We start from the raw sequence: 56551 nt of genomic DNA on the forward strand, positions 1-56551 counted from the left end.
ACAAAGCGAGGCCGCGCCTGCTGGCCGGGGCCAAGGCGTTGGATGGTCATCATAAAAATACTCGTGCGCAGGCGTTTCGTCGCGAAGGGGGTCAGGGCTTGAGCGGTTGCTTGATCGGCATCAACGCGCCGTAGTCGTTGATAGCGTTGTATGCCACCTGAGCGGATGTTGGCGGCAAGGACTTCAGACCAGGCAGAACAAATACCTTCGTCTGGCCTGGGCCGACCATGCCATTTTCACTCTCGTAACGCTGTTCACCGACCAGCAGCGTGAGATCTACTTGAGACACGTGATAGGCCGTTGGATTGAACGCCTGTAGGGCGTACTCCTGGCCTTGCCTGATCACCTTCCACTGCACCATAGCCGGGGCGTCGACAGCCGTGCCGGGTAAGCCGTCTGGGCGGTAGAAGATCTTGATGCGTGAACGAAACGCCATTTGCAGCACATTCTGATCCACCGCACCCTCGGCCTTGGGTGGAATCTCCAGCACGTTGAGCCAGAACACCGACTCCTTGTCACTCGGCAGCGCGGCGCCGGTGAACATCAGCCTCAGGCTCTGGCCTTTGCTTGGGTCGATCCGCGATACCGGCGGCGACAACACAAACGGCGCCTTAGAACTGGTAGGGCTTGACTGCATATCTCCAGTATCCACCCAGGCTTGTACCAAGGCAGGCATCAAGCCGTTGTTGTTGAGCTTGACGGTGATTTCTTTCTGGTTCGCAGGGTACACAAGACGCGTGCCAGTGATCACCACCCCGGCCATTGCCTGCGAACACGCCAGTGCGGCCGCTAACAGGCAAAAACCACGGCGTAGATTGTACAGATAGGACATAACACACCTCATCCGCAAGACATCGGCGCGCCGGATCGTGGCGCGCTGACGTATGACGGCTTATTGATAATCGACGTTGTAGGTCACGCTGCTGGTAACCGTACCCGCCTCAGTGGCGCCGGTAGCCAGATATTGCACGGCGTACGACATGTTGGCGGCGCCAGAGGCATCGATGGTGTTACGTGTGGTCTTGGTGCGCTGGTTCGTGTTGCCGGCCTGGATAACAGCGCCGCCCTTAGCATCGATCAGTTGCAACTGCACGTTCTTAGCCGAACCGGCCATGTTGAGGAGGTTGCCGGTCAACGGGTCCACCGAGGCGCCGGAGTTGAAGAACGCCGCGGCGGTAGTGGCGGGGCCGACGCAGTTGGTCAATTGGATGGTAAAACCGGTACGACCCTCCGCTTGGCCGGCAGAGGTCAACAAACCGGTGGAGATCGTCGGCAGGGTCACCGTAGCGACGGCTGGAGTAACAACCCCATCCACAGCGATGGTGCAGGTTTGTTCATTCAGTTCGCCGTTGAAGTTGATGGTACCGTCGGCCGCGTTTGCGAACTGGGCACCGGTGGCGAGAAACACGGCAGCGAGGGTGAATGCGTGAACGTTCATGGTAAAGCTCCAAAGGGAAGGTTTTCATATACAGCCGCCAAACCGGATCGACCTGCCACCAGCCAAAGCGGTGGCGCAACGAACACGACATCTGGCTTGTGCGACAGGGCCATCATCCCGCTATGGGCGCCCCACACCTGTAGTACCCTTCCCCTCAACGTGTAGGAAATTTCCCACACGCTTTTCAACATTCCCGCACAATCCGGTTTCGGCTCTCTCTGTCAGACCAGATAGGTCTCCAGCCGCTGCCCCAATTGTTCCATCGCTTGCTGCAACGCGTCGACGGCTTCGGTCAGCACCGCCGAATTCAAACCTTGGCAGGCAACTTCCAACGCTTCGCAACAGTCGATCAACCACTGCGCCTGGATAATCCGCGCACCACCTTTGACCCGATGCGCCAGGTCGCCCAGCCCAGTCAGGTCATGCTGAGTGAACAACTTGATCAGGCGCGCCATGTCCTGTGCGTTGCTGGTGGCCAAATCATGCAGCAAGGCTCGGACAGCCGCCGCATCGCCACGGCTCAGTTGTTCGAGACCGGTCAGATCAAGCCCCTCAATGGCACCCGACATTCCCTGCTCGGCTGAAACGCTGAGTGCGGGTATCAAGCTCACTAATCGTTCGTTGAGATCATTGAGACTGAGGGGTTTGAACAGACAGTCATCCATGCCGGCCTTCAGGCAGCGGTCCTTCTCTTCAGGCTGGGCATTAGCGGTCAACCCGAGGATTATCCCGTGGGTAAGCCCTCTGCTGCGCTCCTCATCGCGAATGGCGCGGGCCAGGTCATAGCCGCTCATGATCGGCATGCTGCAGTCGGTGATCACCACGTCAAAATGTTGCTGGCGCCAGGCACGCAAGCCATGGGCTCCGTCTTCGGCATCGCTGACGCGGTGCCCCAGAAATCCCAACTGCTGGGATAGCAACAGGCGGTTGGCGGGGTAATCGTCTATCACCAAGACATTCAGCGTCCGCACTGGCTGGGGCAACTCCGCCGCAACCGCTGCGGGCTCATCCATCAGCACCAGGGTGGGCAAACTGATACACACCTCAACCTGGGTGCCTTGCGTCAGCACACTGCTCAGGGTCAAGGTGCCGCCCATCATTTCGCACAGCGTGCGACTGATCATTAGCCCCAGTCCCGAACCACTGCGCGCTGACTGGTTTTGGTTGACGGCCTGGCTGAAAGGGCTGAACAGACGCTGCTGGTCCTCACTGGAAATACCGATGCCGGTGTCCTCAACCCGCAGGCGCAGTGCCAAGCGTTCGTCATTAAGGCTTGGCTCGACGCTGACCTGCAAACGCGCATGCCCCTGCACAGTGAATTTGATCGCGTTACTCAGTAGGTTGGAAACGATTTGCTTGAAACGCAGCGGATCGACCAGTACCTGACGGTTGAGGGTGCAATCCAAGTCGAGGATCAAGCGCAGTTGTTTCTGCCGCGCCAGGCCCTCGAAGATACGAGCCACCGACTCCACCAGTTCCAGCAGATTGGCCCGCTCGGGTGCCAGGGACAGGCGACCGGATTCGATGCGGGCAATGTCGAGGATATCGCCGATCAGGTCCAGTAACCCATGCGCAGCGGTGGACGCCACCTCAATGGAAGCACGGTCCATATAGCCTTGATCGGCTTTTTTCTGCGCCAGTTCCAGCATGCCAATGATGGCATTCATCGGCGTGCGGATTTCATGGCTCATGGTCGCCAGGAAGCTCGTCTTAGCACGACTCGCGTCGTCGGCGCGCTCCTTGGCTTCGCGCAGGGCTTCGAGCAAGTGCTGGCGCTCGCTGACGTCGATCCAGCCACCGATCATGCCGCTGACCTGACCGTCGCTACCTCGGTAAGGCAACATCCAGTGGTAAATCGTCAGCACTTGGCCATCTGTCATGGTCAGGTCGCGGTCCTGAACGCAAGGCACGCCCGCCTCCATGGCCTGTAGATAATCTTCATGATAAGCCGCCGCTTCACCGGCGTTACTAAGTACACCGTCCACCACGGTCTTGCCGATGACGGCTTCCCGCTCGACATTGAATACGCTCAGGTAGCCGCTGTTGCATACCATCAGGCGCCCTTGGCGATCACGCACGTAGATAGGATGGGGCGTGCCATCGATCAAAACACGCATGAACTCCAACTGGTCGTTCAAGGCAATTTCGGCCTGCCGGCGTTTACGCATCTGCCCTCGTAGGTAGGCGATCCAACCAACAGCCATCACCAACAACACTGCGGCCAAGGCAAAGCCCTGAATGATCACAGTGCGGTTACGCAACCAGTAACTGTCATCAACGGCTATCTCGCTTCGCCATCGGTTGGTGACTTCGTCCATTTCCTCCGGAGGAATGCTGAGAAGGGCTTTTTCGAGGATCGAATACAGCTCCAGCGAGCCACGCGGGGTGGCGAATGCCGTGCGTGCCAGTTGTGTACCGACGGTGCTGGTAATGCGCAACTGATCGCGGTATTGGCGCGAGATCATATAGCGGGCAATGATCAGCGAATTGACCGCCGCATCTGCATTGCCGTTGGCCACCAGGTCCATCGCTTCCTGGGCGTTGCTCGCCTCCACCAGTTCAATCTTGGGGTATTGCTCAACGATCAGTTCTCGAACCGGATTACCGTGGATAAGCGCCAGGCGCTTGCCCGCCATGTCGTCCAGGGTATTGGGCGTGGAAGGGTCGATGCCACTGACTAACACATAGGGTGTGTTCAAGTAGGGTCGGGTAAAACGTAACAAGCCCTCACGTGCAGTGCTCGGTGTCAGGGTGATCAGCAAGTCGGCTTCGTCGTCGCGGATGCTGTCCAGCAAACTGGCGACCGAGTACAAGCGCCGCACTTCGAACTTCAAGCCGGTGCGCAGGGCGACTTTGGCCAGCACATCTGCGCTGAGGCCGCGAAACTCGCCCTGCTCGTTGAAGAACGACAGCGGCAGGTAGCTGTCGATTACCGCCACCCGCAGCGAAGGGTGCGCATCCATCCAGCGCTGTTCGCTGGTGCTGAAATGCAGAGCAGTCAGCCCCGGCATGCTGGCGCCACCAGCGCTCCAGCGCCGCAGAATATTCATGCGCTCGCTGACAGGAATCGCCGCCAGAGCCGTGTTTAGGATACGCAGCAACCGCGTCGATTTCTGGGGCACGGCGAAGGCAAAGTTGCTGGCTTCGATCTGGGAAAAATCCGCCAGTTGCACGTTATTCAGATAGTTTTTGTTGATTAGAAAATTCGCACTGATCGCATCGCCCAAGTAAACATCGGCACTCCCGAAAGCAACTGCGCCGATCGCGCTTAAGGTGGAGGGATACAACTGAAGTGTCGCCTTGGGGTAGAAAGCCTTCACCTCCTCGGGCGAAAGGTAGTGATAAAGCATAGCGATCTTAAGCCCCGCCAGGTCCGGGCTCAGTCCAATGCTGTCACCCAACCGGGTGACGAGCGCGGGCATATCTTCGGCATAGGCGCTGGATAGCATGATGCCAGTATCCTGAGCTTCATAGCCGTTGGCTACGCCCAGAAAATCTACCTCTCCACGCTTGAGCGCGGCGATCACATCAGCGCGCGAGGCATAACGCCGTACCTCCACGCGTACGCGCAGAAGCTGGCTGACCAATTGTGCATAATCAGCCGTCATGCCCTCATAGTCACGATTGTTACTGGCCATGCCCAACGGCGAATAGTCAGGGGCGGAATCCCCCAATACCAAGACATCCTTGCTACGCAGCCAACTCCAGTCTGCCTCGGCCAGCGGAGCGCTGTACCCATCCACATGGGAACGCCCCAGCACTTGGAATAGCTCGGCCTGCGGAGCTGCCAGCGCGCAACTGCTCAAGGCCATCCCTGCAGCCAAAGCAACGATTCTTGTACGCCAGTAAACGCCCATCAAATCAAATTATTGCGTTTGGCGAAGTCGGCGAGGTACACGACCGACTTCACGTTGAGTTTTTCGATCAGCCGTGTCTTGTAGGTGCTGACGGTCTTGTTGCTGAGCAGCATCGAGTCGCCGATTTCCTTATTGCTCAACCCTTGGGATAAGCGCTGTAGAATCGTCAACTCACGATCAGAGAGACTCTGGATCAGCTCCAGATCGGTGGTCTCGGTATCGCTGCGACGCACCGAACTGACCGCCAGATTAGGGAAGAAGGTATAGCCGCCCATGACAGCCTTGATCGCCTTAACCAATTCATCTAAATCGTTGGTCTTGGAGATGTAACCGGCGGCCCCGGCCTTCATGCAGCGCATTGAGTAGAACAGCGGTGACTGCGACGTCAGTACCAGGATCTTGCATTTGAGGCCCAGTGAGCAGAGACGAGTAATGACTTCCAACCCATCCAGCTTGGGCATGGCGATGTCCAGCACAATAAGATCCGGCTCATGCTCACGAGCCAGCTGCACCGCGTCGACCCCGTTATCCGCCTCGGCAACCACTTCGAAACACTCCTGTTTGAGAAGCATCTTGACCGAAGAACGAATGAACGGATGATCGTCCACAACTAACGCTTTAAACATGACTACCTCTGAAAGACGCGCCGGCATTTGCCGATGACCTATAAGTCAATAGCGTAAAACGGTGGAAAACTGTGTCCGAAACACGCTGCTCAAAATACACGAGCGCGCTTGGATTGTAGGAAATATCTGAGCTGTAGCCTCAGCAATTTTTCGCGTTTCGCTGGCCAGCGAAATAGGCGTCCAACCAAGGTAGCAGGCGATACCCCGCCATTGGCCGCGCCAAATAGTAGCCCTGACCGATCTCGCAACCCAGAGCCAACACGCCCTCATGGATGCGTTGGTTACCGATGCCCTCTATCACTAGGCTCATATCCAGCGAACGGGCGAGCGCCAGCGTGCTGGCGACCATGGCCTGACTGTGGGGTTCGTCCATTCGACGAACACATTCGCCGTCGAGTTTGAGTTGATTGAACGGCAGTTGGCAAAGCAGCTTGAGGGAAGAAAAGCCCATGCCGAAATCATCGATGGACAGGCCACAGCCAAGCATGCGTAAACGCAGTAGGTTTTCCTGGATACGCGGAGAGAGATCCAGCAAACCGTTTTCTGCCAGCTCGAACGATAAAGTGGAACCGGCAAAGTCGTAACGCAGCAAGGCTTGCTGGATATACAAGGTCACCTCGTCGCTGAGTAATTGCGAGGCATGCAGATTAAACGCCAGTTCCAGGTGCACCTGTTGCCGACGTAGCACGCTCAACAGGCTTAAACCCTGTTCCAGCAGTTGTTTAAACATCTGATCAATCAAATCGTAGGCCAAGACGGCGGCCAGAAACTCCGCCGGCAATAGCAGACCTCGGGTTGGGTGCTCCCAACGCACCAACGCTTCCACTCCAGCCAGTCGCCCAGTGCCCAAGATGAATTTGGGTTGGAACCATGCACGAAATTCCCCAAGCGCCAAGCCCTGGTGAATTTCATGTTCATCGGGCAATGCCCTGGGCACAGGCAGTTGTTTGAAGGGGGAATGCGCCTGGGAATAGCGGCGCAGCAGGCGGCGCAATGAGTGCAGTTCCAGCGAAGGGGGCAATACACCGAGCATCTGCAGGCCCGAGAGCGAAGGCATCTGCATCACTGCCCGGAGCAACTCAGGCAGCAACTCACCGCATAACGCCACCGCCTGCACCAGATCCGCCTGCCTGGCTCGGTGCAGGAAATCCAGGCAGTCCAGACTTCTATCAGCCAAATCGCAGAGGATAATATCGACGCCACCACAAGCCATTAATTGCGCCATGGCCTGGTCGCCGTCACTGGCCTGAAGCACATCCCGGAGGCCCAGCCGATCAAGCATCTTGATCAGAACACTGCGTTGAAACCGTTGATTCTCAAGAACCAGGACGCGAGGGTGGGCCATCTTTATCAACCACTTGGCAGAAGTGAAGGCACCCATAGTGGCCTGGAGCATTCTGAATCAATAAGGGAATAATCCCACCATCATGTAGGAAATTTCCCACAGCCTAGTATCTGTTCGTTCACTAAGGATCCACCTGCGCCATCAACTCCGCAACACTCTCCGCACGCTTGGCATAACGCTGTGCCAGCGCCGCACACACCATCAGTTGGATCTGGTGAAACAGCATCAACGGTAGAATCAATACGCCCATACTCGCCCCGGCAAACAGCACCTGGGCCATCGGCACGCCGGTCGCCAGGCTTTTCTTCGAGCCGCAGAACAGGATGGTGATGCGGTCCTCCTGATTGAACCCAAACGCCTTGCCAAGCACGGTTGAGGCCACCAACACCAGCGCCAGCAGCACGCAGCAGGCCACCACCAGCCCGCCCAGCTCCCACAATGGGATCTGGTGCCAAATGCCTTCGTTGACCGCCTCGCTGAACGCGCCGTACACCACCAGCAGAATCGAGCCCTGGTCAACGAACTTCAGCCACGCCTTGTTGCGCCCTACCCACTCGCCGATCCAGCGCCGCGCGATCTGCCCGGCGATAAACGGCAGCAGCAACTGCACGCTGATTTTCACGATAGCGTCGACGGTGGAGCCGCCGTCGCCATGGACATTGAGTAATAAGGTCACCAGTAACGGTGTGAGGAAGATCCCAAACAGGCTCGACGCCGCCGCGCTGCAGATCGCCGCCGGGATATTGCCGCGCGCCAGGGAGGTGAAAGCAATCGCCGACTGCACCGTGGCCGGCAACGCGCAGAGGTAGAGCATGCCCATGTACAGGTCTTTGCCGATCAACGGCGACAGCACCGGTTTAAGTGCCAGGCCCAGCAATGGGAACAGCACAAAGGTCAGACTGAACACCAGCAGGTGCAGGCGCCAATGGCCGGCGCCGGCCACGATGGCCTGGCGCGAGAGCTTGGCGCCGTGCAGGAAAAACAGCAGCGCGATAGCCAGGTTGGTGACCCAGCCGAATGCCACGGCAGTCTGGCCGCTGGCGGGCAGCAAGGAAGCGAGAATCACCGTCGCGATCAACGTGAGGGTGAAGTTGTCGGGTAGAAAGCGAGGCCGAGTCATAGTGAAGTCATCCAGGGGTTGCCAAGAGCGTCATGGCGACTCTAACGTAACGCTTTATTACCGACTAACGCCAACGAGCCAGTAAATGCCGCCTAAAGGACATGCCAATACTGTGCGCCGCAGCATTCCCGGGCTGTCCAGCCTGCCACGGCCGGTATACGGGCGCACTGAATCGCTGCCCAATCGCGCACTGACCCGCCGCCACAGTCACCCGTGGGTACAATTGTCCTACGCAATTTCCGGGGTGTTGGAGATCCAGACCAGCGCCGGCCGCTTTGTCGCTCCGCCGCAACGAGCCGTGTGGATTCCGGCGGGCATGCCGCACCGGGTGTACAGCACGCCCCACACCGAGATGCGCAGCCTGTACCTCGATTGCAGCGTCACCCAATGGGCGGCCGGGCACTGTCACGTTCTGGAGGTGAGCAACCTGCTGCGCGAGCTGATCCGCAGCTTCAGCGAACTGCCGGTGGAATACGCCGAGGACGGGCCCGACGGGCGGCTGGCCCAGGTGATCCTCGACCAACTCGCCGCCGCGCCGCAGGTCGACCTGATGCTGCCGCTACCGGTGGACCCGCGCCTGCGCCAAATCTACCGCAGCCTCAACCTCCACCCGGAGCAGCAAACCACCTTGGGGCAATGGAGCGACAAACTGGGGGTCAGCGAAAAAACCCTCAGCCGCCTGTTCCTGCACGACACCGGCCTGACCTTCCGCGCCTGGCGCCAACGCCTGCGCCTGCTCAGCGCCCTGCCCGCCCTAGAACATGGCGAACGGGTCACGGACGTGGCGCTGGCCAGCGGGTATGAGTCGACATCGGCGTTCATCAATGCGTTTCGCCAGCAGTTCGATGCCACGCCGGGGGAGTTTTTTCGCTGAGCCCCGCGTCAGGATGAAATATCAAATACAGCAGCCAGGCGCTTGCGGCCTCTCGGGGTGACCGTTAACGCACGGGTATCGAGCGTGCGCATCAGCCAGCGCTCACGCAGCATATGCGTCAGCAACTGCGCGCCCAACGCACCGCCCAGGTGCGAGCAACGCTGGCCGGGCGATGGTGGCCGCGATAGCGGTCGTTCAGTTGCTGGCAATTCTGTCGTTCTATCGCAACTCATCCACCCGCAAGCGCAAGTAGTGCCCAAACCCGCCCTCGACTGTTATTGTGCGGCGCTTTGAAAAGCTGCCATGCCACTGCGAGGAAACGGACGTTGAACACTGACGAAAAAATGACCGGGGACCTGTTCGAGGTCGATAAGCGCCTGTCACTCAAACCGGTGGTGGACTTCAACACTTACCTGCGCAGCGCGTTCGGCGACGGCCCTTGCACCTGCATCCGCTGCACCGCCAGCGGCGGCGACGAAAGCGGTTACGCGTTCCAGCACACCTTCAGCTTCGACGGCAAACCCACCCATCGCCGCTTTGCATCCACGGCAGGCAGCGATGTGTTGCAGGCGTTGAAAAAGGCCTGGTTGTCGTATACCAAGGCAGAGCTGCCGACTACCGGTTTGCTGGCCCTGGATACCGTAAAGGAATTTGTCGAGCCGCAACTGCACAAGCGCCTGGCGCCACTGTTTTTGGCCAGCGGCCTGGTCAACGAGGTCGACGGTCACTTGAACCTGTTGCCCCAACTGGCTTAAAGCCCCCGCAATACGCGCCGAACCGGGATGAACCGGCGTTTTACGCAAAGGATTGAGATTGATGACCCGAGAAAGCATCACCCGCTACTGGCACGCCGTGGAGCTGCTGCAACCGCAATCGGCCCCCAAAATCGAAAAGCGCGACAGTCTGTTTGCGTCGTTCCTGCATGACTGCAATGCGGCGCGGCCGGTGATGCCATGGGCTGCCAGCAGCCCGGCGCACGGCCAGCCAAAGCCTAAAGACCGGGTCTGGAGCCACACCCTCTTCGCCCACCTGTACGACAGCCGCCGCGTGGCCGAAAGCCTTAAGCAACTCTACGGTGCCGACCAAGGCTATAAAGAGCCGCCGAAAACCCGTGAATCCGCGCTTTTCGCGCTGAAGTTCACCGAGCAGGGGCTGATGGTGCAAGACAGCCTGGTGCTCTCCAGCGAAGCCTGGTTCCTCGGCCGCGCCCTGGCAAACAGGGATTGGACCCGCGGCTTCGACGAGGAACAAAACTATCTGCGCGAGGACATCAAGCCGCTGATGGGCGGCCCAGTCGATGCGGCGATGTTGGTCGAGCTGACGGAGAAGATTCGAAATTTCCTCGGCCTGGACGACTACTTCAGCGCCACCGAGCGCTACACCCACCGCTGGCGCTCCACGCCCATCAAGATCAAGAACCCCGCCCAGGAAGACGACCCGCTCAACAGTTTTCTGCTCGCGGACCTGGCCGACGTGGCGGACAACCTGCGCAATGGCATCACCAGCGCACCGCTGGCGCAGTACCTGGCGCGACATGCCCCGGCACAGCGCTTGCACATCGACGATGACGATGCCTCCCTGGCGTTAATCGAGCGTCTGGCGCCCAAACAGTACCCGTTGGGCTGCTGGCCGGCCGAGCATCACCTGGGGCTGGTGCATTCCCAGCAATTGGCGGTGAATACCCTGCTGCATACGTTGAGCGATGGCGAAGGTGTGCTGGGCATCAACGGCCCGCCCGGCACCGGCAAAACCACCCTGTTGCGTGATCTGCTGGCCGCCGTGGTCACCCAGCGCGCCGATGCCCTGGCCGCTCTGCCCCGCGCGTCTGCCGCCTTTGTCGACGGCACGCCCGAACGGGTGAGTGATGGCACGGACTTCCAAACGGTGCATGCGCTCAACCCGGTATTGTTCGGCTTTGAGATGGTGATCGCGTCGTCCAATAACGGCGCCGTCGAAAACGTCACCTTGGAGCTGCCGCAGCGCGACAAGATCGACCCCAGTTGGCTGTCGGACGCTGACTATTTCGGCGAACTGGGTGAACTGGTCAGCGGCAAACCCGCCTGGGGCCTGATCTCCGCCGCGCTGGGCAGCAAAGCGCGGCGCCGCACCTTTATCAGCCGCTACTTCTACGGCCAGCCACCCCGCAAACCCAAGGCCAGCGACCTCGAAGAACAGGCGCACGACTGGCTGTCGGCCTTGGAGGCCGAGGAGCTGGACGACGACCAGGAAGAAGAAGACGAGCCCGGCGAAGACAGCCCAGAACAGGCGCGCCGTGGCTTCCTCGGCTGGCTCGGAACCCAGGCCGACATCAGCCGCACCTCCGCGCAACGCCTGAGCACCTGGCAGCAGGCAGTGGCGGATTATCAGGCGGCCAAGGCTCACGCCGAACACTTGAGCGCCGACGCCCAGCGCATCAACGACCATTTGCAGGCTGTCAGCGCGTTGCGCGCGCAAATCGCTGAGCAAGAGGACGCACTCAAGCGCTTGACCCACACGATCAAAGAGACCGATGCGCGTATCGCACAACTCGACGAGCGCGAGTTCAAGCCCGCCCGCGACGCTCTGCAACACAGCCTGAACGAGGTGCAGCGGCACCTGGCGGCCAAGCCCGGGTTCTTTGCCAACCTCCTGAGCCTGTGGGGCACGCAGCGGCGTTGGAATGAAGTACAAGGTGTTATCCGCAGCCGGCACGCCCTGGCCGAAGAAAGCTTCGAACAAGTCAAACGCAGCGCCGCGCGTCTGACCGGCGAAAGCAAGGCGCTCAATCACCTGAGCACGGAACACCAGCAAGCTCTGGGCGGTTTGCGCGAGCGTCAGCGCCAGCAGATCGAGCAAATCACCGCCCTGGCCAAGGCGTGCAAGGCAGAGCACCTGCTGGCCTGGCTGCGCCACGGCATTATCGGACGCGGCGAGGCCATTGAGCTGATTGAACCGTGGTCGATCAGAGGCTGGCGCCAGGCCCGCGCCCGAGTGTTTATCCAGGCCCTGAAGCTGCACCAGTGCTTCTTCGAACTGGAAGCCAAGCGCGTTCGCGCCAATCTGTATTTCATTAACCGTGTGTTGCAGGGCGCGCGCTTCCAGGGCGTCTCGCGCGCGGCGATCCGTTCGAGCTGGGCGTCGTTATTTATGCTCGTGCCGGTGTTGAGCAGCACCTTTGCTTCGTTTGCGCGCTCGTTCGGCTCCCTGGGGGTCGGTGAAATCGGCTGGCTGCTGGTGGACGAAGCCGGCCAGGCCACCCCGCAAGCGGCGGTCGGTGCCCTATGGCGCGCGCGCCGTGCCGTGCTGGTGGGCGATCCGCTACAACTCAAGCCCATCGTCACCGTGTCGGAAGCGGTGCTGGAACATATGCGCACCCGCTACGGCGTCGACGAATACTGGATGCCGACGCGCCAGTCCGCGCAAACCCTGGCCGACGAAGCCACTCGCTGGGGCCGGATGATGGGCCCGCCGCAGGCCAAGCGCTGGGTCGGCTTGCCGCTGGTGGTGCATCGTCGCTGCGACCGTCCGATGTACGCGCTGGCGAACCGCATCGCCTACGACGGCGCCATGGTCTTCGGCACCGTGCCGCCCTCCCCGGCCAAAGAAACACCGGCCAGCCTGGCCACCGGCTGGGTCCAAGCCCATGGCCCTTCGTCCGGCAACTGGGTCGCGGCCGAAGGCGATGCCCTGATGCGCTTGTTGGCGATGCTGCGCCAGGACGGTGTGAAAATCGCCGATATTGCCGTGGTCACTCCCTTCCAGGCGGTGCGCGATCGCCTTAAAGAGCTGCTGCCGCGCAAAATGCTCTACGGCACCATTCACACCATGCAGGGCAAGGAGGCGCCCGTGGTGATCATGGTGTTGGGCGGCAGCAGCGAAAACGCCGGTGCGCGGGACTGGGTGGTCAGCGAGCCGAACCTGCTGAACGTGGCCGCCACCCGGGCCAAGCGCCGCTTGTACGTGATCGGCGACCGCAACGACTGGCAAAAGCGTGCATTGTTCTGCGATGTGATGACGTTGCTGCCGCACCAGGCGCTGGCCCCTGGTCGCCCGAGCGAGACAAACGCCTGAATCCGCGCTATTGCTGACGGTCATACCGGCCCACAGGCTCAACGGAGTACTCGATGACCACGCCAAGCAAAAAGATGAGCCTGCTGGGCCTCACCACGTTGGTGACGATCAATATGATGGGCTCGGGCATCATCATGTTGCCGGCGAGCATGGCGCAGTTGGGCGCGATTTCGTTGCTGTCGTGGCTGATCACGGCGGTGGGCTCGATGGCGATCGCATATGGCTTTGCCCAATGCGGCGTGTTCTGCACACGCGCCGGGGGGATGTCGGCGTATAGCGAAGAAGCCCACGGCAAGTCGGGGTTCTTCCTGTGTTCGTTTCTGTATTTTCTGTCGCTGATCATCGCCAATGTGGCGATTGCGATTTCGGCGGTGGGCTATCTCTCGGCGTTTATTCCATGGCTGGCCAGTGGCCCGGTGCCGCTGTTTATCGGCAGCCTGGCGCTGATCTGGCTGACCACCGCCGCCAATTTCGGCGGCCCACGCCTGACCGGGCGCATAGGCGTGGTGACGGTGTGGGGCGTGATTATCCCGGTGGTGGGGCTGTGTGTGATCGGCTGGTTTTATTTCAAGGTCGAGGTGTTCGTGGCGGCCTGGAACCCGCACCAGCTTCAAGGTTGGGACGCGATCAGCGCGAGTATTCCGCTGACACTGTGGGCATTCCTTGGCATGGAGTCGGCGGCCCAGGGGCATGACGCCGTGGAAGACCCGCAGCGCACCGTGCCTCTGGCCTGCCTGCTCGGCACCCTCGGCGCGGCGCTGGTGTACGTGCTGTCCACCACTGTGATCCAGGGCATCGTGCCGAACGCCAAACTGGCGAGCGCGTCCGCGCCCTTCGCGGTGGTATATGCACAGATGTTCGCGCCGTGGGTTGGCGACGTGATCATGGCGCTGGCGGTGGTGGCCTGTATCGGCTCATTGCTGGGCTGGCAGTTCACCCTGGCCCAGACGGCCAAGATGTCGGCGGATCAGCGCATGTTTCCGCGTTTTTTCAGTCGGATCACCCAAGCCAACGCGCCACTCCTGGGCCTGTTGGCCTGCGCCGCGCTGCAAAGCCTGATCGCCTTGTCGACCATCTCGCCCACCGCCTCAGCGCAGTTCAGCAAATTGGTCAGCCTGGCGGTGGTGACCAACCTGGTGCCCTACGTCACCGCCCTCACCGGGCTAATGGTGATGATGCACAAGGCCCGCGCCCCTCAAGCGCTACAAGTACGCAATACGCTGGTGGTGCTGGTGGCTGCGGCGTATTCGCTGTATGCGATCTACGCCTGCGGCGAAGAGGCGGTGTTTGGCGCGATGTTGGTGCTGGCGTTCGGTTACGTGCTGTACGGTTTTCTGGCTAAACGCTTCGTCGGCGCTGGGCGGGCTGAGAGTTGCTAAGCCGGCCCTCAGCGCAAACGGGTCACTGCCAATGCGACCACGGCGATCCGCTCTACGCGCTCATAACCGGGTTTTTCCAACTCTTCGCCGAATACATCCGGGTCTAGTTCGCGGTAGGTCCAGCCGTAGGCATCGCCGCCGAGCAACGGCTTAACCGCCGCGAGGAACGGATCCTCCCCGGCGACAATCGCCGCACCGGTATACAGCACCAATGTGCCGCCCACTGCCAGGCGCCCGAGGGACTCGCTGACAATCCGCACCGACAGTTGCTCGCCCAAGGCGCCGCCGCCATGCCGGTAGGCCCGCTGGCGGTCATCGTTCATATAAGGCGGGTTGGCGACGATCAAGTCGAACTCGCCTTCCACGCTGTCCAACACGTTGCTGTGATACGCGCTGATATTGCTCAGGCCGGCCAACTCAGCGTTCACTGCGGTGAGACGCAAGGCGCGCGGGTTGATGTCCACCGCAAGCACTTGGGCGTCATGTCGCGAGCGGGCGATTACCAGCGCACCGACGCCGGCGCCGCAGCCGATGTCCACGGCACGCTTGATCGGCTCGAAGCGCTGTTGCAAGTGGGCGTCGATCAGTTGCGCGAAGCGGTAGCTGTCAGGCCCGAAAAACACCGCATCCGCTTGGGTGGTGGGATACGCCGAGTGGGCAATCAACAGGTCATCCAGGCTCGACCAGCGCACGGCGCTGCGCCAAAGCGAATCGTGCTCTTCGACGACATCGGCGTGTTGCAACTCTTCGCGCAAGGCGTCGGGCAACAGGTCGCGGTCAAACGGCATCGACCAGCCGAAGACATCGCGCAGGTTCATGGCCAGCGGCGTCGCCAGGCGTGCGTAGACGCGGTTATGGGTCAAGGGCGTGGGCGTGATAAAGCGGTAGCCGCTCTGTTGCAAACCGCGTCCCAGGTTCAGCAGCGCACGGTCGGCCAGTTGTTGTGCGGACATAAACAGGTTCCTTAGCGCAGGCGCGCGCGCAGTTGGATAAAGCGGCGCGTGGCATATAGCCCCGCGGGGGTGCAATGGCGACGGGCCGACAACCACGGCAGCAGCGCAGTGAGTTGCTGTTGATCGGTGAGGTTGCACAGCGTTTCGACCAGCGCCTGGGTGTCCGGGTCCGTCGGCCGATGCGTATCGCGGGGCAGCGGTTTGCCACGACCGGGGCGCACCGCAGGCACGCGTTCGGCGCTGATCCAATCACCGGCGATCCAGTCATGCAGCACCTGTTTTTCATAGCCACTGAACACCCCGAACATCGCCGCACCGGCGCCTTCGATCAGTTGCCAGAAGCGGCTCTCGGCCGGGTCCTGGTTGCGTTTGATCCAGCCCTTGTCTTCCAGTGCCTGGAGAAACGCGCCGATCTGCCCGGGCTTGGCGAGCCATTGGTTGACGGTCTTGCCTTCGAAGCGGCAATAGTCCGAATGCATGTGCTGGCCGAAGGTGCGCTTGCGTTCGAGCATGGCCACCAGTTCGTCGTGCAGGTTGAAGCTATTGATCACGGCTGTAGTGCCCGGGCCCAAGTCATTGAGGCGGTAGCCCTCGGCCACACGTCGATAGAAGTCCGCCCTGCCCTCGCCCAACGGCAACAGGTCGATGACCGATTGCGCCGCTTTGCAGGCGTGTCCGGTGCTGGCGTTGTCGATGGTTACGTGGAGCGTGAAGTAATAGGGGTCGACGCCCAGTTCGCTCAGTTCGTACGAAGTGATCAACAGGTGCAGGGGCAACTGCTCATAGCCCAGGTTGTAGCCGATGATTTCCGGCAAGAAGTCCTCGCCGCACAGACCCAGCGCCAGTTGCAGAGCGCCTTGCAGGTAGTGATCGTCGTCCAGGCCGGCTTCGCTGGCGGCATCGTGGTCGCTGAGCAGCTTGCGGTAAATCACCACATGATTCTGCGCGGCGTGGCCGTCGCCCAACTCTTCCAGGTAGGTGGTGAGCAGGCCGTCAAAGCGCGGGTCGTGCCAATGGGGCAGCAGGCCGTACAGCCAGGCGCCGTCGACCTGTTTGGTCGGCGCCACGCGCTGCAGGCAATACAAGGCATGGGCCTTGTTGTGAAAAAATCGACGGGGCCGGCCTTGTTGGCGTTGCTCCAGGTACTCAGCGTAGGCCTGGGCCACTTCGGCGCAGCGCTGCTCCACCCAGGCGGTCAGATGTTCAGGCACTTCGGGCAGGTCGCCGGGTAACTTACGCACCTGGGCCAATTGCGCTTGCACAAAATCCCGTGCGGCTTCTCCGGCGCCCTCGGCTTCGCTGTACAGCTGTTGGTACAGGGCGTGATAACGACCGTGAGCCGAATGGTGCATCGAGGCCGGCTGGCCTGAGAGCGCTGTGAGGAACGTCATGATGGCAGTGTCCGCAAAGTCCTAAACAACCAGGCCTCCCGACAAGGCGGCCCCGTAAGCACGCTGAACGGCGCGTGTCTAGAATGCAGAGCCTCGGGAGGTGCGGAAAATTCAAATCGGATTAAGACGGGGTGGACCAGCGGTCGATTGCTGTGGCGCAGAATCGGCCTGAAAACCTTGGCAGGGCAAGGCCTGGCAGAGGTTATGGGGTGGAGAGACTTGTGTAGTGAACGGGCACGTTTGTGTGGTGAGCGGGCTTGCCCCGCGCCGGGCTGCGAAGCAGCCCCAAACCCAGGCACCTCGATGTGTCAGCTAAACCACATCGCCTGGAATGGGGCCGCTTCGCAGCCCAGCGCGGGGCAAGCCCGCTCACCACAGAGTTATTTCAGCCTTTGAAACGTGTGTATAGATCTATGGCTATTGGGGCCAGATGCACCGAGTTGCCGGGGGGTGGCCCAGAGGAACTTAACTGAGGGAGGGGCTCACCACAGAGCTATTTCAGCCTTAAAACTTGTGTAGAGATCTATGGCTATTGGGCCAGATGCACCGAGTTGCCGGGGGGTGGCCCAGAGGAACTTAACTGTGGGAGGGGCTCACCACAGAGCTATTTCAGCCTTAAAACTTGTGTAGAGATCTATGGCTATTGGGCCAGATGCACCGAGTTGCCGGGTGGTGGCCCAGAGGAGTTTAACTGTGGGAGGGGGCTTGCTGTGGTGAGCGGGCTTGCCCCGCGCCGGGCTGCGAAGCAGCCCCTATCTCAGGCGATGTGTCCCATCTGACACACCGCGGCACCTTAAGAAGGGGCTGCTACGCAGCCCAGCCCGGGCGGTGCGACGATTCGACAAGCCCGCTCACTACAAATAGGCGCTTACTTGCGCGCCGCCTCCCATTGTTTAAGCAGGTCGTTGTAGCCGACGGTCTCGCCTTTGGGCTTCTCGTTGGCCAGTTTCGGCTTGGGTGCGCCCGGTTGGTCGAACCAGTATTGCGCGTCACGCTCGGGGTTCATTTTCGGGCCGCACACCGGCTGCACCTTGGAGCGTTCCAGGCGCGTCATGATCGCGTCCTGCTCCTTGGCCAGATTGTCCAGCGCTTGTTGCGGGGTTTTCTCGCCACTGGCGGCGGCGGCGATATTGCTCCACCACAGTTGCGCCAGGCGTGGGTAGTCCGGCACGTTGGTGCCGGTAGGCGTCCACTCCACGCGGGCCGGGCTGCGGTAGAACTCCACCAGCCCGCCGAGTTTCGGCGCCATGTCGGTCATGGCCTGGGAGTTGATGTCGGACTCACGAATCGGCGTCAGACCAACGATGGTTTTCTTCAGCGACACGGTTTTCGAGGTCACGAACTGCGCATAGAGCCATGCCGCCAGTTTCTGCTTCTCGGGGGTGGACTTGAGGAACGTCCAGGAACCTACGTCCTGATAGCCCTTTTTCATGCCCTTTTCCCAGTAAGGACCTACCGGCGACGGCGCCATGCGCCATTTCGGTGTGCCGTCGGCATTCACCACCGGCAGGCCCGGTTTGGTCATGTCGGCGGTAAACGCGGTGTACCAGAAAATCTGCTGGGCGATATTGCCCTGGGACGGCACCGGGCCGGATTCGGAGAAGGTCATGCCCGCTGCTTCAGGTGGCGCATAGGCTTTCATCCAGTCCACGTATTTCTGGGTGGCGAACACCGCCGCCGGGCCATTGGTGTCGCCGCCACGGGTGACACTGGAACCCACCGGGTGGCAGTCCTCCACGCGAATGCCCCACTCGTCCACCGGCAAACCGTTGGGCAGGCCTTTGTCGCCGCCGCCGGCCATGGAGAACCAGGCATCGGTGAAACGCCAGCCCAGCGACGGGTCTTTCTTGCCGTAGTCCATGTGCCCATAGATGCGCTTGCCGTCGATTTCCTTGACGTCTTCGCTGAAGAATTTGGCGATGTCCTCGTAGGCAGACCAGTTCACCGGCACACCGAGTTCATAGCCGTACTTTTCTTTGAACTTGGCTTTCAGCTCGGGGCGTTCGAACCAGTCGGCGCGGAACCAGTAGAGGTTGGCGAACTGCTGGTCGGGCAGTTGGTAGAGCTTGCCGTCCGGACCGGTGGTGAAGGACAGGCCGATAAAGTCCTTGAGGTCCAGGGTCGGCGAGGTGAAGTCCTTGCCTTCGTTGGCCATCAGGTCGGTGATCGATTCGGTCTTGCCATAGCGAACATGGGTACCGATCAAGTCGGAATCGTTAACCCAGCCGTCATAGATGTTTTTATCGGACTGCATCTGGGTTTGCAGTTTCTCCACCACGTCGCCTTCCTGCAGCAGGTCGTGGGTCAGCTTGATCCCGGTGATCTCGCTAAAGGCCTTGGCCAGCACCTTGGATTCGTACTCGTGGGTGGTGAGGGTTTCCGACACCACGTTGATCTTCATCCCACGGAACGGCTCCGCAGCTTTGATAAACCACTTCAACTCTTCGAGCTGCTGGGCTTCGGTGAGGGTGGACGGTTTGAACTCGCTGCCGATCCATTTTTTCGCGGCGTCTTCGTAGGCATCGGCCCAGGCCGAAGCGCTCAAACCGCTCAGGGCCAGTACGGCGGCCAATGAAATGCTATGTCGCAGCTTATTGTTCTTATTCAACATAGAGACCTCCTGGTTGTTTATTTCATAAGGGCATCAGCCCCAACGCATCACACTCAACAGCCATACCAGGGACAGCGCGGACGCTACCCAGATGCTCCAGTCGGTAACGCCGATTACCAGCAAATGCAGGTAGGCGCTGCCGAGAAGACCGATAAACAAACGATCGCCACGGGTGGTGCTGATCGGCAGAAACCCGCGCCGCGGGATGCTCGGCGAACGCAGCTCCCAGGTAGTCATGCCCGCCAGAATCAGGGCGATGCCGCCAAAGAACAGTGCGGTGGGGGTGGTCCAGGCCATCCATTCCATCATCGAATCCTCTAGACCCGGCCCAGGGCAAAGCCCTTGGCCACGTGGTTACGAACAAACCAGATCACCAGCATGCCCGGCAGGATGGTCAACACCCCCGCCGCGGCCAGCACGCCCCAGTCGATACCGGAGGCCGACACCGTGCGGGTCATCACCGCCGCGATGGGCTTGGCGTTGACCGACGTGAGCGTGCGCGCCAGCAGCAGCTCGACCCAGGAAAACATAAAGCAGAAAAATGCCGTCACCCCGATGCCGGAGCCGATCAACGGAACAAAAATCTTCACGAAGAACTTTGGAAACGAGTAACCGTCAATGTAGGCGGTTTCGTCGATTTCCTTGGGCACGCCGGACATAAAGCCTTCCAGAATCCACACCGCCAACGGCACGTTGAACAGGCAATGGGCCAGCGCCACAGCGATGTGAGTGTCGAACAGGCCGATGGAAGAGTAGAGCTGGAAAAACGGCAGCAAAAACACCGCCGGCGGCGCCATGCGGTTGGTCAGCAGCCAGAAGAACAGGTGCTTGTCCCCCAGAAAGCGGTAGCGCGAAAACGCATAGGCCGCCGGCAGCGCCACGCTCAGGGAGATCACCGTGTTCAGGCTCACGTAGTACAACGAATTGAGGTAACCGGTGTACCAGCTCGGATCGGTGAAGATCACCTTGTAGTTGGCCAGGGTGAAATCCTGCGGAAACAGCGTCAGGCCGCCGAGGATTTCAGTGTTGCTCTTGAAGGACATGTTCAGCAGCCAGTAGATCGGCACCAGCAGGAACAGGATGTACAGCAACAATGGAATCAGCTTGCGTTTGCTCATGTTGGCGGCCTCAGCGGTTGGCGTCGGAGTGGGTCATGGCGGTGTAGAACAGCCAGGACACCAACAGGATGATCAGGAAATACACCAGGGAAAACGCCGCCGCCGGGCCCAGGTCGAATTGACCTACGGCCATCTGGGTCAATGTCTGACTCAGGAACGTGGTGGCGTTACCCGGTCCGCCGCCGGTCAGGACGAAGGGTTCGGTATAAATCATGAAGCTGTCCATAAAGCGCAGCATCACCGCGATCAACAGCACGCTCTTCATTTTGGGCAACTGGATATGTCGGAAAACTGCCCAGGCCGACGCGCGATCGATACGCGCAGCCTGGTAGTACACGTCCGGAATCGCCCGCAGGCCGGAATAACACAGCAGGGCCACCAGTGAGGTCCAGTGCCATACGTCCATCACCAGCACCGTGACCCAGGCGTCCATAGTGTTGGCCGCGTAGTTGTAGTTGATCCCCAGGGCGTTGAGGGTCGAGCCCAGCAGGCCTATATCGGCGCGGCCGAAGATCTGCCAGATGGTGCCCACCACGTTCCACGGAATCAGCAGCGGGATAGCCAGGATGATCAGCACCAGCGACGACCAGCGACCTTTGGTCGGCATGGTCAGGGCAATGGCGATACCCAGCGGAATTTCGATCAACAGCACGCAGGCCGAATAGATGAACTGGCGCAGCAACGAGTCGTGCAGGCGCGGGTCGAGCAGCACCTGCTTGTACCAGTCGGCCCCGACAAAGTAGCGGCTGGACTGGTCGAAAATGTCCTGCACTGAGTAGTTGACCACGGTCATCATCGGGATCACCGCACTGAACGCCACCAGCAGGAACACCGGCAGTACCAGCCACCAGGCTTTGTTGTTCTGCACCTTGTTCATGGCAACACCTCCAGCAGGTAGTCGTCGGCGTAGAGCATCAGCCATTGCGCGGGGAAACTGATGGAAGCCTTGTGTTCGGGCACCGGTTTGTCTTCGGCCAGGCGCACTTTGAGCGTCGCACCGTCGAGAGTGAGGGTCATGATCTTGTAGGTGCCGAGGTCTTCCAGGTGCGTGACATCGGCTTGCAGGGCGTCAGGGTTGTGCTCGTCCCAAACGTGGATAAATTCCGGGCGGATGCCAACCTGCAACCTCTGGTAGCTGGTCTCGGCAAGGCGCTGTTGCATTGCAGTAGATAGCGGCAGGTGGGTGCCGGCAAAGCGTACCCCGCCCGCCTCGGCCTGCACCTCGATCAGATTCATCCCAGGGCTTCCGATGAAATAGCCGACAAAGGTATGGCTGGGCCGTTCGAACAGCTCTCGCGGCGTGCCGAACTGCACGATCTGCCCGCCGTACATCACCGCGATTTTGTCGGCGAAGGTCGAGGCTTCCAACTGGTCGTGGGTGACGTAGACCATGGTGATATTGAACTGCTCATGGATCTGCTTGAGCTTGCGCCGCAGCTTCCACTTCAGGTGCGGATCGATCACCGTCAGCGGTTCGTCGAACAGGATCGCCGACACGTCGTCACGCACCAGGCCGCGGCCCATGGAGACTTTTTGCTTTTCGTCGGCGGTGAGGTTGCGGGCTTTTTTGTTCAGCAGGTTTTGCAGGTCGAGGACTTCAGCGATTTCCTGCACTTTGCTGTGAATTTTCGCCTCGGCCATGCCCTGGTTGCGCAATGGAAAAGCCAGGTTGTCGAACACCGTCATGGTGTCGTAGACCACCGGGAACTGGAACACCTGGGCGATGTTGCGTTTTTCCGGCGTAAGGTCGTTGACCACTTGGGTATCGAACAGCACCTGGCCTTCGGACGGGCTGAGCAACCCGGAGATGATATTAAGCAAGGTCGACTTGCCGCAGCCCGACGGGCCGAGCAAGGCGTAGGCACCGCCCTGCTCCCACACATGGTTCATTGCCCGGATCGCGTAGTCTTCAGGCCCGCTCGGCGTAGGACTGTAACTGTGCGCCAGGTTCTGCAAATGGATCTCGGCCATCAGGCAACCCTCGCGACACGGCGCCCGGGGGCCTGGACCAAGCGGCCCTGACCATCGAACACAAACAGTTTATGGGTGGGGATATACACGCGGATCGGCGCATCGACGTCGTACTCATGCACCCCCGGCAGGTGCAGCACCAGTAGGAAATGTTCGCTGCGCACATGCAAAAAAGTTTCGGAGCCGCTGATCTCAGCCACTTCCACGGTCACCGCCAGCTCCAGGTCATCGTCGTTGCTCGGCACCAGGCTGATATGGCTGGGGCGTACGCCGAAACGGAACTCGCCCTCTCCGATCGGACGCAGGTCCACATTGAGGGGGAAATGCACGAAATTGGCGAAGCTCACTTCGTTGCCGCTGATCCGCCCGGGCATCAGGTTGATCGGGGGTTCGGAAAACAGCTCAGCAGCCAGTACCGTCTGGGGCTGGTGATAGACCTCGGCGGCCTTGCCACTCTGGATCACCCGGCCTTCGTGGAGGATGGTGGTGGTGCCACCCAGGGCCAGGGCTTCGTTGGGCTCGGTGGTGGCATAGAGGGCGATGGTGTGCCGCGCGGCGAACAGCTCGCGCATTTCCTGACGCAGCTCTTCGCGCAGTTTGTAGTCCAGGTTCACCAGCGGCTCGTCGAACAGGATCAGTTCGGCATCCTTCACCAAGGCCCGGGCCATGGCGGTACGTTGCTGCTGGCCACCGGACAGTTCGAGCGGGTGGCGTTGCAGGAATTTTTCGATGCGCAGCATCCTGGCGGTTTCCAGCACCTTGCTCTGGATCAGCTCATGGGCCATGCCGGCCTGGCGCAACGGCGAGGCGATGTTCTCGAACACGGTCATGGTCGGGTAGTTAATGAACTGCTGATAGACCATCGACACATTACGCAGGCGCACCGGCTTGTGGGTGACGTCCACGCCGTTCATCAGGATGCGGCCGCTGTCGGGCTTGTCCAGCCCAGCCATCAGACGCATCAGGCTGGTCTTGCCGGAGAGCGTCCGACCAAGCAGAACGTTGAAGGAACCGGGTTCGAAACGCAGGTTGGCGTCGTCGATCCAAGTCTGGCCTTCGACAACGCGGGAGACATGTTCCAGGGTCAATGACATGACACGACCTTTTTATTATTGGAATGAATCTGGCCAGTCGTCAGAGCGAGTTTCGTGCCAAAAATGCAGGTACTTGATTGACAAGGAAATGGGGCTTAAGTGATGTTCAGGAGTGAACAATTTGGTTGAGCAAGTGAACAGTTTGGGGCTTGACAGTGAACAGTTCTGAACAACACTCTTTGAAGCCGATTGAATGCTCAACGCATTTTGTAGCGGTGGCGTCAGTAGATTGCCCAAGACCCCAAAACAATAAAAAGAAGGTCGCCCCATGGCCGAACCCTTGGCTCACGACACCATCATTCAGGACTCCTGGCGCCGCTGCCGCGCCTTTGGCCTGGACCACCAAAGCCCCCCCAGCTTTGACCAGTTGCCCGCCGAGGGCATCAGCCAATTGCTGGAGAGCCAGCATTCCCTGGTGCAGACCACTCACCAGGAAGTCCTGCCCTACTACGAAAATATCCTCAGCAACTCCAACTGCCTGATCATGCTGGCCGACAACCAGGGCCAAGTGCTGACGTCGTGGGGCACCCAGCGTTTTATCGAACCCAAGCTGGCCCGTGGTTTCAGCGCTGGCGCCAGCTGGCTGGAGCGCGCCAGCGGCACCAATGCCATCGGCACCGCCTTGGCCTGTGCCCAGGCGGTGCACATCGCGCACGACGAACACTTTCTCAAGGCCAACCGCTTTATGACCGGTTCCGCGGCGCCGATCTTCGATGCCCAGCGCGAAATCATCGCGGTGCTGGATGTATCCAGCGACAGCTACCTGCCGCCCTCCCATACCCTCGGCATGGTCAAGATGATGAGCCAGACCGTGGAGAACCGTTTGATCCTCAACCTGTTTCGCGGCGAGCACTTCCAGCTGACCTTCAATACCGGTTTGAGCAATCTCGATAGCCAGTGGGCGGGGTTGCTGATTTTCGATGAAAGCGGCCAGGTCCTCTCGGCCAACCGTCGCGCCGACAACCTGCTGGGCATCAGTTTGTCGCGCGTGATGATCGACAGCCTGTTCAAAGTGTCGTTGCTGGAATTGCTCAACCAGCCCGAAGGCTTGCCGTTCTCATTGCAGGCGGCCGGGCGCAACCGTTTCCAGTGCCTGCTCAAGCGCCCCCTCCAGCAGCCGGTGCAAGCCCGCGTGTTTACCGAAACTAAGACTCGCGAACCGCGCCCTTCGCCTGCCCCCACGGCCATCGGTCTTAAGACCCTGCACTTTGGCGACCCGCGTGTGGAAAAAGCCGTGCGCCAGGCCGAGCGCCTGCTGGAAAAAGACATTCCGCTGCTGATCCACGGCGAAACCGGCGTGGGCAAGGAAGTGTTCGTCAAAGCCTTGCACCAGGCCAGTTCCCGCAGCCGCCAGGCCTTTATCGCGGTGAACTGTGCGGCGATTCCCGCCGAATTGGTGGAATCGGAGTTGTTTGGCTACGAAAAAGGCGCGTTCACCGGTGCCAATCAGAAAGGCAGCATCGGCCTGATCCGCAAAGCGGACAAAGGCACACTGTTTCTCGATGAAATCGGTGACATGCCGCTCCCGACCCAGGCGCGGCTATTGCGGGTTTTGCAAGAACGCTGCGTGCAACCAGTGGGCAGCAGCGACCTGTTCCCGGTGGATCTGCGCATTATCTCCGCCACCAATCGAGCCTTGCGCGAGTGGGTGCAGGCCGGGCGTTTCCGCGAGGATTTGTTCTACCGCATCGGCGGCCTGACCCTGGAACTGCCCCCATTGCGCGAACGCCGTGACAAACAGGCGCTGTTCCAACAACTGTGGCAACAGCATCGCGAACCCACGCAAAGGGCCGGCTTGAGCGCCGAGGTGCTGGCACTGTTCGAGCAGCATCCTTGGCCGGGCAATCTGCGCCAGGTCAGCAGCGTGCTGCAGGTGGCGCTGGCGATGGCCGAAGAGCAGCCGATCCGCGTCGAGCATCTGCCGGACGACTTCTTCGTCGACTTGGACCGAGCGGCGCCGGCCCCGGCCAACGATGGGCTGGACGACAGCGACGACCTGACCCGGCGCCTGAAAGCCGCCGGCGGTAATATTTCCCACCTTGCCAGGGAATTGGGAGTGAGCCGAAACACCTTGTATAAACGCCTGCGCCAGCACTAAAGCGGCTTGACCACCACCAGCAGATCGGTGAAGTACTCGACCTGAATCGGCAGGTTATCGGCCAATGCCGACAGCGCCGCCGAGGTGTCATCCAGCTTGAACACCCCGGACACGCGGATATCGCCCAAAGCAGCGGCATCGAACCGCAACAGGCCGTGGCGGTAGCTGGCCAGGGTTTGCAGCACCTCGGCCAAGGGTTGGTCGTTGACCTTGAGCAGGCCACGGGTCCAGGCGTCCGCGTCGGCATTACCGATAGACTGGGGCGGCTGGGCGCGGCCGTGATCCACCACCGAGCGTTGCCCGGCCGTGACCTTGACGCTGTCGCTTTCCTGCCCTTTGACCGCCACGGTGGACTCGATCACCGTCACCACCGTCGAGCCGTCCGCCGCGCGCTTGACCAGGTAGCGCGTACCCAACGCCGTCGCCGTGCCTTGGTCGGTACGCACCACGAAGGGCCGTTGCGCGTCCTTGGCCACATCGACCCACAGCTCCCCCTGCAACAACTCGATCACTCGCTGATGGCCGTCGAATTTCACGTCCACCGCCGAGTTGCTGTTGAGCTGCAACTGGCTGCCGTCTGCCAGGGCGATTTGGCGCCGCTCGCCGACGCCGGTGCGCTGGTCGGCCATCCACACCGGCATATGTTCCAGGCTCAGCCAACCGCACAGCAATACGCCGAGCAGGCCTACCACCTGGGCTCCGCGCGCGCGTGGCGTGGGAAAAGCGCGCTTAAGGGCAATGCGCGCCGGTTGCGCGGGAACGGTGTCGAAACTCCCCCACAGGCCGCGCATACGCTCGATGGCCACCCCGTGGCGCGGGTCGGCCTGGCACCAGGCCTCGAATGCCCGTCGCTCGGCGTCGCTGACATCTTCGTCGTGCAGACGCGTCAGCCAATTCGCCGCTTGCTGAATGATCTGTTCGGAACTCACGACAGCGGGTCTGCCGCGTGCAGGCTGTGGTAGCAGTGCACCAGAGCACTGGAAATGTAGTTTTTGACCGAGCTGGGGGACACGTTCAAGCGCAGGGCGATTTCGCTGTAGGTCAGCCCGTCGAGGCGGCTCAGCAGAAACGCTTCGCGGGCCTTGGCCGGCAAACCGGTGAGCATCTCGGCGATACGCTCCAAGGCTTGCAGTGCCACGTGAATGGCTGCGGGATCGGGCATGCCGGCGTCTTCGCTCTGGATTGCTAGCGCTTGCAGGTAGGCTTTTTCAATGCGCCGCCGACGCGCGCCATCGATCAGCAGGCGCCCCGCCGTGGTCGCCAAAAAGGCTCGCGGCTCTTGGATGTGCTGCGGCTCGGACAGCATCAAGACGCGAATAAACGCATCGTGGGCCAGGTCGGCGGCCTGTTGCGAGCACCCGAGTTTTTTGCGCAGCCAACCGTGCAACCAGCCATGGTGTTCGCGGTACATCGCCGCAAGGGTCTGCTGACGCACTGGATCGCCCAGCGCGGCCGGAATGTCATGCATGCGCAAAAACTTCTCAAATGGGAAATATTACCAATTGCGCGAACAATGCCAGTAAAACGCTATGGGAGCAAGGGCTGACACGCGGCTTAACGCCAGCTCCACGACACACCGGTGTAAATGCCACGACCGTCCGCCGGGGTTGAACGCGCGGCATCCAAGCCGTTGTCGTCGTAACCGGGCGTCACGGTGTTGGCGTAACGCCGGTTGGTCAGATTGCGCAGGTCGACCCAGGCTTGCCAGTCTTGTTTGGGGGCGTCGTAGCCGAAGGTGGCGCCCAGTGTGGTGTAGGACGCGGCGTAGTAGGAATTGGCGTAATCCACCGCCACTAGCGACGAATGCTCAGTGTTGAGGCTGGTGTAGAACCCCGTCGGGTGGCTGTAGCGCAGTTGCGCCTGGTAATAATGCTTGGGGATGCCCGGCAAGGTATTGTCGCCAAAGCGCTCGTCGTCGCGGTAATGGAAGTCACTGAAAGTGTAGGCCTGGCGCAGGGCGAGCTGACCGTTGCGGCCGCCCTCCCACAGCGGACTGAGCAGGCTCAGTTCCACACCCTGATGCACGGTGGGGCTGGCGTTGGACTCGGCGATCACGGCATTGGAGGTGGCTGTTTGCGCCTGGGTCTCGACGCTGAGCAATTCGTGGCGCACCTCGGAGCGGTACAGCGCCAAGTCCCACTGACCAAACCACTGCTCGCCCCGCCCGCCGATTTCCAGGGTAGTGGCGGTCTGGTTTTTCAGCTTCACGCCTTCACGCTGCAAGCCAGTGGCCGGGCCGCTGTCTTTAGGGAAATAGCGGTTGGAACCCCAGATCATCGACCAGGCGTGCGGCGGCTCCACCGAACGGCTCAGGTTGCCGTATACCTGCAATTGCGCGGTGAGGTCATAGCGCAGGCCGATGCGTGGTGCGTAGTCCCAATCGTGTTGGCTGACCGGCGTGCCCGTGGCCGGGTAGGTCACTTCGGTTTCGCGGCGGGTGTAGATCGCCGCAAGGCCGGTGGTCAGCCACAGGTCAGGAACCAGTTCCAGGTCGTTGCCCACATGCAGCACGGTGTCGGAACCCAGGTAGCTGTAGTCGCGGGTTTTAGTGCCGGGAGCGTAGGACGCAGTATTATTCGCGGGAGTGCGTACATATTCCGACGTGCCATTGTTGGGCATTGCCTGAGTGGTGCGCAGCCCCACGGTGGTCTTGCTGTCGTGGCCGAACAGTGTGTCCTGGCGGATGTAATTGAGGGTGCCGCTGATATCGGCGTAGGCGACTTTCAGGCGATTGGTGCCTTCGCGCAGGTCCATGGGGTAATCGTGGTAGGCCAGGCCTACCTCGACCCGACTGTTGTCATCCAACTGCAAAGTGGTCTTGTTGGCCAGCCAGGTGGAACCGGGTTGCAGGCGCTTGGAATCGCGGGCGGCATTGAGGCGATTGGCCGCGCGTGGATCATGGCTGATCTGGTCACGGGTGAGTTTGCCGGGGGTGTCGTTGGTGGTTTCGCGGTAGCGCAGGTAAAAACGCGTCTCCAGATTCGGGTTGAAGCGATAGCCGAAGTTGGCGGCAACCCCTTTGCCGGTGGCGGCGCTTTGGTGCTGATAGCCGTCGGACTCGGAATCGGTAAGGCTGATGTAGTAATCGGCATCCCCCAGCACCTGGCCCGAACTGATCTCACGCTGCCCGTAGCCACGGCTACCCATCTCATAGCGCAGTTGCAGCTTGGGCGCGTCGTAGCCGGTGCGGGTCACGTAATTGACTGCCCCGCCCAGCGCCAGCGCGCCTTGGTCAAAACCGTTGGCTCCACGCAACACCTCGACCCGGCTTTGCCATAGCGGGTCTTTGAGTTCGTAGGGGGTGCCGCCGGGGCCAGTCAAAGGCAGGCCGTCGAACATTTCGTACAAGCCGGAGGCGTGGGCGCCTGGCCCGCGGTTGAGGCCCGAGCCGCGAATGGACAGTTTCACCCCTTCGTTATTAGCCGCCTTGGCGTACACCCCAGCCTGGTACTTGAACACGTCCTCGTTGGAACTGACCCGCCCCTGCTGCACGCTGTTCATGTCGATGTAGTTAGTGGCGCCAGGCACGCTGCGCAATTGCGCCTGGGCCACTTCGCCAACGCTGGCCTCGCTGCTGGTGACTTCCACCGGCGCCAATTGCAGTTCTTCGGCATGCGCCAGGGAGGTCAGGGCCAAGGCAGCAAACAGAAACGGAGGTTGACGCAACAGCATGAGGGCAAATCCTTGAAATTCGGAGGCGTGCGAGGCTTGGCCCAGCACGCGGGCAGTGTTGGGAAGGCAACGATGGGCGACAAGTCACGCCCGATTAGCACATCGAACTTTCCCACGGCAGCATCAGAACCGGATAAAGGCAGAACAGCGCGTCGCAACCCGACGAAACCTCCAGGACCTGCGTGAGGTCCACTGCTCAACTCACCGCGCGCATTCAAAAGGAAACCACTATGTCGCTGACCCACGAAGGTACCGCCCATGTACTCCTGGCCTCACGCCACCTCGGCGCCGAGCCGGAGGAATGCCCGAACCCATCGGTCAATATTCGTCTGTCGGAAAATGGCACGCCGACCATCGTGCGCCTGGAGGCGGATGGTCCGCTGCAATGGCCGGGGCACGCCAACCATGTCACGGTGACATTGCCCCAGGGGCGGGAAATAAAGGGGGTGATCGTGGAGATCAATCGGCAAACAGATAACGCCCACTGGCTGACGTTCAGCCTGGATGACTGAACGCACTTCGCCCGTTAGTGGCCTGACCGAGCGCGTCAGGCGCTATTGCAACTCGTTGGCAAAGCGCCCTACTGCACTGACCACTTGCTTGGCGCCGCCTTGGATTTCGTTGATGACCGCACCGGCCTGATTGGCCAATGTCAGGCCTTGCTCGGCCTGTTCGCGGCTGCTGAACATTTCGGCGATGGCTTCATCGGCCAGCCTCTGGTTCTGTTGAACCACGCTGACAATCTCCTCCGTCGCGGCACTGGTACGACTAGCCAGCTGCCGGACCTCATCGGCGACCACCGCGAACCCTCTGCCCTGTTCACCCGCACGCGCGGCCTCAATGGCCGCATTGAGCGCCAACAGGTTGGTTTGCGCGGCGATACCACCGATGGTCTGCACAATTGCACTGATCAACAATGATTGCTTGCCCAGCGCCTCGATGCTGCCGGTGGCCGACTGCATTTGCGTGGCGATGTTCTGCATGGTCTGCACGGTATTTTGCACCACCGCCGCGCCGCGCTCGGCGGTCACATCGGTTTGCTGTGACACTTCATAGGCTACGCCGGCAGCTTCCTTGACCTCCGACTCTCTCAAGACCTGGTCGGTTACCACACTGGCAAACTTGACCACTTTGCACAGGTTACCTTCGGCATCGTGCACAGGGTTGTAGGTCGCTTCGAGCCACACTTCATGGCCACGACTATCCACGCGTTTGAAACGGCTGGCCACGAATTCCCCACGGTTGAGCGTCTGCCAGAAATGGCTGTACGCCGGCGACGCCGCTTCCTGTGCGGTGCAGAACATGCTGTGTTTTTTGCCCACGATCTGGTCGAGCGTATAACCCATGGCATCGAGAAATTGTTTATTGGCGGTAACTACGGTGCCATCCAGCTTGAACTGGATGACCGCCGTCGAGCGCAACAACGCGTTGATAAACGCTTCGTTTTCCTTGCCGGTTTCGATGGCGCGAGTGACTTCTGCGCCGTAACCCTGGACCTGTAACAGCCGACCATCACGGCCATTGATCGGGAGCCAGGTCAAATTGAACCAGGCCAGGTTGCTATCGTTGCGCAGAAATCGGTAATCATCCCTGACCGGCTCAACGCGCGCGACCGACGCGCTGAAATTTCGAAAGCACGGCAGGTCCTTGACGTAAGGAGGAACGATTTCCTCTAGCAAGCGCCCCTCTATTTGCTCACGGGAATAGCCCAAGGCCCGCGCGAAACCCTCATTGACGGCCGTGATGCGAAAGTCGGCATCCAAGCGTATGGAGATCATGCCTCGATCACATTGAGCGACGAGTTGACGGAGCAGGAAGAGTTCATCGTCCTGGTCCAGAAGGTCCTTCTTCAAGCGTCGATTAAACATGTTGGCGTCCACTGAGGGTTGTCATCACTGCATCGGCTAAGTCGTCCAATGCTTAAACACCGGTCGACGAACTGTCATGATAGCTCTCGACTGAAGACGCGCCAGGCCGTCTCGGGGCCTGTGGTATGAGCGTTTCAGGGGATGGGTATTTGCAGCGTCTGCATCAATTCATCGGCCTCTGAACCTGGAGTAAACCTGAAGCCCTGCATTTCCTCGGTCGCAAGTATTTCCCCAAGGGCTTCCAGGAATTGCGTTTCGTTAGGCGATTCACTCAGTAATTTCTGCGCCGGCAGCAGCACTTCAGCACTGACACCCTGGACCGTTGCGGCATCAATCACAGCGAAGAGCATAAAGCGCAGGCGTATTTCGCGATCAGTAGGCCAGACCGTTTTTCGCTTACCCAAGGTAGGGCCTCGTTTTTTCAGAAAAGTCCGAGGCTATTGCCGAGGCAGGAGTGTTTCAAGCACCGCCATGCAAGATAGGCTGTTTCCTACAGAGAAAAGAGAAGCAATGCACCCGGCGCGACGCAAACAGCGATCACTGCACCGGCAGAAAATTCATCAGCAGCAGACTTTGTGCATAGTTCAGGCCGATGCGCCGGTAGCGCTCGTCGAGCATTTGCGTGAGCAGGTCCAAGCGCGCCACTATTTTGCCGAACTCGACCGCAAAACTGAGGTTGCTGCCCTCCTCCGATATTTCGTTGGAAAACAGCAGTAGCACACCGTTCGCATCCTGACGCTGGCTGAGCAGCCAGGTGGCTTTCTCAATATTGCGCGCCGCGTTGCTGACGAACTGCGGGTTGATCGAATCGGTCAAGTAGAACTCGGTACGCCCGCCATGGGCGGTCACGATCATACTGCCGATTGCGTAGATAAACGCACCGACGCGGTCGCCCTTGAACTCTGGGCTCAACGAATAACTCAACGCCGCCAGGTCCCGACGTTCACCCAGAGCCGCCAGCGGCCGGCGCTGCTCAATGGCTTGGCGAATCTCCCGCTGCGCGCTTACCGCATCCGGATGTCCCGACTGCCGCCACTGGTTGGGGTTGCGCAGATACAGCTTGCTCATCAGCAAATACAAGCTTCGCAGGTTGTCACGCATGCCCAGGGTGGCCATACGGTCGACGCTGGTCTGAAAGAATTCATCGGGCTTGCCATTGCTGAACTGCTTGGCGATATCGCGGCCTTGCTGCTGCGTGCAGCCGGCGGTCAGGAACACAAAAACAGCCGTCAACAGCAATGGCCATCGAGTCCGACGAATAATTGAAATAAGTAAGCTGCGATCCATCGGCATCCGGTCTGATCGTTCCCTTCACACTGGAATTCGGCGAGGTTAAGACACTGATAGAGCGGAGAAATCAAAAAAAGTGCGACACACTTGCGCAGATAGTCGTGACGGGAACACGCATTACCCGTGAACAATTTGTTGCACGATCTATACTAATGACAAAGGCGACTCGTTTAACCGGCACGTTTAGTGAGGGTCAGCACAATGAGACACCCAATTCGCGCTCAAATGGTTGTGCAAATAATTTGCCTGATGTCGGTGGCTCAACTTTTCTGTTGATCGGAAAAGGGCTGCAAACCACTGCCAGGATGTATTCGGCGGCGCGCTGTTGAGCGCAAAAAACCTCGCCAGAAAGTCAATATGGCAACGCGTTTATTGGTTGAGTTAATCGACAGGCGTCAGGGAATGCCACTCTTGTCGAACTTTTGCAAACGCTGCCTTCAATCACCGCTGTAGAAAATTTGAATTAGCAGGTTGTCCATCAGGTCAAGAACTATGAGCGCAGTTCATCTGATGAGGTAACAGCAATGACTATCCAGGCAGAGACACTCGTACAATTGACCAAAGCACTACAGAAACATGGCCTTAATCTGGTTTCAGACGTGCATTTCATCCGCGCGCCTTATCGGCGCAACCATCGGTGGATTTGTAGTGTGGAGTGATGGCCTCGCCCCCGTTTTCACTCTCTCGTAGCGTTGCGCAGCCCAAGGCCAGCTCCAGAGATTTCGCCACAAATTGGATACATAGGCAAATCCAAGGCAAAAAAAATCCCGCAGAGCTTGTAGCTCGCGGGATTTGTGAAGCTATTTGGCGGGAAACCAGGGATTCGAACCCTGGAGACGCTATTAACGTCCGCCGGTTTTCAAGACCGGTGCATTCAACCACTCTGCCAATTTCCCTTGTGTGATACAGGAGGATAATAGCCCATCCCGTCTCAGCGGGCGCCATAATACCCGAATGAAACACACTGTCAAACTCTCGCCATCGCTTGTTACAGAGCGTCTGTTATGATCTTTGCGACTGAACGTTTCAAAACCCAAGGAGTGTCGCCATGCGCGAACAGAATTACGCAGTGAATGGCAACGCGCAGGCTGAGCAGCTCGAAGTCAGCCGCGTGTTGCGCAACACCTATGGCCTGCTCGCCCTGACTCTCGCCTTCAGTGGCGTGATGGCGTTCGTGGCGCAGCAGATGCGTGTCGGCTACCCGAATATCTTCGTGGTGCTGATCGGTTTCTACGGCCTGTTCTTCCTCACCAACAAGCTTCGCGACTCGGCCTGGGGCCTGGTGTCGGCGTTTGCCTTGACCGGTTTCATGGGTTTTATCCTCGGCCCGATCCTTAACCGTTACCTTGGAATGGCTGGCGGCGCGGAAGTAGTGAGTTCGGCGTTTGCCATGACCGCGCTGGTGTTCGGTGGTTTGTCGGGTTATGTGCTGGTCACCCGTAAAGACATGAGCTTCCTGGGCGGCTTCATCACCGCAGGTTTCTTCGTGTTGCTGGCGGCCGTGGTTGCGGGCATGTTCTTCCAGATCAGTGGCCTGCAACTGGCGATCAGCGCCGGTTTCGTGCTGTTTTCCTCGGTGTGCATCCTGTTCCAGACCAGCGCCATCATCCACGGCGGTGAGCGCAACTACATCATGGCGACCGTGAGCCTGTATGTATCGATCTACAACCTGTTCATCAGCCTGTTGCAGATCTTCGGCATCATGAGCCGTGACGACTGATTCACTGCGGTATAAAAAATGCCCCGCATCGAAAGATGCGGGGCATTTTTATTTTCGCGGGATCAATACTGGTTGGGTTCCATTTCCAGCTCAACCTTGAAGCGCTCGGCAATATCACGCTGGATGCGCTGGGCCAGATGGGCGATGTCGTGTCCTGAGGCGCCGCCATAATTGACCAGAACCAACGCTTGCAGCGCGTGCACGCCTGCGTCGCCCTCCCGGAAGCCCTTCCAGCCGGCCTTGTCGATCAGCCAGCCGGCGGCGAGTTTCATCTGCCCGTCGGCCTGGGGATAGGCCACCAGATCCGGATACAGCGCCTTGAGCTCTTCGGCCAACGCCTTGGACACCAGCGGATTTTTGAAGAAGCTGCCGGCGTTGCCCAGCACGGCCGGGTCCGGCAGTTTTTCCTGGCGGATACTGCAAATTGCCCGGCTCACATCACTCGGCGTGGCCTCGGTGATGCCCTGCCCGGCCAATCGTTGCTGTACCGGGCCGTAATCAAGCTTGAGGTGATTGGCACGACTGAGGGCAAAGCGCACACGCAGGATCAGCCAACGACCGGTCTCATGCTTAAACACACTGTCGCGATAGGCGAAGCCGCAGTCTTCCAGGCTGAAGTCGCGCAATTCCCCAGTGTGGCGATCCAGAGCGGTCAAGCCTGCAAACACGTCCTTGATCTCTACGCCATAGGCGCCGATGTTCTGCATGGGGGCCGCGCCGACGGTGCCTGGGATCAGGCTGAGGTTTTCCAACCCACATAAGCCCTGCGCGAGGGTCCACAGCACAAAGGGATGCCAAGCCTCCCCTGCCTCGGCTTCGACCACTACCTGCATGCCGTCATCCTGCAATATCCGGATGCCTTGGGTAGCCATGCGCAGCACCAGCGCTGGAATATCCTGGGTCAGCAGCAAGTTGCTACCGCCGCCAATCACCAACAGTGGCAACGACCGCGTCGCAGCATAGGCCAGCGCTTCGCGCACATCGTCATCGCTGTGAGCCTCGGCAAACAGTTGAGCACGCACATCGATGCCAAAGCTGTTGAATGGCTTGAGCGATGTTTGCGGGCGCACATGCAGAGTCATAACCGCCCCTTCAATTCAATCACCAATAAATCACAGGCCCGCTCGATCAGGTCCAAGACCCGTTCGAAGCCTTGTTCGCCCTCATAATACGGGTCTGGCACTTCGTCCGCTTCCCCTTCGTAACGGCGCAAAAACAGGTCGAGTTCCGCCTTGCCCTGAGTGGGTTGGAGCGCCTTGAGATTGCGCAAGTTGCTATGGTCCATGGCCAGGATCAGGTCGTAGCGAGCAAAATCGGCGCGCGAGACCTGCTGGGCGCGCTGGGCCGACAAGTCATAACCGCGCACCAGCGCCGCCCGCTGGCTGCGCTGGTCGGGCGCGTTGCCGACATGCCATTCGCCGGTACCGGCCGATGCGACCTCGATTTGACCCGCCAGGCCCGCCTCACGCAATTTATGGCGCAGAACCCCCTCGGCAGTCGGCGAACGGCAGATATTGCCCAGGCACACGAACAAAACTTCCATCAAGCCCCCAGCAAACGCCGGACGCGCTCAAGGTCTTCCTGGGTATCGACGCCGGCCGGCGGTGCTTCCAAGGCGTCGCCCACATGAATGCGCACGCCATGCCACAAAGCCCGCAGTTGCTCTAGGGATTCGGTATTTTCCAACCAGCACGGTCCCCAACTGACAAAGTCATGCAGGAAGCCGGCGCGGTAGGCATAGATACCGATATGGCGGCGATAGGGCACACCTTCGGGCAACGCGTCTGGGCGCTTGGCAAACGCATCGCGCGCCCACGGCAAGGTGGAACGGCTGAAAGTCAGGGCAAGGCCATTGATATCGCTGACCACCTTGACCACGTTAGGGTTGAACAGAGTTTCGATATCTTCAATCGGCTCGGCCAGGGTCGCCATGCGCGCTTCACCATGGGCAGCCAGGTTGGCGGCGACCTGATCGATCACACTGGGCGGGATCAGCGGCTCGTCGCCTTGCACATTGACCACGATAGCGTCTGGCGCCAGACCCAGTTGCGTGGCCACTTCGGCCAGACGATCCGTACCGGAATTGTGATCTTCACGCGTCAGCACTGCTTCGGCGCCAAAGCCTTTGCAAACGTCGATGATGCGCGGGTCGTCGGTGGCGACCACCACCCGCTCGGCGCTGCTTTTACAAGCCTGTTCCCATACCAGCTGGATCATCGGCTTGCTGCCGATCAACTGCAGCGGTTTGCCGGGCAGTCGGGTCGATGCATAACGCGAGGGGATGACAACGGTAAAGGCGGTGGTCATTTATCCAGACGCTCTTCGGTGGTCAGGGTGCGGGCTTCGCTCTCCAGCATCACCGGGATGCCATCACGAATCGGATACGCCAGACCGGCGCCTTTGCTGATCAGCTCGGTTTTGTCGGCACTGAGCTTGAGCGGGCCTTTGCAGATCGGGCAAGCGAGGATATCGAGCAGTTTGGTGTCCATGAATATGTCCTGGTAGGCAGCGTTTAAGGCAAGTGACGGGTGGGCAACAGGCGTAAGAGTTGCGCATCGAACCAGGCGACGAACGCCGGCGACGGCAGCGCATCCACCGCAAGGTACCACCAGTCGGGCTGGGCAAAGGCGCGGCACTTCACCGCGTCTTTCTCGGTCATGACCAGCGGCAATGACGGGGTAAAATTCAAGACCTCGGCGCTGTAAGGTGCATGGTCGGCAAAAGCATGGGGTATCGGCCGCCAGTGTAGCGTTTCAAGGGTATTGAAGAAACGTTGCGGGTTACCGATGCCGGCGACCGCATGCACCGCTTGGCCCTTGGCAAAATGATCCACCGGCCGGCGCTCACCGGTCTGTAGATTAACCAGAGCGGTGGGTTGCAGACTGAAGGCAAACCCGTCGTCGCGGTCACGGGGGGCGCCGTTGTACAGCAACGCATCGACACTCTGCAGTCGCTCCACCGGTTCGCGCAAAGGCCCGGCAGGCAGGCAACGGCGGTTGCCCAAGCCACGGGCGGCATCGATCAGCACCAGCTCCAGGTCACGGGCCAGACGGTAGTGCTGCAAGCCGTCGTCGGAGAGGATCAGGTCCAGCGGTTCGCTGGCCAGTAATGCCTCGACCGCACGACTTCGGTCCGGATCGATCATCAAGGGCACACCGCAGCGCTGCACGATCAGCAAGGGTTCGTCCCCCGCCGTCTCGGCGCTATGGCCGGGCTCGACCCGCCACGGCAAGTGCGGCGGCTTGGCGCCATAGCCTCGGCTGACCACGCCCACGCGCAGGCCGCTACGTCGGCAGTGCTCGATCAGCCACAGGATCAATGGCGTCTTGCCGGTGCCACCCACGGTGATATTGCCGACCACCACCACCGGCACCGGCGCTCGGTAAATCTGGCCCTCTCCCGCCAGGAATCGCGCGCGCTTGCGCTCAACCACGCGGCGATACATCGCCTCCAGCGGCCGCAACAGCAGCAGCGCCGGATGACCTTCGTACCAGCCTTTAAGCAATCGATCGGACATGGCCATCAGGGTTGGCTCGCCGCCTCGACGGTGCTCATGCGCAAATGGCTGAAGCCAAGTTTGCCGGCGGCGTCCATTGCGGTGATGACGGCCTGGTGCTGGGTCTTGCCATCGGCGCTGATGGATAGCGGCATCTTGGTATCGCCACCGGACTCCTTCTGCAAAGCGTCCATCAGACTGTTGAGATCGTTTTTCTCCAGCACCTGGTTATTCACCGAAAACACGCCCTCGGCGCTGATGGCGATATCCAGTTGCTTGACCTCCTGATCTTCGGCCGGCGAACCGCTCACCGCTTCCGGCAAGTCGACACGCAGCTCGGTTTGCCGGGTGAAGGTGGTGGTGACGACAAAAAACAGCAGCAGGATAAAGACCACGTCGATCAGTGACGCGAGGTTGATATCGACATTTTCCCGTTGCTTGCGGCGAAATTTCACGCTTTGTCCCCAACCAGATCCACGTCGCGATCCCCCTGCACCACCTCGACCAGCTTGATGGCTTCCTGCTCCATGCCTACCACCAGCTCATCGACGCGCCGTTGCAGGAACCGGTGGAAGAACACCGATGGAATCCCCACCATCAAGCCCGCCGCCGTGGTAATCAGCGCCTTGGAAATACCGCCGGCCAGCACGGCCGCGTTAGCGCTCATGCCGGTGCCCATGAACGAACTGAAAATATCGATCATGCCCAGCACCGTACCCAGCAAACCGAGCAGCGGCGCCATGGCGGCGATGGTGCCGAGGGCGTTGATATAGCGCTCCAGTTCGTGGATCACCCGCGCGGCGGCCTCTTCGATGCACTCCTTCATGATCTCACGACCGTGCTTGGAGTTGGCCAGGCCCGCGGCCAGAATCTCACCCAGCGGCGAATCGGCGCGCAGGGCCTTGAGCTTTTCCTTGTCCAGTTGTTTGTTCTTGATCCAGGACCAGACCTGCCCCAGCAGATGCTCAGGGGTGACACGACTGGCACGCAGGGTCCACAGACGTTCGGCAACGATGCCGAGCGCGGCGATGGAACTCAAGATGATCGGCAACATCATCCAGCCGCCGGATTTGACCAATTCCCACACAGTGAATGTCCCCTCAAAAAAGTGCGCCACTTTACCATATAGGTTCCGCAGCGGGGTTCGTCGAGCGTGGCACCGCCGACGACCTTCGCGCTTACACCGTCAGGGTAACCGTTCGCGCCAGAAACGCCGTTGACCACGGGCAACGACCGGTTCGGCAAACGCCCCTAATTGCACGCGTACAGCGCCTTGTTCGGCGCTGTCATAGACCCGACTGCCCAGTGCCCGATAGCGCTCCATGACCTGCGGATGGGGATGACCGAAGGCGTTGCCGCGCCCGCGTGAAATAAGCACAGACCGGGGTGCCAGCCGTTGCAAGAAAGGCCTGGAGGACGAACTTCGACTGCCATGATGCGGCGCTTGCAGCCAGTCGGTGGGCACCGCCAGCGGCGAGTTGAGCAGCGCCCGTTCAGCGTCGCGATCGATATCGCCGGTCAGCAGCAGACGCTCACCGTTGGCTTGCACCTGCAAGACGCAGGATTTCGCGTTACCGCCAATAGCATCAGGCCACTGCCACATTTCAAACATGACCCCGTCCCATTGCCACTGCTCGCCACTGACACAAGGCTGGGTGCCCAAAAACGCCGGCAAGCCCTCGGTTTCGCCGCCTACCACGCGCCTGATCGGCATGCCTCGGGCCAATGCGGCCGCGCCCCCCGCGTGATCGGCATCGGCATGGCTGAGCAATAGCAGGTCCAAGCTGCCCACGCCGAGTTTTTTCAACGACGGCAGCACCACGCGCGCGCCGAGGTCGAGCGCTCCCGAACGTGGGCCAGCATCGTAAACCAGGGTGTGATTGCGTGTGCGCAGAATCAGCGATTGCCCTTGACCGACGTCCAACTGCAGCACCTCGACCTGCCCATAGGGCACCGGTTCTCGAGGAGGGAACACGGCCAGCAACAGCATCGGCCAACCCAGCAGGCGCAGCGGCACGCCTTTGGGCAATAACAGCAACACCGCGCCGAGCAGGCTGATCAGCCAGGCCGCCCAGGGCACCTGCGCCGGTACCCAAGCGGGCGCGTATTCGGCGAGCCAACCCAAGCCGACGAATAACCCCTGCAGCGCGCCACCCGCCAGCCACAACAAACCCTCCCCCACGAAGGGCACCGCCAACAGCGCAGTGCCCAGCAGCGCCAGTGGCAGCACCACCAGGCTGATCCACGGCACCGCCACCAGATTGGCCAGCGGCGCACTCATACTGATGGGCAACCCCAGCACCAACAACACCGGAAACAGCCCGATGGCGATCACGCATTGCGGACGGGTCCACACCTGCCAAGGGCTCCACGGTCCTAAGCGGCCGCTGAACGCCAGGATCAGCACCGCCACTGCCGCAAATGATAGCCAGAAACCCGCCTGCAGACTGGCCAGGGGTTCCAGGATCAGCACCCCATTGAAGGCCAGCAGCAACGGCCACCACACGCCCAGATGGCGAAAGCGCAAACGCCAGAGCAGGACCAACCCCACCATCACGCACGCGCGCTGCACCGGCACACCGAACCCGGCCAGCAAGCCGTAACTGAGCGCAGCGGCAAAGGCCAGGCCGCACGCCCAGGGTAGCCATGGCCAACCTCGCGGCCAAACTCCGTAACGAGCCAACCCGGCAATCAGCCAGTAGATCAACCCCGCCAACAGGCCGATGTGCTGCCCGGAAATCACCAGCAGATGCACGGTGCCGGTGTCCTGCAGAATCTGCCAATCCGTAGCGGACAGACCGGAGCCATCCCCCAGCACCAGGGCGGCCAGGCTCGCCTCGCGGCCTTGGGCATCCACGGCCAGCAACCGTTGACGCAGGCCATCGCGCCACGCATTGCGCGCTGGGACCAGGCGCTCACCGTCCTTTACCGAGCCGGTTGCACCGATGCGCTGGGCCAGCAGCCAGGCTTCGCGGTCAAAGCCGTGAAAATTCAGTAATCCGGACGGTCGTTTGAGGCTGATTGCCAGGCGCCAGCGTTCACCGCTGCGCACGGGCGGACCTCCGCGCCAGGACACGCGGATGCGCTGGGGTAATCGGGCTTTACGCGACCGCCCGTCGATCAGGTCGAAGCGCACGCCATCATCGGTCTGTTGCGGTAACCCGGCCACCCAGCCCTCGACCCAACGCGTCTGCCCATCCAGCTTCAGCGACAGCCGATCATTCAAGGCCCACTGCGCGCTGAAACACGCCCAACTCAACCCCATCAGAAAAAACGCCAGCGGGTACGTGCGAAATGGCAACGCCATCAACGCCAGCAGCAGCATGGCGATCAGCCAGCCCGTTGCGGGCAGTGCCGGTAGAAAAACCAGAGCAAGCAGCCCTGATGCAAGCGCGAACATCCCTGTCTTCATGGATCATCCTTTTGAGAGATCCATTCAGTCTTAGCCGTGCATTCGGCGCGGCCTATGATGTTTTGTCACAAAGTCTGAATTTCCTGTTTATAGAATGCGGGCATACTTGCCCCTCGAATCGACCTGGACCCCTTATGCCTCGGCGCTTATTCAAACGGTACATGCCCGACCCCACCAGTATCAGGGAACACAAGTCATTACAGTTTCTCGGTACGTTGTTGCATGACCCGAACCTCTGGCACCTGAATCGGCACTCGGTGGCTCGAGCGATGGCGGTGGGTCTGTTTGCGGCGTTCATTCCGATTCCGTTGCAGATGCTGCTGGCGGCGATCCTCGCGATCACGGTGCGCGGCAACATGCCGATCGCCATAAGCCTGGTATGGCTGACCAACCCGATCACTATGCCGGTGGTGTTCATTTGCACGTACCTGACCGGCGCCTGGCTGATGAACGTCCCTGCGCGCAGCCTCCCCGACGACCTCACCTGGGAATGGATCAGCGGCCAGTTGAGCACCTTGTGGCAACCGTTTTTGCTGGGTTCGGTGGTATTGGGCCTGGTACTGGGCGCATTGGCCTATTGCCTGACCATGGGTTACTGGCGGTGGTGGGTGGCCCACCAATGGAAGAAACGCAAACAGCGGCGCGGGTAAAACCTAAAGCGCCAGCAGGCGCAGATGTACCCGCAGGCCCGCACCGGTGTTTTCCGCCCATAGGCTGCCATCCTGACGTTGCAGCGCATTGCGCGCGATGCTCAGCCCCAGGCCGAAGCCACCATCGCCGGGGCGAGAGCCGTCCAGGCGCGTGAACGGCGCAAAAATGCGTTCCAGGTCCCGCTCATCGATCCCCCCGCCCTGATCTTCCAGCCATAGGTGCCAGTACTCACCCTCGCGCCGCCCGTCCAGGCACACCACCCCGTCCCCTGGAGAGTGGCGTATGGCATTACGCAGGATATTTTCCAGGGCCTGGGCCAAGCCATTCAGGTTGCCCCGCACCCAGCACTCGGGGCCCAGCAAACACGGCAGGCGCGATGCTGGCCAAGCGCTTTCAAAGCATGCGTTCTCACGCAATATGTCCCACAACGCCTGAAGCTGAATGGTTTCTTTGGTCAACGGCGTCCGTTCGGCGTCCAACCAGGCCAATTGCAGGCTGTCTTCCACCAGTCGCTGCATGGCATCGATTTCCCGGCCCAGGCGTTGACGCAGTTGCACGAGGTCCTGCTCGCTGTCACAGGCCACCCGCAAGCGACTGAGAGGCGTACGCAGTTCATGGGACATATCGCGCAGCAACTGCTGTTGCAACACCACGGTCCCCTGCAAGCGTTCGGACATATGATCAAAAGCACGGCCCAGCTCGCCCAACTCATCCTGGCGACTGGTCGCATCCTGGGACAGACGCGTATTCAACTGGTCGGCCCGCCAGGCGTTGGCCTGCTCACGTAATTGATTGAGGGGCATGATCAGCAAGCGGTACAGGCCTATGCACAGCAATAGGGTGAACAGACCGGGGATCACACCGTTGGTCACCACCCGCCAGAACACTTGATAGCGACCGGGCATAAAGCGCTGTGGCAGTTCGATCACCAACGACCCGGCCTCCGGGTCGCCGGGAAACGCGATCTTCAGCCAGGGCAGCCCCTTGACATGCCGACTCACCGGCCAGTCCAAGCCGCGTAAAAAGGTCAGGCGCTGGTTTTGCGCACTACTCAAGGGGTAGCTGCTCAACGATTGCAGGTCGTTGCCAATCACGCCGATCCAAGTGGTTTCACGCTTGCCCATGGTCTGCAGCCAGGCATCGACGCCTGAAGGGCCGCCAAGGTTCCACGCCTGCTCCGCTTGCGCCGCGTACCCGCTCAGGGTGGTTTTCGCCTCCTCGGATAGATAGGCATTCTGCTGCTCCATATAGCGACCCCAGGACCAGCTCAGCCAGATCATCAGCAAACAGAACGCAATCAACAGGCAGGCCAGTTTCCAGAACAATGAGTGCCGGCCCGGCAGGCGTTTCAGCGGTCGTTCAAAGGCTGTCATCGTGACCGCTCAACACATAGCCCTTGCCCCAGACGGTGCGCACTTCGCGCTCGCTGTAGCCGATGGCTTTTAGCTTGCGGCGGATCTGGCTGATATGCATGTCCAGGCTACGGTCATGGGGGGCATAACCGCGTTGCAGCACATGCTGATAAAGAAAGGCTTTGCTCAAGACCTCCTCAGCATGGCGATGCAGGGTTTCCAGCAGGCGGAATTCGCTACGGGTCAGGCCGGCGGCGTGTTGCAGGTAAAAAACATCACCCAACTCATCGTCAAAGCGCAAGCTCGGCACGTCCTCGCGCCGCACTGGCAGAGTAGGCAGGGGCCGACGGTCCAGGGCCACGCGGCGCAGGATCGCTTCAATGCGCACGCGCAGCTCAAGCATACTGAAAGGCTTGGGCAGGTAGTCGTCCGCGCCCAGGCGAAAACCGCTGATGCGGTCGGCTTCGGCGCCCAAGGCCGACATCAGAATCACCGGGGTCGAATGGCTTTTGCGCAAATACGTCAGGATCGACAGGCCGTCCAGCCCCGGCAGCAGAATATCCATCAACACCACGTCGAAAGCACGCTCACGCGCCATGTCCAGGCCCTGCTGGCCGTTCTGGCACCATGTAACCTGAAAGCCACTGCGCGCCAGCTCCTCATGGACGTAGGCGCCGAGCACGGGGTCATCTTCGATGGTCAGGATACTGGCTGCGGGATTCATTAGCGTCTGCAAGTCATTCTCAATCGCCGATTATTCAAGATTACCCCGCCACAGGCAATCGCCACTCGCCGGCCACTGGCCGGAAGATTGACTCCTGTGATGATTTTGCGAGATTCCTCGCCGCGCAAATGGCTACACTGCGCAGGTGGCGCAGGCCGGATGCCGGCGCGAAAGATTGATTCCAATGTGGTAGCAGGAGAGTGGCGTGCTTAGAAGAATGGGGATAAAAGGCCGCGTACTGTTGCTGACCTTATTGCCGACCAGCCTGATGGCGTTGTTGTTGGGCGGTTATTTCACCTGGATGCAGCTGTCGGAGCTGCAAACCCAGTTGCTGCAGCGCGGCGAAATGATCGCCGAGCAATTGGCACCGCTGGTGGCGCCGGCCCTGGGCAATAAAAACGTCGATTTACTGGAGCGCATCGCCACCCAATCCCTGGAGCAGCAGGACGTACGCACTGTATCGTTCCTCGCGCCGGACCGCAGCACCCTCGCCCACGCCGGTCCGACCATGCTCAATCAGGCGCCGGTCGGCAACAGTTCACACCTGTTGCAGCGCACGGGCAACGACGCCACCCGTTACCTGCTGCCAGTGTTCGGCCGCCATCGCAACCTGGCGGGCGAACTGATCCCCGACGAAAGCGACCGCCTGCTGGGCTGGGTCGAGGTGGAACTGTCCCACAACGGCATGCTGCTGCGCGGCTATCGAAGCCTGTTCGCCAGCCTGCTGCTGATCGCCATCGGGCTGATCTTCACCGCCGCGCTGGCGCTGCGTATCAGCCGCACGATCACCTCGCCGATCGGATTGATCAAGCAAGCCGTGGCCCAGCTCAAGGACGGCAACCTGGAAACCCGCCTGCCCGCGCTGGGCAGCCAGGAGCTGGATCAACTCGCCTCGGGCATCAACCGCATGGCCGAAACCTTGCAGAATGCCCAGGAAGAATTGCAGCACAGCATCGACCAGGCCACCGAAGACGTGCGTCAGAACCTGGAAACCATCGAGATCCAGAATATCGAGCTGGATCTGGCGCGCAAAGAAGCCCTGGAGGCGAGCCGCATCAAGTCGGAGTTTCTGGCCAATATGAGCCATGAAATTCGCACGCCCCTCAACGGCATCCTCGGCTTCACCCACCTGCTGCAAAAAAGCGAGCTGACGCCGCGCCAACTCGACTACCTGGGCACCATCGAAAAATCCGCCGACAACCTGCTGGGCATCATCAATGAAATTCTCGATTTCTCGAAAATAGAAGCCGGCAAACTGGTGCTCGACAGCATTCCATTCAACCTGCGCGATTTGCTCCAGGACACCCTGACCATCCTCGCCCCCGCCGCCCATGCCAAGCAGTTGGAACTGGTCAGCCTGGTCTACCGCGATACGCCGCTGGCGCTGGTGGGCGACCCGCTGCGGCTCAAACAGATCCTCACCAACCTGATCAGCAACGCGATCAAGTTCACCCGCGAGGGCACCATCGTGGCTCGGGCGATGATCGAGGACGAGCAGGAAGATACCGTGCAACTGCGCATCAGCGTGCAGGACACCGGTATCGGCCTCTCCAGCCAGGACGTGCGTGCGCTGTTCCAAGCCTTCAGCCAGGCCGACAACTCGTTGTCGCGTCAACCCGGCGGCACGGGCCTGGGGCTGGTGATCTCCAAACGCTTGATCGAACAGATGGGCGGCGAAATCGGCGTCGACAGCACGCCGGGCGAAGGCTCGGAATTCTGGATCAGCCTGAACCTGCCCAAAACCCGCGATGACGTTGAAGACCTGCCCTGCGCGCCCCTGCTGGGCCACCGCGTGGCGGTGCTGGAAAACCACGAACTGGCGCGCCAGGCCCTGCAACACCAATTGGAAGATTGCGGCCTGGAGGTCACGCCGTTCAACACCCTGGAAAGTCTGACCAACGGCATTACCAGCGCCCATCAGACCGAGCAGGCTATCGACCTGGCCGTGCTCGGCGTGACCGCCAACGACATACCCCCCGAGCGCCTCAACCAGCACCTGTGGGACCTCGAACACCTGGGCTGCAAAGTGCTGGTGCTATGCCCGACCACCGAACAGATGCTGTTCAACCAGTCGGTGCCCAACCCCAATAGCCAATTGCAGGCCAAACCGGCATGCACCCGCAAACTGCGCCGGGCATTGTCCGACCTGATCAACCCGCGCCCTTCGCGCAGCGAGCCGGGCGAGCCCCTGGCCAGCCGCGCGCCACGGGTGCTGTGCGTGGATGACAACCCGGCGAACCTGTTGCTGGTGCAAACGTTGCTGGAGGATATGGGTGCCAAGGTGCACGCAGTGGAAAGCGGTTACGCCGCCGTCGACGCGGTCAAGCAGGAGACTTACGACTTGGTGCTGATGGACGTGCAAATGCCGGGCATGGACGGTCGCCAGAGCACCGAAGCGATTCGTCAGTGGGAGAGCGAGCGTCATGGCTCGCCGCTGCCAGTGGTGGCGCTCACGGCCCATGCCATGGCCAACGAAAAACGCGCCTTGCTGCAAAGTGGCATGGACGATTACCTCACCAAACCCATCAGCGAACGGCAACTGGCCCAAGTAGTACTCAAATGGACGGGCCTGGCCCTGCGCAATCAGGCACCGGAACGCGCCACTGACGGCCTGGCTCCTGGCGTGCAACTGCCGGTGCTGGACCACGAGGAAGGCCTGCGTCTGGCCGCCGGTAAAACCGACCTGGCCGCCGACATGCTCGCCATGTTGCTGGCCTCCCTGGAAGCCGACCGGACCGCCATCAGCATCGCCCGCGAAGCCAATGACAACAATGCGCTGATCGAACGCGTCCACCGCCTGCACGGCGCTACGCGCTACTGTGGCGTTCCGCAACTGCGCGCCGCCTGCCAGCGCGCCGAAACCCTGCTCAAGCAGGACGATGCCAAGGCCCTGCACGCGCTGGACGAACTGGACATGGCCATTGCCCGCCTGGCCAGTGAAGCGCGAGTCAGTGCCTGATGCGTCCCTTTCCATTGATTTGAACTTGCAGGGAGCTTTGCCATGCGCGTGATTCTGTTCAGCAGCCAAACCTACGACCGCGACAGCTTCCTCGGCGCCCCGCTGCCTGCGGGCCTGGAACTGCAGTTCCAGCCGGCACGGCTGAATCTCGATACCGTGGCGCTGGCCGAGCACCACGAAGTGGTCTGCCCGTTTATCAACGACGACCTAAGCGCACCGGTGCTGGAATGCCTGGCCAAGGGCGGTACGCGCCTGATTGCGCTGCGTTCGGCCGGTTATAACCATGTCGACCTGGCCAGCGCCAAACGCCTGGGCCTGACCATCGTGCGCGTGCCCGCCTACTCGCCCCACGCCGTGGCCGAGCACGCCGTGGCGCTGATCCTGGCGCTCAATCGGCGTTTGCATCGTGCCTATAACCGCACCCGCGATGGCGATTTCAGCCTGCACGGCTTGACCGGATTCGACTTGGTGGGCAAGACCGTCGGCGTGGTCGGCACCGGGCAGATCGGCGCAACCTTCGCCAAGATCATGGCCGGATTCGGCTGCACGCTGCTGGCCTATGACCCCTTCCCCAATCCCGATGTGCAGGCGCTCGGCGCACGTTACGTGAGCCTGCCCGAGTTGCTCGCCCAAGCCCGGATCATCAGCCTGCACTGCCCGCTCACCGCCGACAGCAAGCACTTGATCAACGCCGCGTCCCTGGCGCAGATGCAGCCTGGTGCGATGCTGATCAACACCGGCCGTGGCGGCCTGGTGGACACGCCCGCATTGATCGAAGCCCTCAAGGACGGCCAACTCGGCTACCTGGGGCTGGACGTGTATGAGGAAGAGGCCCAGCTGTTTTTCGAAGACCGCTCCGACCTGCCCCTGCAGGACGACGTACTCGCGCGCCTGCTGACCTTCCCCAACGTGATCATCACCGCCCACCAGGCGTTCCTGACCCACGAGGCCCTGGCGGCAATCGCCACCACTACGCTGGACAATATCGCCGCGTGGGCCGACGGTCGTGTGCAAAACCAGGTGGCAGGTTGATCAGCGGTCACATACCGCGCTCATGATAGGCCGGCACCCGTGATAGGATGCCGCGCCTATTTGGAGGATCCATGGCCGAACACGATTTCCGCTTCAGCTTGCTGAGCCCGCAACACACCCTGATCGAATGCCGCGCCCTGGTGCCGGGCCGTTACCAAGTCACCGGCAACGGTGGTTCGATCAAGCATGGCGACGTCCTGATCGTCACCCTGCGCGGCAGTAAAACTTTGTCGATGCGCCTTACCGTCGAAGGCGATGCGCGTTACTCCATCCGCCCGGCAGGCCAATGGGTCGCCATGGCCCAAGGGCCGAAATTCGGCGAACTGGAGATTCACACCTGGAAGGTCAACTGCGACAGCTGCGACGCCGTGCTGGAGTTTGAGTTTGCCGTGGAAACCAAGCTGACCAAAGAGCCGCTGCAACCGGCCGCCAACGCGCGCATTGCCGAGTTGGGCTGGGCCAGCGAAGGCGACAAACACCGCTGCCCGAGCTGCCAGAAGGCCGCCCAATGAAAGGCCTGGTGTTGCTCGCCGCACTCGGCGCCGGCTTGGCCGGCTGCGCGGGAGATGCGGTCAAACTCCAGCAGGACCACAGCTACGTGGTGGAATGGATCGGTGAGCGGCCCTTGATGGATTACGCGCACCTGACCGTCACTCTCGGCAATGACGGGCGTGCCTACGGCAATGGTGGCTGCAACCACTGGTTCGCGCCCTACACCCTGGACGGCGACAAACTCAGCTTCGGCAAGATCGGCAGCACCCGCAAACTCTGCGCCGAAGCCTTGATGGAGCAGGAGCACCGCTTCTTCCAGGCCCTGCAAGGCGTGCAGCGCTGGGACATCTCGCCCATCGAGCAGACCCGTTTCTGGCCGGCCGAAGGCAAGCCGATCCGCCTGTGGCTCGAAGAAGGCTGATCCGGGTTCTGACCCGATGGACATTTAAAGGTGGGAGGAAAGCCCTCCCACCGTTGCTTTGATATGTCGCTTTAACCACGCAACGCCTTGAGCTTGGCCAGCACCCCCTCGGCCGTCTGCTCGCCCATCAACTGCTCGCGCACCTTACCCTTGTCATCGATGATGTAAGTCACCGGCAGCGCTTCGCTGCGCGGGATCTCGAAGATGCCATCCGGGTTCTGCGCCAGCACTGTGAACTTGATCCCCAGTTTCTCGCTGGCGGCCTTGAGTTCTTCGCCCTGCACATTGTCGAAGTTGACCCCGAACACCCCGATATTCTGGCCTTTGAGCTGCTCGGCCAACGCGTTGAGTTCAGGGATTTCCGTGCGGCACGGGCCACACCATTCCGCCCAGTAGTTGATCACCACCCACTGTTTGTCCAAACGCTCGGCCGCGACTTTCTGGCCGTATTGGTCAATGCCATAGTCATTCCCGCAGCCGCTGAGCAGCAGGGTTGTGATGATCGCCAATGCACCGATCAGTCGACGTGTCATGGGGTAATCCTTCGTGAAAATAGACGTTGGCTGCGACCGGATGCCTCTTACGGTTTAAGGACCGGGCGCCGCGCAGGTAGAATACCCGCCACCTCCTGCAAGATGCGACCCGCACATGACCGATCTGACGCTTTATCACAACCCGCGCTGCTCGAAATCCCGCGGTGCTCTCGAACTGTTGGAAGCCCGCGGCCTCGCCCCGACCGTGGTGCGCTACCTGGAAACCCCACTCAACGCCGCGCAAATCCAGGCCCTGCTGGGCAAACTCGGCCTGAGTGCGCGCCAACTGCTGCGCACCGGCGAAGACGAATACAAAAGCCTCAACCTTTCTGACCCCAACCTCAGTGAAAGCCAGTTGATCGACGCCATTGCCGCCCATCCCAAGTTGATGGAACGCCCGATCCTGGAAACCGCCGACAAGGCCATCATCGGCCGTCCTCCGGAAAACGTATTGGAGATTCTGCCGTGACTGCGCCTTATGTGCTGGTGCTGTATTACAGCCGTAACGGCTCGGTCAGTGAAATGGCCCGGCATATTGCCCGGGGCATCGAACTAGGCGGCATGGAAGCGCGCCTGCGCACGGTACCGGCGGTGTCCACCGAGTGCGAAGCGGTGGCGCCGAGTATTCCTGACGAAGGCGCGTTGTATGCCAGCCTCGATGACTTGAAAAACTGCTCGGGCCTGGCCCTCGGCAGCCCGACGCGTTTCGGCAACATGGCCGCGCCGCTCAAGTACTTCCTCGACGGCACCAGCAACCTGTGGCTCACCGGCGCCCTGGTCGGCAAACCCGCCGGGGTGTTCACCTCCACCGCCAGCCTGCATGGCGGCCAGGAAACCACACTGATGTCGATGCTGCTGCCGCTGCTGCATCACGGCATGCTGATCACCGGCCTGCCCTACAGCGAACAGGCCCTGCTCGACACCCAGGGCGGCGGCACGCCGTACGGCGCCAGCCACCATGCCGGGCCGGACGGCAAACGCCTGCTCGACCCACATGAAATGGCGCTGTGCAAGGCCCTCGGCCTGCGCCTGGCCAACACCGCCACGTTGCTGGAGAACGGCCGTGGCCAAAAAGCCTAAAGTACTGCCCCCGCAAGCGTGGTTGGAGCCGCGGGTCAAAGTGGCACGCGCATTGAGCCTGCTGGCGTTTTTTGCGCTGGTGGGGTTGTTGTGCGGGTATTACCTGTTCGTTGCCGATCTGCACGGCGCACGCCCTTGGGTGATCCTGCTGATCGAGTTGGTGCCGTTGCTGATTCTGGCACCGGGCATGCTGCTCGGCAGCGCGCGCGGGCATTCATGGATGTGCTTTGCGGTGAACCTGTATTTCATCAAAGGCGCGCTGGCGGCGTACGACCCGAACCGGCAGTGGTTCGGCGTGCTGGAAATGCTGGCAAGCCTGGCGGTGTTCTGTACCGCGCTGCTATACGTGCGCTGGCGCCATCAGTTGAACCGGCGCCTGGCCGCGTAAGTCACCGTGGCGAGGTGACTCGCCACGAGAGCTGCGCTCACCGCATGTGTCAGTGGTTGACGGTGTACGCCAGCATCATCGACAACTGGCACATCGGCCGACCACTCTCAGCATGCCATTGATTGAACGCGCCCTGCACCGTCGCCAGATCGCGCAGGCTGGTGGGGGCCTTGTCGACGATTTTCTGCGCATTCAACGCCGCGACTACGTCGTCGCTGGGCACAAAAGTGTCCTTGCCGACCATGCGCAGAAAGCGCGGGGCCGATAGCCCGCCCAACTGGTGGCCGTGCTTGCTCAAGTATTTCCACAGCCCAACGATGTCGGTCACCGGCCAATCGGCGATGAACGCGCCGAAGCTGCCTTTTTCCTGAGTGATATCCAGGATCATCTGCGCATTACGCGGCACGCTCTTGAGCTTGCCCAGATGACGAATGATGCGGGTGTCCTGCATCAGGCGCTCCAGGTGCTCGGCGCCCATCAACACGACTTTTTCCGGATCGAAGCCAAAGAACACCTGCTCGAAGGCCGGCCACTTCGCATCTACCACGCTGTGCTTGAGCCCGGCCCGGAACACCCGCAGCGCCAGGGTCGACAGGTAGCGATCATCACTGATCTTGCGTAATTGCGCCGGGGTCTTGGGAGCCGGCAGATGGGCTTCCAGTTTGGCCGCCGAGCCGAAGCGGTTCAGACAATATTCGTGCAGCCACTTGTAATCGCGCATGCCCTCTCCTGGCAGTGGAATTGAAAACGGCGCCCGCAAGCGCCGTGTGTCAGAGCCTTGAAACGGCTCAGAGGTTCACCACATTAACGAAGCGCGACGCAGCGGTCTCGTCGATCTTCAGGCTGGTGAAGTCGAACAGGTTACGGTCGGCCAACTGCGACGGGATCACATTCTGCAGGCTGCGGAAAATGCTTTCGGTACGTCCCGGGGTCTTGCGTTCCCAGTCCTGCAGCATCTCCTTGACCACCTGGCGTTGCAGGTTTTCCTGGGAGCCGCAGAGGTTGCACGGGATGATCGGGAATTGCTTGAAGTCGGAATAGGCCTGGATGTCTTTCTCATTGCAGTATGCCAACGGACGAATCACCACGTTGCGCCCGTCATCGGCGCGCAGCTTGGGCGGCATGGCCTTGAGCGAACCATTGAAGAACATATTGAGGAAAAACGTCTCGACGATATCGTCGCGGTGATGCCCCAAGGCCATTTTGGTCGCGCCGATCTCATCGGCGAAGGTGTAGAGCGTGCCACGGCGCAGGCGCGAGCACAGCGAACAGGTGGTTTTGCCTTCCGGAATCAGTTCCTTGACCACCGAGTAGGTGTCTTTTTCGACGATGTGATACTCGATGCCCAACTCTTTCAGGTAGGCCGGCAGCACATGCTCGGGGAAGCCCGGTTGTTTCTGGTCCATGTTGACGGCAACGATCTCGAACTTGATCGGCGCGACCTTTTGCAGGTGCAGCAGCACGTCAAGCATGGTGTAGCTGTCTTTGCCTCCGGAGAGGCAGACCATCACCTTGTCGCCGTCCTCGATCATGTTGAAATCGGCGACCGCTTCACCGGCCAGGCGACGCAGGCGTTTTTGCAGTTTGTTCTGGTTGACCGTAAGAGTGCCCATGGCGCTTGGATCCGCTTGAGGTGTGTGACGAAAAGCGCAGCATTTTACCGGTATGCGCCAGCGAGTCCAATGCGCGCTTATATTGCTCCTTCTACAGAGCCTGCCGCGATTAAGCCCAATGTTTACAGTGCAATATGCTCTAAAGGCCTTACAGTTTTTCCGGTCATCCATTCCTATACTGCGACATAAGGTCGCGCACAAGCTATCCAGACCTTTCAGGCCAACTGGCCCGTGGGCGCTCCGTTGGGGGGCGATAGTAATAACGACAGGAGTGACTGGCATGATCCATCACGTCGTGGGGCTGTTTACCCATCCCGACCAGGAATGGCGGGAAATCCGTGGCGATAAAGAAGAAAGCATCGGCCACATGTACCTCACTCACACGCTGATCCTGGCGGCGATCCCCGCCCTATCGGCCTTTATCGGCACCACCCAGGTCGGCTGGGTCATCGGCAACCGCGCCCCCGTTATGCTGACCCAGGAAAGCGCATTGTGGATGACCATCATGTCCTACGCGGCGATGCTCGCCGGCGTGGCGGTGATGGGCGCCTTTATCCACTGGATGGCGCGCACCTATGACGCCAACCCCAGCATGGCGCGCTGTGTGGCCTTCGCCACTTATACCGCGACGCCGTTGTTTATCGGCGGGCTGGCGGCCTTGTACCCGCACATGTGGTTGGGCATGGTCGTGGGGACGGCGGCGATCTGCTACACGGTGTACCTGTTGTATGTCGGCGTGCCGACCTTTATGAGCATCGATCCGGATGAAGGCTTCCTGTTTTCCAGCTCCATACTGGCCGTAGGGCTGGTGGTGCTGGTGGCGATCATGGCGTTTACCGTGATTGTCTGGGGCCTGGGCGTTGGGCCGATCTACACCAACTGACGCACACCACCGCGCAGGCAGGGCCACCGCAAGGTGGCCTTGTGCGTCTGGCACGACCATTCGGCGCCTGACAGATTCGGAAACACCTGGTTTTACGGCATACTGGGCGTCTCTGGAGATAGATACAGCATGCCCGAGCAACTCAATACCCGCGTCGAAGAGTGTTTCCAGCTAGCCGAGTCCTTTTTCAAACGAAACTTCAAGCGTCCCCAAGTCAGCCTCAAGCTGCGCGGTCAAAAGGCCGGCGTCGCGCATTTGCACGAGAACCTGCTGCGCTTCAACCCCCAGCTTTACCAGGAAAACAGCCAACACTTCCTCAAGCAGACCGTGGCCCATGAAGTGGCCCACCTGATCGCCCACCAACTATTCGGCGAGCGCATCCAGCCCCATGGCGAAGAATGGCAATTGATCATGCGCGGCGTGTACGAACTGCCGCCGGACCGCTGCCATACCTACGCGGTGAAACGGCGCCAGGTAACGCGCTACATCTACCGCTGCCCGTGTGCCGACAGCGATTTTCCATTTTCCTCACAGCGTCACGGCCTAGTGCGTCAGGGGCGCAGGTATTTATGCCGGCGGTGTCGGCAGACACTGGTGTTTACCGGAGAAACTCGCGTGGAGTGATGGGGTCGGTGGTCATCGGGCGCTATCGAGGCAAGCGCCCATTTAGAGCCGATCAACCGATTCAAATGTGGCAAGGGGCTTGCCCAACCAGCCTTAGGTATCACCAGTATTAACTGAAAGAACCGGCTCAAAAGGTGGGAGGGGGCTTGCCCCCGATGGCAGTGGGTCAGTCAGCCTATCTGCCACTGGCCCACCGCCTTCGGGGGCAAGCCCCCTCCCACCTTTGATAGTCGATGTTTTCACTGAAGATAGATGAATACCCATGCACCGATAGCAGTGGGTCTGTCAGCCTATCTGCCACTGGCCCTCCGCCATCGGGGGCAAGCCCCCTACCACCTTTGATAGTCGATGTTTTCACTGAAGATAGGTGCATACCCATGCACCGATAGCGGCGGATCAGTCAGCCGAGCACCTTGCTGCGCCGCAATTCGGCTATCCGCTGAGCACTGAAACCCAGCTCCGCCAACACTTCATCGCTGTGTGCGCCCACGGCTACGCCAATGTGTCGAGGCGCCGGCAACCCTTCTGAAAACTTCAGCGGGCAGGCAATCTGCGCCTGGCTTGAGCCATCGCCTCTGGGTACTTGGCTGACCAACGCCCGCGCCTTTAGCTGCGGATGAGCCACGGCTTCACTGAGCGTCAGCACAGGCTCCACACACGCATCCAACCCGGCAAACAATTCACATAGCTCATCGAAACTGCGCTTCTCGAATTCCACCTGCAACGCCTGTTTAAGAACACGTTGCTGCTCGGGCTTGAGGCTGTGCGCCGCCAACTCTTGCCGGCCCAAGGCTGCGCACAGAGCCTGCATGAAAGCAGGCTCCAGGCTACCCACTGACATCCAGCGCCCGTCCCGCGTGCGGTAGTAATCGTAGAAACTGCCGCCATTGAGCACCTGGCTTTCCCATTCCGGCTCCACACCGCACGCCAGATACCCCGCGCCAGCCATGGCATTGAGGCTGAACGAGCAGTCCGTCATGCTCACATCCAGGTATTGCCCCACCCCACTCTGCTGCCGTGCGATCACCGCCGCCAGCAAACCGACCACCGCGTGCAGAGAGCCGCCCCCCACATCCGCAACTTGCACGCCCAGAGGTAACGGCCCGCTGTCCTGACGCCCGGTGTAACTGGCCACGCCAGCCAGTGCCAGGTAATTGATATCGTGGCCGGCACGGTCCTTGTAGGGGCCGGTCTGGCCGTAGCCGGTGATCGACACGTAGATCAACCGCGGGTTGATCGCCTTCAATGCCTCATACCCCAGCCCCAGGCGCTCCATCACGCCGGGGCGGAACTGTTCGAGCACAATGTCGTAATCCGCCACCAGCGTGCGCACGATCTCCAGCGCCTCGGCCTGCTTGAGGTCCAGCGCCAGGCTGCGTTTATTGCGATTGAGGTAAGCGTGGCTCGCCGAAGTGCCCCGGTCATGGGGCGGCAGCACGCGCAACAGGTCCGGGCGCGTGGGCGACTCGATGCGTAGCACCTCGGCGCCCATGTCCGCCAACATCAATGAAGCAAACGGGCCGGGCAGCAAGGTGGAAAAATCCAGCACTTTAAGGGACGCCAAGGGACCGGACATAGGGACTCCTGTAGGGTTGCGAGTTCCCACAGCCTAGGCAGCCTGGCGCCTATCGGCAATCGTCAGAACGGTCAGCGACACTGACCGTTTTGATCACGGCGGGCTTTTTCGCGCAGTCGGCTTTATCATTGCCCCACGTTTGCTTGCCGAGTGTTCCATGAAGTTTGCGATTGCCTTGTTTTCCGCCGCCCATGCGCCTTCTTCGCGCCGTGCCCTGCTGTTTGCCCAGGCTGCGCTCGCCGGCGGGCATGAGATTGTGCGGCTGTTTTTCTATCAGGACGGCGTTTACAGCGCGGCCAATAGCATCGTCGCGCCCCAGGATGAGCAGGACATCGCGCGCCAGTGGCGTGAGTTTGTCAGCCAGCATCAGCTTGATGGCGTGGTGTGCATCGCCGCTGCCCTGCGCCGAGGCGTGCTCAATGCCGAAGAGGCCACGCGCTATCAACGCAGCGCGGTGAACCTGGAGGCCCCCTGGGCCCTCTCGGGCCTTGGCCAACTGCACGACGCCGCCCAGGCCGCCGACCGCCTGATCTGCTTTGGAGGGCCGTGACATGTCCAAATCCCTATTGGTGATCAGCCGCCAGGCGCCCTGGTCTGGGCCCAGCGCGCGGGAAGCGCTGGACATCGTACTGGCCGGCGGAGCCTTCGATTTGCCGATCGGCTTGCTGTTTATGGACGACGGCGTATTTCAACTGGCGCCCGGCCAGGACGCCAAAGCCGTTCAGCAAAAAGACCTCAGTGCCAACTTGCAGGCCCTCGGGCTGTTTGGCATCGACGACGTGTTCGCCTGTAGCCACAGCCTCACGGAACGTGGGCTCACCCCACCCGCCAGCGCGCAGC

General features: G+C 60.7%; 55 protein-coding genes and 1 tRNA gene (2 of these 56 running past the window's edge). 19 read left to right on the top strand and 37 right to left on the bottom strand.

The window, feature by feature from the left end; translation table 11 throughout:
- The 7 genes from ABX75_RS09915 to ABX75_RS09945 all read right to left on the bottom strand — a co-directional run.
- A protein-coding gene (locus tag ABX75_RS09915; protein WP_052229576.1) for a fimbria/pilus outer membrane usher protein crosses the window boundary here: on the bottom strand, positions 1 to 53 show its start. It extends 2545 nt beyond the left edge of the window; 53 of the gene's 2598 nt are visible here — the first part of the coding sequence; the start codon lies at positions 51 to 53; its stop codon lies off the left edge, out of view.
- Between the two features lie 38 nt (positions 54 to 91).
- Positions 92 to 832 (bottom strand): fimbria/pilus periplasmic chaperone, encoded by a 741-nt coding sequence (locus tag ABX75_RS09920; protein ID WP_047881848.1) that lies wholly within the window; start codon positions 830 to 832, stop codon positions 92 to 94.
- A 60-nt stretch (positions 833 to 892) separates the two neighbouring features.
- Positions 893 to 1438: a fimbrial protein gene (locus ABX75_RS09925; RefSeq protein ID WP_034114120.1), complete on the bottom strand. Its 546-nt coding sequence runs from the start codon at positions 1436 to 1438 to the stop codon at positions 893 to 895.
- Positions 1439 to 1659: 221 nt separating this feature from the next.
- A complete protein-coding gene (locus ABX75_RS09930; RefSeq protein ID WP_047881849.1) occupies positions 1660 to 5250 on the bottom strand; it encodes a transporter substrate-binding domain-containing protein in 3591 nt (1196 codons plus the stop codon).
- Positions 5251 to 5294: 44 nt separating this feature from the next.
- On the bottom strand, positions 5295 to 5921 hold the full coding sequence (locus ABX75_RS09935) for a response regulator transcription factor (RefSeq protein WP_034114124.1): 627 nt from the start codon (positions 5919 to 5921) through the stop codon (positions 5295 to 5297).
- A 139-nt stretch (positions 5922 to 6060) separates the two neighbouring features.
- A complete protein-coding gene (locus tag ABX75_RS09940; RefSeq protein ID WP_034114335.1) occupies positions 6061 to 7266 on the bottom strand; it encodes an EAL domain-containing protein in 1206 nt (401 codons plus the stop codon).
- Positions 7267 to 7387: 121 nt separating this feature from the next.
- Positions 7388 to 8386 (bottom strand): bile acid:sodium symporter family protein, encoded by a 999-nt coding sequence (locus tag ABX75_RS09945; RefSeq protein ID WP_034114125.1) that lies wholly within the window; start codon positions 8384 to 8386, stop codon positions 7388 to 7390.
- Positions 8387 to 8471: 85 nt separating this feature from the next.
- Between ABX75_RS09945 and ABX75_RS09950 the strand changes: the two genes are divergently transcribed.
- The gene (locus ABX75_RS09950) at positions 8472 to 9260 is read left to right on the top strand and encodes a helix-turn-helix domain-containing protein (RefSeq protein ID WP_034114127.1); all 789 of its coding nucleotides are present in this window, start codon (positions 8472 to 8474) and stop codon (positions 9258 to 9260) included.
- An 8-nt stretch (positions 9261 to 9268) separates the two neighbouring features.
- Here the strand turns inward: ABX75_RS09950 and ABX75_RS29000 are convergent, their stop codons facing one another.
- Entirely contained in the window at positions 9269 to 9469 is a 201-nt protein-coding gene (locus ABX75_RS29000) for a hypothetical protein (protein WP_143506391.1), read from the bottom strand.
- A gap of 117 nt (positions 9470 to 9586) precedes the next feature.
- Here ABX75_RS29000 and ABX75_RS09955 point away from each other — a divergent pair, with 117 nt between their 5' ends.
- The 3 genes from ABX75_RS09955 to potE all read left to right on the top strand — a co-directional run bounded on the left by ABX75_RS09955 (position 9587) and on the right by potE (position 14689).
- On the top strand, positions 9587 to 10015 hold the full coding sequence (locus ABX75_RS09955) for a hypothetical protein (RefSeq protein ID WP_034098569.1): 429 nt from the start codon (positions 9587 to 9589) through the stop codon (positions 10013 to 10015).
- Between the two features lie 61 nt (positions 10016 to 10076).
- Positions 10077 to 13310, top strand: coding sequence for an ATP-binding protein (locus tag ABX75_RS09960; protein WP_047881850.1), 3234 nt, complete (start codon positions 10077 to 10079; stop codon positions 13308 to 13310).
- A 53-nt stretch (positions 13311 to 13363) separates the two neighbouring features.
- Positions 13364 to 14689: a putrescine-ornithine antiporter gene (potE, locus tag ABX75_RS09965; RefSeq protein WP_047881851.1), complete on the top strand. Its 1326-nt coding sequence runs from the start codon at positions 13364 to 13366 to the stop codon at positions 14687 to 14689.
- A gap of 8 nt (positions 14690 to 14697) precedes the next feature.
- Here the strand turns inward: potE and ABX75_RS09970 are convergent, their stop codons facing one another.
- From ABX75_RS09970 to ABX75_RS10005, 8 genes are all read right to left on the bottom strand, one after another.
- Positions 14698 to 15642: a class I SAM-dependent methyltransferase gene (locus tag ABX75_RS09970; RefSeq protein WP_047881852.1), complete on the bottom strand. Its 945-nt coding sequence runs from the start codon at positions 15640 to 15642 to the stop codon at positions 14698 to 14700.
- 11 nt (positions 15643 to 15653) lie between these two features.
- Positions 15654 to 17033: an iron-containing redox enzyme family protein gene (locus ABX75_RS09975; RefSeq protein ID WP_047881853.1), complete on the bottom strand. Its 1380-nt coding sequence runs from the start codon at positions 17031 to 17033 to the stop codon at positions 15654 to 15656.
- 868 nt (positions 17034 to 17901) lie between these two features.
- Complete coding sequence (locus ABX75_RS09980) at positions 17902 to 19644, bottom strand: ABC transporter substrate-binding protein (protein ID WP_034114134.1); 1743 nt, start codon at positions 19642 to 19644, stop codon at positions 17902 to 17904.
- A 33-nt stretch (positions 19645 to 19677) separates the two neighbouring features.
- Complete coding sequence (locus ABX75_RS09985; protein ID WP_003232363.1) at positions 19678 to 19950, bottom strand: DUF2160 domain-containing protein; 273 nt, start codon at positions 19948 to 19950, stop codon at positions 19678 to 19680.
- A gap of 11 nt (positions 19951 to 19961) precedes the next feature.
- A complete protein-coding gene (locus ABX75_RS09990) occupies positions 19962 to 20762 on the bottom strand; it encodes a carbohydrate ABC transporter permease (protein ID WP_034098580.1) in 801 nt (266 codons plus the stop codon).
- A gap of 10 nt (positions 20763 to 20772) precedes the next feature.
- A complete protein-coding gene (locus ABX75_RS09995; protein ID WP_034098582.1) occupies positions 20773 to 21639 on the bottom strand; it encodes a carbohydrate ABC transporter permease in 867 nt (288 codons plus the stop codon).
- Positions 21636 to 22733 carry an ABC transporter ATP-binding protein gene (locus ABX75_RS10000; RefSeq protein WP_047881854.1) on the bottom strand — a complete coding sequence of 366 codons (1098 nt, stop codon included), beginning with the start codon at positions 22731 to 22733 and terminating at the stop codon, positions 21636 to 21638. Before ABX75_RS10000 ends, ABX75_RS09995 begins: the two co-directional genes overlap by 4 nt.
- Positions 22733 to 23827 (bottom strand): ABC transporter ATP-binding protein, encoded by a 1095-nt coding sequence (locus tag ABX75_RS10005; protein ID WP_034098586.1) that lies wholly within the window; start codon positions 23825 to 23827, stop codon positions 22733 to 22735. Before ABX75_RS10005 ends, ABX75_RS10000 begins: the two co-directional genes overlap by 1 nt.
- Positions 23828 to 24095: 268 nt before the next feature.
- Here ABX75_RS10005 and ABX75_RS10010 point away from each other — a divergent pair, with 268 nt between their 5' ends.
- Positions 24096 to 25925, top strand: coding sequence for a sigma-54-dependent Fis family transcriptional regulator (locus ABX75_RS10010; RefSeq protein ID WP_047881855.1), 1830 nt, complete (start codon positions 24096 to 24098; stop codon positions 25923 to 25925).
- Here ABX75_RS10010 and ABX75_RS10015 read toward each other — a convergent pair.
- The 3 genes from ABX75_RS10015 to ABX75_RS10025 all read right to left on the bottom strand — a co-directional run bounded on the left by ABX75_RS10015 (position 25922) and on the right by ABX75_RS10025 (position 29597).
- The gene (locus tag ABX75_RS10015) at positions 25922 to 26854 is read right to left on the bottom strand and encodes a FecR family protein (RefSeq protein WP_047881856.1); all 933 of its coding nucleotides are present in this window, start codon (positions 26852 to 26854) and stop codon (positions 25922 to 25924) included. The two genes, ABX75_RS10010 and ABX75_RS10015, sit on opposite strands and share 4 nt — an antisense overlap.
- Positions 26851 to 27393 (bottom strand): sigma-70 family RNA polymerase sigma factor, encoded by a 543-nt coding sequence (locus ABX75_RS10020; protein WP_047881857.1) that lies wholly within the window; start codon positions 27391 to 27393, stop codon positions 26851 to 26853. The genes ABX75_RS10015 and ABX75_RS10020 overlap by 4 nt, the downstream gene beginning before the upstream one ends.
- A gap of 86 nt (positions 27394 to 27479) precedes the next feature.
- A complete protein-coding gene (locus tag ABX75_RS10025) occupies positions 27480 to 29597 on the bottom strand; it encodes a TonB-dependent receptor domain-containing protein (protein ID WP_047881858.1) in 2118 nt (705 codons plus the stop codon).
- A gap of 230 nt (positions 29598 to 29827) precedes the next feature.
- On the opposite strand from ABX75_RS10025, the gene ABX75_RS10030 reads away from it, so the two are divergent.
- Entirely contained in the window at positions 29828 to 30109 is a 282-nt protein-coding gene (locus tag ABX75_RS10030; protein ID WP_034098596.1) for a hypothetical protein, read from the top strand.
- Positions 30110 to 30151: 42 nt separating this feature from the next.
- Here the strand turns inward: ABX75_RS10030 and ABX75_RS29850 are convergent, their stop codons facing one another.
- The 4 genes from ABX75_RS29850 to ABX75_RS10050 form a co-directional block, all read right to left on the bottom strand.
- Positions 30152 to 31465: a PAS domain-containing methyl-accepting chemotaxis protein gene (locus tag ABX75_RS29850; protein WP_047881859.1), complete on the bottom strand. Its 1314-nt coding sequence runs from the start codon at positions 31463 to 31465 to the stop codon at positions 30152 to 30154.
- Positions 31466 to 31599: 134 nt separating this feature from the next.
- Positions 31600 to 31869, bottom strand: a complete 270-nt coding sequence (locus ABX75_RS10040) for a hypothetical protein (RefSeq protein WP_047881860.1) — start codon at positions 31867 to 31869, stop codon at positions 31600 to 31602.
- 133 nt (positions 31870 to 32002) lie between these two features.
- A complete protein-coding gene (locus ABX75_RS10045) occupies positions 32003 to 32752 on the bottom strand; it encodes a hypothetical protein (protein ID WP_034099834.1) in 750 nt (249 codons plus the stop codon).
- 808 nt (positions 32753 to 33560) lie between these two features.
- Positions 33561 to 33651 (bottom strand) — tRNA-Ser (locus ABX75_RS10050).
- A 152-nt stretch (positions 33652 to 33803) separates the two neighbouring features.
- Here ABX75_RS10050 and ABX75_RS10055 point away from each other — a divergent pair.
- Positions 33804 to 34475 (top strand): Bax inhibitor-1/YccA family protein, encoded by a 672-nt coding sequence (locus ABX75_RS10055; protein WP_047881861.1) that lies wholly within the window; start codon positions 33804 to 33806, stop codon positions 34473 to 34475.
- Between the two features lie 62 nt (positions 34476 to 34537).
- Here the strand turns inward: ABX75_RS10055 and murB are convergent, their stop codons facing one another.
- The 8 genes from murB to ABX75_RS10095 form a co-directional block, all read right to left on the bottom strand.
- Positions 34538 to 35557 carry a UDP-N-acetylmuramate dehydrogenase gene (gene murB / locus ABX75_RS10060; protein WP_034098603.1) on the bottom strand — a complete coding sequence of 340 codons (1020 nt, stop codon included), beginning with the start codon at positions 35555 to 35557 and terminating at the stop codon, positions 34538 to 34540.
- Positions 35554 to 36018, bottom strand: coding sequence for a low molecular weight protein-tyrosine-phosphatase (locus ABX75_RS10065; RefSeq protein ID WP_047881862.1), 465 nt, complete (start codon positions 36016 to 36018; stop codon positions 35554 to 35556). The genes murB and ABX75_RS10065 overlap by 4 nt, the downstream gene beginning before the upstream one ends.
- Positions 36018 to 36782: a 3-deoxy-manno-octulosonate cytidylyltransferase gene (gene kdsB, locus ABX75_RS10070; RefSeq protein ID WP_034098606.1), complete on the bottom strand. Its 765-nt coding sequence runs from the start codon at positions 36780 to 36782 to the stop codon at positions 36018 to 36020. The genes ABX75_RS10065 and kdsB overlap by 1 nt, the downstream gene beginning before the upstream one ends.
- A complete protein-coding gene (locus ABX75_RS10075; RefSeq protein WP_011060103.1) occupies positions 36779 to 36964 on the bottom strand; it encodes a Trm112 family protein in 186 nt (61 codons plus the stop codon). The genes kdsB and ABX75_RS10075 overlap by 4 nt, the downstream gene beginning before the upstream one ends.
- A gap of 23 nt (positions 36965 to 36987) precedes the next feature.
- Positions 36988 to 37998, bottom strand: a complete 1011-nt coding sequence (gene lpxK / locus ABX75_RS10080; protein ID WP_034098609.1) for a tetraacyldisaccharide 4'-kinase — start codon at positions 37996 to 37998, stop codon at positions 36988 to 36990.
- Entirely contained in the window at positions 37998 to 38426 is a 429-nt protein-coding gene (locus ABX75_RS10085) for a biopolymer transporter ExbD (protein WP_034098611.1), read from the bottom strand. Before ABX75_RS10085 ends, lpxK begins: the two co-directional genes overlap by 1 nt.
- Positions 38423 to 39058 (bottom strand): MotA/TolQ/ExbB proton channel family protein, encoded by a 636-nt coding sequence (locus ABX75_RS10090; protein ID WP_034098613.1) that lies wholly within the window; start codon positions 39056 to 39058, stop codon positions 38423 to 38425. Before ABX75_RS10090 ends, ABX75_RS10085 begins: the two co-directional genes overlap by 4 nt.
- Positions 39059 to 39157: 99 nt before the next feature.
- A complete protein-coding gene (locus tag ABX75_RS10095; protein ID WP_080758751.1) occupies positions 39158 to 41383 on the bottom strand; it encodes a DNA internalization-related competence protein ComEC/Rec2 in 2226 nt (741 codons plus the stop codon).
- 134 nt (positions 41384 to 41517) lie between these two features.
- On the opposite strand from ABX75_RS10095, the gene ABX75_RS10100 reads away from it, so the two are divergent.
- On the top strand, positions 41518 to 42033 hold the full coding sequence (locus ABX75_RS10100; RefSeq protein ID WP_034098616.1) for a DUF2062 domain-containing protein: 516 nt from the start codon (positions 41518 to 41520) through the stop codon (positions 42031 to 42033).
- Between the two features lie 3 nt (positions 42034 to 42036).
- On the opposite strand, the gene ABX75_RS10105 is transcribed toward ABX75_RS10100, so the two are convergent.
- Positions 42037 to 43407, bottom strand: a complete 1371-nt coding sequence (locus tag ABX75_RS10105) for a sensor histidine kinase (protein ID WP_047881863.1) — start codon at positions 43405 to 43407, stop codon at positions 42037 to 42039.
- On the bottom strand, positions 43394 to 44110 hold the full coding sequence (locus ABX75_RS10110) for a response regulator transcription factor (RefSeq protein ID WP_034114157.1): 717 nt from the start codon (positions 44108 to 44110) through the stop codon (positions 43394 to 43396). The genes ABX75_RS10105 and ABX75_RS10110 overlap by 14 nt, the downstream gene beginning before the upstream one ends.
- 205 nt (positions 44111 to 44315) lie before the next feature.
- Here ABX75_RS10110 and ABX75_RS10115 point away from each other — a divergent pair, with 205 nt between their 5' ends.
- The 4 genes from ABX75_RS10115 to ABX75_RS10130 all read left to right on the top strand — a co-directional run bounded on the left by ABX75_RS10115 (position 44316) and on the right by ABX75_RS10130 (position 49014).
- Positions 44316 to 47069, top strand: coding sequence for a response regulator (locus ABX75_RS10115; RefSeq protein WP_034098619.1), 2754 nt, complete (start codon positions 44316 to 44318; stop codon positions 47067 to 47069).
- Between the two features lie 42 nt (positions 47070 to 47111).
- Positions 47112 to 48101 (top strand): 2-hydroxyacid dehydrogenase, encoded by a 990-nt coding sequence (locus ABX75_RS10120; RefSeq protein WP_034098621.1) that lies wholly within the window; start codon positions 47112 to 47114, stop codon positions 48099 to 48101.
- Positions 48102 to 48172: 71 nt separating this feature from the next.
- Positions 48173 to 48613 (top strand): hypothetical protein, encoded by a 441-nt coding sequence (locus tag ABX75_RS10125; RefSeq protein ID WP_040268685.1) that lies wholly within the window; start codon positions 48173 to 48175, stop codon positions 48611 to 48613.
- Entirely contained in the window at positions 48610 to 49014 is a 405-nt protein-coding gene (locus tag ABX75_RS10130) for an META domain-containing protein (RefSeq protein ID WP_034098625.1), read from the top strand. The genes ABX75_RS10125 and ABX75_RS10130 overlap by 4 nt, the downstream gene beginning before the upstream one ends.
- Positions 49015 to 49085: 71 nt before the next feature.
- Here the strand turns inward: ABX75_RS10130 and ABX75_RS10135 are convergent, their stop codons facing one another.
- On the bottom strand, positions 49086 to 49547 hold the full coding sequence (locus ABX75_RS10135; protein WP_034098627.1) for a TlpA disulfide reductase family protein: 462 nt from the start codon (positions 49545 to 49547) through the stop codon (positions 49086 to 49088).
- 115 nt (positions 49548 to 49662) lie between these two features.
- On the opposite strand from ABX75_RS10135, the gene arsC reads away from it, so the two are divergent.
- From arsC to ABX75_RS10150, 3 genes are read left to right on the top strand one after another with little or no spacing between them, the layout of a single operon-like run.
- Positions 49663 to 50016, top strand: a complete 354-nt coding sequence (gene arsC, locus ABX75_RS10140) for an arsenate reductase (glutaredoxin) (protein WP_047881864.1) — start codon at positions 49663 to 49665, stop codon at positions 50014 to 50016.
- Positions 50013 to 50627, top strand: coding sequence for an NAD(P)H:quinone oxidoreductase (gene wrbA / locus ABX75_RS10145; protein WP_034098630.1), 615 nt, complete (start codon positions 50013 to 50015; stop codon positions 50625 to 50627). Before arsC ends, wrbA begins: the two co-directional genes overlap by 4 nt.
- Complete coding sequence (locus ABX75_RS10150; protein WP_034098632.1) at positions 50611 to 51015, top strand: DUF2069 domain-containing protein; 405 nt, start codon at positions 50611 to 50613, stop codon at positions 51013 to 51015. Before wrbA ends, ABX75_RS10150 begins: the two co-directional genes overlap by 17 nt.
- Before the next feature lie 49 nt (positions 51016 to 51064).
- On the opposite strand, the gene ABX75_RS10155 is transcribed toward ABX75_RS10150, so the two are convergent.
- Both ABX75_RS10155 and ttcA read right to left on the bottom strand, forming a co-directional pair.
- The gene (locus tag ABX75_RS10155) at positions 51065 to 51736 is read right to left on the bottom strand and encodes a DNA-3-methyladenine glycosylase I (RefSeq protein WP_034098634.1); all 672 of its coding nucleotides are present in this window, start codon (positions 51734 to 51736) and stop codon (positions 51065 to 51067) included.
- 67 nt (positions 51737 to 51803) lie between these two features.
- Complete coding sequence (gene ttcA / locus ABX75_RS10160; RefSeq protein WP_034098636.1) at positions 51804 to 52628, bottom strand: tRNA 2-thiocytidine(32) synthetase TtcA; 825 nt, start codon at positions 52626 to 52628, stop codon at positions 51804 to 51806.
- 280 nt (positions 52629 to 52908) lie between these two features.
- Between ttcA and ABX75_RS10165 the strand changes: the two genes are divergently transcribed.
- Positions 52909 to 53511 (top strand): Yip1 family protein, encoded by a 603-nt coding sequence (locus tag ABX75_RS10165; protein ID WP_034098638.1) that lies wholly within the window; start codon positions 52909 to 52911, stop codon positions 53509 to 53511.
- Positions 53512 to 53640: 129 nt separating this feature from the next.
- The gene (locus ABX75_RS10170; protein ID WP_034114164.1) at positions 53641 to 54135 is read left to right on the top strand and encodes a SprT family zinc-dependent metalloprotease; all 495 of its coding nucleotides are present in this window, start codon (positions 53641 to 53643) and stop codon (positions 54133 to 54135) included.
- A gap of 400 nt (positions 54136 to 54535) precedes the next feature.
- On the opposite strand, the gene ABX75_RS10175 is transcribed toward ABX75_RS10170, so the two are convergent.
- Positions 54536 to 55711 (bottom strand): CaiB/BaiF CoA-transferase family protein, encoded by a 1176-nt coding sequence (locus tag ABX75_RS10175; RefSeq protein ID WP_047881865.1) that lies wholly within the window; start codon positions 55709 to 55711, stop codon positions 54536 to 54538.
- Positions 55712 to 55868: 157 nt separating this feature from the next.
- On the opposite strand from ABX75_RS10175, the gene tusD reads away from it, so the two are divergent.
- Entirely contained in the window at positions 55869 to 56261 is a 393-nt protein-coding gene (tusD, locus tag ABX75_RS10180; protein ID WP_034098644.1) for a sulfurtransferase complex subunit TusD, read from the top strand.
- Position 56262: 1 nt separating this feature from the next.
- Positions 56263 to 56551 carry the 5' portion of a sulfurtransferase complex subunit TusC gene (tusC, locus tag ABX75_RS10185; RefSeq protein WP_034114169.1) on the top strand. 62 nt of this gene lie beyond the right edge of the window, so 289 of the gene's 351 nt are visible here — the first part of the coding sequence; the start codon lies at positions 56263 to 56265; the stop codon falls past the right edge of the window.

Origin of the sequence: Pseudomonas sp. ARP3, from assembly GCF_001029595.1 — a bacterium.
GTDB lineage: Bacteria > Pseudomonadota > Gammaproteobacteria > Pseudomonadales > Pseudomonadaceae > Aquipseudomonas > Aquipseudomonas rhodesiae.

Bases quoted from the DNA above. Each gene is read 5' to 3' on its own strand.
- ABX75_RS09920 (WP_047881848.1), bottom strand. From the start codon at position 832: ATGTCCTATCTGTACAATCTACGCCGTGGTTTTTGCCTGTTAGCGGCC.
- ABX75_RS09925 (WP_034114120.1), bottom strand. From the start codon at position 1,438: ATGAACGTTCACGCATTCACCCTCGCTGCCGTGTTTCTCGCCACCGGT.
- ABX75_RS09930 (WP_047881849.1), bottom strand. From the start codon at position 5,250: ATGGCCTTGAGCAGTTGCGCGCTGGCAGCTCCGCAGGCCGAGCTATTC.
- ABX75_RS09935 (WP_034114124.1), bottom strand. From the start codon at position 5,921: ATGTTTAAAGCGTTAGTTGTGGACGATCATCCGTTCATTCGTTCTTCG.
- ABX75_RS09940 (WP_034114335.1), bottom strand. From the start codon at position 7,266: ATGGCCCACCCTCGCGTCCTGGTTCTTGAGAATCAACGGTTTCAACGC.
- ABX75_RS09945 (WP_034114125.1), bottom strand. From the start codon at position 8,386: ATGACTCGGCCTCGCTTTCTACCCGACAACTTCACCCTCACGTTGATC.
- ABX75_RS09950 (WP_034114127.1), top strand. From the start codon at position 8,472: ATGCCGCCTAAAGGACATGCCAATACTGTGCGCCGCAGCATTCCCGGG.
- ABX75_RS09960 (WP_047881850.1), top strand. From the start codon at position 10,077: ATGACCCGAGAAAGCATCACCCGCTACTGGCACGCCGTGGAGCTGCTG.
- potE (WP_047881851.1), top strand. From the start codon at position 13,364: ATGACCACGCCAAGCAAAAAGATGAGCCTGCTGGGCCTCACCACGTTG.
- ABX75_RS09970 (WP_047881852.1), bottom strand. From the start codon at position 15,642: ATGTCCGCACAACAACTGGCCGACCGTGCGCTGCTGAACCTGGGACGC.
- ABX75_RS09975 (WP_047881853.1), bottom strand. From the start codon at position 17,033: ATGACGTTCCTCACAGCGCTCTCAGGCCAGCCGGCCTCGATGCACCAT.
- ABX75_RS09980 (WP_034114134.1), bottom strand. From the start codon at position 19,644: ATGTTGAATAAGAACAATAAGCTGCGACATAGCATTTCATTGGCCGCC.
- ABX75_RS09985 (WP_003232363.1), bottom strand. From the start codon at position 19,950: ATGGAATGGATGGCCTGGACCACCCCCACCGCACTGTTCTTTGGCGGC.
- ABX75_RS09990 (WP_034098580.1), bottom strand. From the start codon at position 20,762: ATGAGCAAACGCAAGCTGATTCCATTGTTGCTGTACATCCTGTTCCTG.
- ABX75_RS09995 (WP_034098582.1), bottom strand. From the start codon at position 21,639: ATGAACAAGGTGCAGAACAACAAAGCCTGGTGGCTGGTACTGCCGGTG.
- ABX75_RS10000 (WP_047881854.1), bottom strand. From the start codon at position 22,733: ATGGCCGAGATCCATTTGCAGAACCTGGCGCACAGTTACAGTCCTACG.
- ABX75_RS10005 (WP_034098586.1), bottom strand. From the start codon at position 23,827: ATGTCATTGACCCTGGAACATGTCTCCCGCGTTGTCGAAGGCCAGACT.
- ABX75_RS10010 (WP_047881855.1), top strand. From the start codon at position 24,096: ATGGCCGAACCCTTGGCTCACGACACCATCATTCAGGACTCCTGGCGC.
- ABX75_RS10020 (WP_047881857.1), bottom strand. From the start codon at position 27,393: ATGCATGACATTCCGGCCGCGCTGGGCGATCCAGTGCGTCAGCAGACC.
- ABX75_RS10025 (WP_047881858.1), bottom strand. From the start codon at position 29,597: ATGCTGTTGCGTCAACCTCCGTTTCTGTTTGCTGCCTTGGCCCTGACC.
- ABX75_RS10030 (WP_034098596.1), top strand. From the start codon at position 29,828: ATGTCGCTGACCCACGAAGGTACCGCCCATGTACTCCTGGCCTCACGC.
- ABX75_RS29850 (WP_047881859.1), bottom strand. From the start codon at position 31,465: ATGTTTAATCGACGCTTGAAGAAGGACCTTCTGGACCAGGACGATGAA.
- ABX75_RS10045 (WP_034099834.1), bottom strand. From the start codon at position 32,752: ATGGATCGCAGCTTACTTATTTCAATTATTCGTCGGACTCGATGGCCA.
- ABX75_RS10055 (WP_047881861.1), top strand. From the start codon at position 33,804: ATGCGCGAACAGAATTACGCAGTGAATGGCAACGCGCAGGCTGAGCAG.
- murB (WP_034098603.1), bottom strand. From the start codon at position 35,557: ATGACTCTGCATGTGCGCCCGCAAACATCGCTCAAGCCATTCAACAGC.
- ABX75_RS10065 (WP_047881862.1), bottom strand. From the start codon at position 36,018: ATGGAAGTTTTGTTCGTGTGCCTGGGCAATATCTGCCGTTCGCCGACT.
- kdsB (WP_034098606.1), bottom strand. From the start codon at position 36,782: ATGACCACCGCCTTTACCGTTGTCATCCCCTCGCGTTATGCATCGACC.
- ABX75_RS10075 (WP_011060103.1), bottom strand. From the start codon at position 36,964: ATGGACACCAAACTGCTCGATATCCTCGCTTGCCCGATCTGCAAAGGC.
- lpxK (WP_034098609.1), bottom strand. From the start codon at position 37,998: ATGGCCATGTCCGATCGATTGCTTAAAGGCTGGTACGAAGGTCATCCG.
- ABX75_RS10095 (WP_080758751.1), bottom strand. From the start codon at position 41,383: ATGAAGACAGGGATGTTCGCGCTTGCATCAGGGCTGCTTGCTCTGGTT.
- ABX75_RS10100 (WP_034098616.1), top strand. From the start codon at position 41,518: ATGCCTCGGCGCTTATTCAAACGGTACATGCCCGACCCCACCAGTATC.
- ABX75_RS10105 (WP_047881863.1), bottom strand. From the start codon at position 43,407: ATGACAGCCTTTGAACGACCGCTGAAACGCCTGCCGGGCCGGCACTCA.
- ABX75_RS10110 (WP_034114157.1), bottom strand. From the start codon at position 44,110: ATGAATCCCGCAGCCAGTATCCTGACCATCGAAGATGACCCCGTGCTC.
- ABX75_RS10120 (WP_034098621.1), top strand. From the start codon at position 47,112: ATGCGCGTGATTCTGTTCAGCAGCCAAACCTACGACCGCGACAGCTTC.
- ABX75_RS10125 (WP_040268685.1), top strand. From the start codon at position 48,173: ATGGCCGAACACGATTTCCGCTTCAGCTTGCTGAGCCCGCAACACACC.
- ABX75_RS10130 (WP_034098625.1), top strand. From the start codon at position 48,610: ATGAAAGGCCTGGTGTTGCTCGCCGCACTCGGCGCCGGCTTGGCCGGC.
- ABX75_RS10135 (WP_034098627.1), bottom strand. From the start codon at position 49,547: ATGACACGTCGACTGATCGGTGCATTGGCGATCATCACAACCCTGCTG.
- arsC (WP_047881864.1), top strand. From the start codon at position 49,663: ATGACCGATCTGACGCTTTATCACAACCCGCGCTGCTCGAAATCCCGC.
- ABX75_RS10155 (WP_034098634.1), bottom strand. From the start codon at position 51,736: ATGCGCGATTACAAGTGGCTGCACGAATATTGTCTGAACCGCTTCGGC.
- ttcA (WP_034098636.1), bottom strand. From the start codon at position 52,628: ATGGGCACTCTTACGGTCAACCAGAACAAACTGCAAAAACGCCTGCGT.
- ABX75_RS10165 (WP_034098638.1), top strand. From the start codon at position 52,909: ATGATCCATCACGTCGTGGGGCTGTTTACCCATCCCGACCAGGAATGG.
- ABX75_RS10170 (WP_034114164.1), top strand. From the start codon at position 53,641: ATGCCCGAGCAACTCAATACCCGCGTCGAAGAGTGTTTCCAGCTAGCC.
- ABX75_RS10175 (WP_047881865.1), bottom strand. From the start codon at position 55,711: ATGTCCGGTCCCTTGGCGTCCCTTAAAGTGCTGGATTTTTCCACCTTG.
- tusD (WP_034098644.1), top strand. From the start codon at position 55,869: ATGAAGTTTGCGATTGCCTTGTTTTCCGCCGCCCATGCGCCTTCTTCG.